The 56099-nt window shown below is 62.9% G+C and carries 55 protein-coding genes (1 of these 55 running past the window's edge); 23 read left to right on the forward strand and 32 right to left on the reverse strand.

The window, feature by feature from the left end:
- Positions 1-44: 44 nt before the first annotated feature.
- The 7 genes from CO670_RS01990 to CO670_RS02015 form a co-directional block, all read right to left on the reverse strand.
- Positions 45-1943, reverse strand: a complete 1899-nt coding sequence (locus tag CO670_RS01990; protein ID WP_097588747.1) for a potassium transporter Kup — start codon at positions 1941-1943, stop codon at positions 45-47.
- An 18-nt stretch (positions 1944-1961) separates the two neighbouring features.
- Complete coding sequence (locus tag CO670_RS01995) at positions 1962-2939, reverse strand: magnesium transporter CorA family protein (protein ID WP_097588748.1); 978 nt, start codon at positions 2937-2939, stop codon at positions 1962-1964.
- 442 nt (positions 2940-3381) lie between these two features.
- A complete protein-coding gene (locus tag CO670_RS02005) occupies positions 3382-4560 on the reverse strand; it encodes an Mrp/NBP35 family ATP-binding protein (RefSeq protein ID WP_097588749.1) in 1179 nt (392 codons plus the stop codon).
- 7 nt (positions 4561-4567) lie between these two features.
- Entirely contained in the window at positions 4568-4924 is a 357-nt protein-coding gene (locus tag CO670_RS32845; protein WP_176538853.1) for a hypothetical protein, read from the reverse strand.
- 171 nt (positions 4925-5095) lie between these two features.
- Entirely contained in the window at positions 5096-5830 is a 735-nt protein-coding gene (locus tag CO670_RS02010) for an autoinducer binding domain-containing protein (protein ID WP_097588750.1), read from the reverse strand.
- Between the two features lie 9 nt (positions 5831-5839).
- Positions 5840-6067, reverse strand: coding sequence for a hypothetical protein (locus CO670_RS32430; RefSeq protein ID WP_141502214.1), 228 nt, complete (start codon positions 6065-6067; stop codon positions 5840-5842).
- 13 nt (positions 6068-6080) lie between these two features.
- Positions 6081-6878: an IclR family transcriptional regulator gene (locus CO670_RS02015; protein ID WP_097588751.1), complete on the reverse strand. Its 798-nt coding sequence runs from the start codon at positions 6876-6878 to the stop codon at positions 6081-6083.
- A 106-nt stretch (positions 6879-6984) separates the two neighbouring features.
- Between CO670_RS02015 and CO670_RS02020 the strand changes: the two genes are divergently transcribed.
- The 5 genes from CO670_RS02020 (at position 6985) to CO670_RS02040 (ending at position 11034) form a co-directional block, all read left to right on the forward strand.
- Positions 6985-7746, forward strand: a complete 762-nt coding sequence (locus tag CO670_RS02020) for an SDR family oxidoreductase (RefSeq protein ID WP_097588752.1) — start codon at positions 6985-6987, stop codon at positions 7744-7746.
- Positions 7746-8660, forward strand: a complete 915-nt coding sequence (locus CO670_RS02025) for a 2-dehydro-3-deoxygalactonokinase (RefSeq protein WP_097588753.1) — start codon at positions 7746-7748, stop codon at positions 8658-8660. Before CO670_RS02020 ends, CO670_RS02025 begins: the two co-directional genes overlap by 1 nt.
- 13 nt (positions 8661-8673) lie before the next feature.
- Positions 8674-9306 carry a 2-dehydro-3-deoxy-6-phosphogalactonate aldolase gene (locus CO670_RS02030; RefSeq protein ID WP_097588754.1) on the forward strand — a complete coding sequence of 211 codons (633 nt, stop codon included), beginning with the start codon at positions 8674-8676 and terminating at the stop codon, positions 9304-9306.
- A 4-nt stretch (positions 9307-9310) separates the two neighbouring features.
- Positions 9311-10198, forward strand: a complete 888-nt coding sequence (locus CO670_RS02035) for an SMP-30/gluconolactonase/LRE family protein (RefSeq protein WP_097588755.1) — start codon at positions 9311-9313, stop codon at positions 10196-10198.
- A 227-nt stretch (positions 10199-10425) separates the two neighbouring features.
- Positions 10426-11034, forward strand: a complete 609-nt coding sequence (locus CO670_RS02040) for a PRC-barrel domain-containing protein (protein WP_097588756.1) — start codon at positions 10426-10428, stop codon at positions 11032-11034.
- 71 nt (positions 11035-11105) lie between these two features.
- On the opposite strand, the gene CO670_RS02045 is transcribed toward CO670_RS02040, so the two are convergent.
- Both CO670_RS02045 and CO670_RS02050 read right to left on the reverse strand, forming a co-directional pair.
- A complete protein-coding gene (locus CO670_RS02045) occupies positions 11106-12473 on the reverse strand; it encodes an EAL domain-containing protein (RefSeq protein WP_097588757.1) in 1368 nt (455 codons plus the stop codon).
- Positions 12474-12597: 124 nt separating this feature from the next.
- Positions 12598-14319 (reverse strand): response regulator, encoded by a 1722-nt coding sequence (locus CO670_RS02050; RefSeq protein WP_097588758.1) that lies wholly within the window; start codon positions 14317-14319, stop codon positions 12598-12600.
- 184 nt (positions 14320-14503) lie between these two features.
- On the opposite strand from CO670_RS02050, the gene mutL reads away from it, so the two are divergent.
- Together mutL and CO670_RS02060 are read left to right on the forward strand one after the other, a co-directional pair.
- Positions 14504-16306 carry a DNA mismatch repair endonuclease MutL gene (mutL, locus tag CO670_RS02055; RefSeq protein WP_097588759.1) on the forward strand — a complete coding sequence of 601 codons (1803 nt, stop codon included), beginning with the start codon at positions 14504-14506 and terminating at the stop codon, positions 16304-16306.
- Positions 16307-16480: 174 nt separating this feature from the next.
- Complete coding sequence (locus tag CO670_RS02060) at positions 16481-16714, forward strand: DUF2093 domain-containing protein (protein WP_088678541.1); 234 nt, start codon at positions 16481-16483, stop codon at positions 16712-16714.
- A 31-nt stretch (positions 16715-16745) separates the two neighbouring features.
- On the opposite strand, the gene lpxK is transcribed toward CO670_RS02060, so the two are convergent.
- From lpxK to CO670_RS02090, 6 genes are all read right to left on the reverse strand, one after another.
- Positions 16746-17807 carry a tetraacyldisaccharide 4'-kinase gene (gene lpxK, locus CO670_RS02065; protein ID WP_097588760.1) on the reverse strand — a complete coding sequence of 354 codons (1062 nt, stop codon included), beginning with the start codon at positions 17805-17807 and terminating at the stop codon, positions 16746-16748.
- Between the two features lie 92 nt (positions 17808-17899).
- A complete protein-coding gene (locus CO670_RS02070; protein WP_097588761.1) occupies positions 17900-18622 on the reverse strand; it encodes an HAD family hydrolase in 723 nt (240 codons plus the stop codon).
- Positions 18623-18631: 9 nt separating this feature from the next.
- Positions 18632-19951 (reverse strand): lipid IV(A) 3-deoxy-D-manno-octulosonic acid transferase, encoded by a 1320-nt coding sequence (gene waaA, locus CO670_RS02075; protein ID WP_097588762.1) that lies wholly within the window; start codon positions 19949-19951, stop codon positions 18632-18634.
- A 169-nt stretch (positions 19952-20120) separates the two neighbouring features.
- Positions 20121-20369 carry a DUF4170 domain-containing protein gene (locus tag CO670_RS02080; RefSeq protein WP_088678545.1) on the reverse strand — a complete coding sequence of 83 codons (249 nt, stop codon included), beginning with the start codon at positions 20367-20369 and terminating at the stop codon, positions 20121-20123.
- Between the two features lie 62 nt (positions 20370-20431).
- On the reverse strand, positions 20432-21241 hold the full coding sequence (locus CO670_RS02085) for a 3'(2'),5'-bisphosphate nucleotidase CysQ (protein WP_097588992.1): 810 nt from the start codon (positions 21239-21241) through the stop codon (positions 20432-20434).
- A gap of 6 nt (positions 21242-21247) precedes the next feature.
- A complete protein-coding gene (locus CO670_RS02090) occupies positions 21248-22594 on the reverse strand; it encodes a TldD/PmbA family protein (RefSeq protein WP_097588763.1) in 1347 nt (448 codons plus the stop codon).
- Positions 22595-22712: 118 nt separating this feature from the next.
- On the opposite strand from CO670_RS02090, the gene CO670_RS02095 reads away from it, so the two are divergent.
- From CO670_RS02095 to CO670_RS02110, 4 genes are all read left to right on the forward strand, one after another.
- Positions 22713-24527 carry a monovalent cation:proton antiporter-2 (CPA2) family protein gene (locus CO670_RS02095; protein WP_097588764.1) on the forward strand — a complete coding sequence of 605 codons (1815 nt, stop codon included), beginning with the start codon at positions 22713-22715 and terminating at the stop codon, positions 24525-24527.
- Between the two features lie 89 nt (positions 24528-24616).
- On the forward strand, positions 24617-25021 hold the full coding sequence (locus tag CO670_RS02100) for a hypothetical protein (protein ID WP_097588993.1): 405 nt from the start codon (positions 24617-24619) through the stop codon (positions 25019-25021).
- A gap of 89 nt (positions 25022-25110) precedes the next feature.
- The gene (locus CO670_RS02105; protein WP_097588765.1) at positions 25111-26487 is read left to right on the forward strand and encodes a PepSY domain-containing protein; all 1377 of its coding nucleotides are present in this window, start codon (positions 25111-25113) and stop codon (positions 26485-26487) included.
- Between the two features lie 102 nt (positions 26488-26589).
- Positions 26590-26952 (forward strand): copper uptake system-associated protein, encoded by a 363-nt coding sequence (locus CO670_RS02110; protein WP_245425736.1) that lies wholly within the window; start codon positions 26590-26592, stop codon positions 26950-26952.
- Between the two features lie 3 nt (positions 26953-26955).
- Here CO670_RS02110 and CO670_RS02115 read toward each other — a convergent pair whose 3' ends face one another.
- From CO670_RS02115 to CO670_RS02125, 3 genes are read right to left on the reverse strand one after another with little or no spacing between them, the layout of a single operon-like run.
- A complete protein-coding gene (locus CO670_RS02115) occupies positions 26956-27837 on the reverse strand; it encodes a patatin-like phospholipase family protein (RefSeq protein WP_088688726.1) in 882 nt (293 codons plus the stop codon).
- Between the two features lie 15 nt (positions 27838-27852).
- Positions 27853-28413: a 16S rRNA (guanine(966)-N(2))-methyltransferase RsmD gene (gene rsmD, locus CO670_RS02120; protein ID WP_097588766.1), complete on the reverse strand. Its 561-nt coding sequence runs from the start codon at positions 28411-28413 to the stop codon at positions 27853-27855.
- On the reverse strand, positions 28394-30406 hold the full coding sequence (locus tag CO670_RS02125; RefSeq protein WP_097588767.1) for a pseudouridine synthase: 2013 nt from the start codon (positions 30404-30406) through the stop codon (positions 28394-28396). Before CO670_RS02125 ends, rsmD begins: the two co-directional genes overlap by 20 nt.
- Before the next feature lie 72 nt (positions 30407-30478).
- Between CO670_RS02125 and CO670_RS02130 the strand changes: the two genes are divergently transcribed.
- Complete coding sequence (locus tag CO670_RS02130; protein ID WP_280951313.1) at positions 30479-30934, forward strand: nucleoside deaminase; 456 nt, start codon at positions 30479-30481, stop codon at positions 30932-30934.
- Positions 30935-31001: 67 nt separating this feature from the next.
- Here the strand turns inward: CO670_RS02130 and CO670_RS02135 are convergent, their stop codons facing one another.
- From CO670_RS02135 to CO670_RS02150, 4 genes are all read right to left on the reverse strand, one after another.
- On the reverse strand, positions 31002-31631 hold the full coding sequence (locus tag CO670_RS02135; protein ID WP_097588768.1) for a hypothetical protein: 630 nt from the start codon (positions 31629-31631) through the stop codon (positions 31002-31004).
- 131 nt (positions 31632-31762) lie between these two features.
- Positions 31763-34669, reverse strand: a complete 2907-nt coding sequence (ileS, locus tag CO670_RS02140) for an isoleucine--tRNA ligase (protein ID WP_097588995.1) — start codon at positions 34667-34669, stop codon at positions 31763-31765.
- A gap of 285 nt (positions 34670-34954) precedes the next feature.
- Complete coding sequence (locus CO670_RS02145; RefSeq protein WP_097588996.1) at positions 34955-35938, reverse strand: bifunctional riboflavin kinase/FAD synthetase; 984 nt, start codon at positions 35936-35938, stop codon at positions 34955-34957.
- Positions 35939-35952: 14 nt separating this feature from the next.
- Positions 35953-36801 carry a TIGR01459 family HAD-type hydrolase gene (locus CO670_RS02150; protein WP_097588769.1) on the reverse strand — a complete coding sequence of 283 codons (849 nt, stop codon included), beginning with the start codon at positions 36799-36801 and terminating at the stop codon, positions 35953-35955.
- 342 nt (positions 36802-37143) lie between these two features.
- On the opposite strand from CO670_RS02150, the gene groES reads away from it, so the two are divergent.
- The 3 genes from groES to CO670_RS02165 all read left to right on the forward strand — a co-directional run bounded on the left by groES (position 37144) and on the right by CO670_RS02165 (position 40326).
- Positions 37144-37440 (forward strand): co-chaperone GroES, encoded by a 297-nt coding sequence (gene groES / locus CO670_RS02155; RefSeq protein WP_004675403.1) that lies wholly within the window; start codon positions 37144-37146, stop codon positions 37438-37440.
- 71 nt (positions 37441-37511) lie between these two features.
- A complete protein-coding gene (groL, locus tag CO670_RS02160; RefSeq protein WP_016734675.1) occupies positions 37512-39149 on the forward strand; it encodes a chaperonin GroEL in 1638 nt (545 codons plus the stop codon).
- A gap of 730 nt (positions 39150-39879) precedes the next feature.
- Positions 39880-40326, forward strand: coding sequence for a hypothetical protein (locus tag CO670_RS02165; protein ID WP_097588770.1), 447 nt, complete (start codon positions 39880-39882; stop codon positions 40324-40326).
- A gap of 195 nt (positions 40327-40521) precedes the next feature.
- Here CO670_RS02165 and CO670_RS02170 read toward each other — a convergent pair whose 3' ends face one another.
- The gene (locus CO670_RS02170) at positions 40522-41232 is read right to left on the reverse strand and encodes a glutathione binding-like protein (RefSeq protein ID WP_097588771.1); all 711 of its coding nucleotides are present in this window, start codon (positions 41230-41232) and stop codon (positions 40522-40524) included.
- Positions 41233-41435: 203 nt separating this feature from the next.
- Here CO670_RS02170 and CO670_RS02175 point away from each other — a divergent pair, with 203 nt between their 5' ends.
- Complete coding sequence (locus CO670_RS02175; RefSeq protein ID WP_088678557.1) at positions 41436-41849, forward strand: DoxX family protein; 414 nt, start codon at positions 41436-41438, stop codon at positions 41847-41849.
- 81 nt (positions 41850-41930) lie between these two features.
- Here the strand turns inward: CO670_RS02175 and hisG are convergent, their stop codons facing one another.
- From hisG to hisS, 3 genes are all read right to left on the reverse strand, one after another.
- Entirely contained in the window at positions 41931-42626 is a 696-nt protein-coding gene (gene hisG / locus CO670_RS02180) for an ATP phosphoribosyltransferase (RefSeq protein ID WP_097588772.1), read from the reverse strand.
- On the reverse strand, positions 42623-43744 hold the full coding sequence (locus tag CO670_RS02185; RefSeq protein ID WP_097588773.1) for an ATP phosphoribosyltransferase regulatory subunit: 1122 nt from the start codon (positions 43742-43744) through the stop codon (positions 42623-42625). The genes hisG and CO670_RS02185 overlap by 4 nt, the downstream gene beginning before the upstream one ends.
- 174 nt (positions 43745-43918) lie before the next feature.
- Entirely contained in the window at positions 43919-45442 is a 1524-nt protein-coding gene (hisS, locus tag CO670_RS02190; RefSeq protein WP_097588774.1) for a histidine--tRNA ligase, read from the reverse strand.
- Positions 45443-45579: 137 nt separating this feature from the next.
- Here hisS and CO670_RS02195 point away from each other — a divergent pair, with 137 nt between their 5' ends.
- From CO670_RS02195 to CO670_RS02205, 3 genes are all read left to right on the forward strand, one after another.
- Positions 45580-46335 (forward strand): hypothetical protein, encoded by a 756-nt coding sequence (locus CO670_RS02195; protein WP_097588775.1) that lies wholly within the window; start codon positions 45580-45582, stop codon positions 46333-46335.
- Between the two features lie 58 nt (positions 46336-46393).
- Positions 46394-46765: a hypothetical protein gene (locus CO670_RS02200; protein WP_097588776.1), complete on the forward strand. Its 372-nt coding sequence runs from the start codon at positions 46394-46396 to the stop codon at positions 46763-46765.
- Between the two features lie 74 nt (positions 46766-46839).
- Positions 46840-47199, forward strand: coding sequence for a DUF305 domain-containing protein (locus tag CO670_RS02205; protein WP_097588777.1), 360 nt, complete (start codon positions 46840-46842; stop codon positions 47197-47199).
- Positions 47200-47372: 173 nt separating this feature from the next.
- Here CO670_RS02205 and CO670_RS02210 read toward each other — a convergent pair whose 3' ends face one another.
- Positions 47373-48422, reverse strand: a complete 1050-nt coding sequence (locus CO670_RS02210) for an aldo/keto reductase (RefSeq protein WP_097588778.1) — start codon at positions 48420-48422, stop codon at positions 47373-47375.
- Positions 48423-48655: 233 nt separating this feature from the next.
- On the opposite strand from CO670_RS02210, the gene CO670_RS02215 reads away from it, so the two are divergent.
- Entirely contained in the window at positions 48656-49360 is a 705-nt protein-coding gene (locus CO670_RS02215) for an HAD family hydrolase (protein ID WP_097588779.1), read from the forward strand.
- Positions 49361-49377: 17 nt separating this feature from the next.
- On the opposite strand, the gene CO670_RS02220 is transcribed toward CO670_RS02215, so the two are convergent.
- Both CO670_RS02220 and CO670_RS02225 read right to left on the reverse strand, forming a co-directional pair.
- Positions 49378-49881: a hypothetical protein gene (locus CO670_RS02220; RefSeq protein ID WP_097588780.1), complete on the reverse strand. Its 504-nt coding sequence runs from the start codon at positions 49879-49881 to the stop codon at positions 49378-49380.
- A complete protein-coding gene (locus CO670_RS02225) occupies positions 49878-50507 on the reverse strand; it encodes a DNA-3-methyladenine glycosylase I (protein WP_097588781.1) in 630 nt (209 codons plus the stop codon). Before CO670_RS02225 ends, CO670_RS02220 begins: the two co-directional genes overlap by 4 nt.
- Before the next feature lie 227 nt (positions 50508-50734).
- Here CO670_RS02225 and CO670_RS02230 point away from each other — a divergent pair, with 227 nt between their 5' ends.
- The 3 genes from CO670_RS02230 (at position 50735) to CO670_RS02240 (ending at position 53202) form a co-directional block, all read left to right on the forward strand.
- Positions 50735-51481 carry a L,D-transpeptidase gene (locus tag CO670_RS02230; protein WP_097588782.1) on the forward strand — a complete coding sequence of 249 codons (747 nt, stop codon included), beginning with the start codon at positions 50735-50737 and terminating at the stop codon, positions 51479-51481.
- A gap of 237 nt (positions 51482-51718) precedes the next feature.
- Positions 51719-52405 carry a L,D-transpeptidase gene (locus CO670_RS02235; RefSeq protein ID WP_097588783.1) on the forward strand — a complete coding sequence of 229 codons (687 nt, stop codon included), beginning with the start codon at positions 51719-51721 and terminating at the stop codon, positions 52403-52405.
- A gap of 122 nt (positions 52406-52527) precedes the next feature.
- A complete protein-coding gene (locus CO670_RS02240) occupies positions 52528-53202 on the forward strand; it encodes a porin family protein (RefSeq protein ID WP_097588997.1) in 675 nt (224 codons plus the stop codon).
- Positions 53203-53309: 107 nt separating this feature from the next.
- On the opposite strand, the gene CO670_RS02245 is transcribed toward CO670_RS02240, so the two are convergent.
- From CO670_RS02245 to glcE, 3 genes are all read right to left on the reverse strand, one after another.
- The gene (locus CO670_RS02245) at positions 53310-53750 is read right to left on the reverse strand and encodes a hypothetical protein (protein ID WP_097588784.1); all 441 of its coding nucleotides are present in this window, start codon (positions 53748-53750) and stop codon (positions 53310-53312) included.
- Positions 53751-53792: 42 nt separating this feature from the next.
- Entirely contained in the window at positions 53793-55103 is a 1311-nt protein-coding gene (gene glcF, locus CO670_RS02250; protein WP_097588785.1) for a glycolate oxidase subunit GlcF, read from the reverse strand.
- A gap of 257 nt (positions 55104-55360) precedes the next feature.
- Positions 55361-56099 carry the 3' portion of a glycolate oxidase subunit GlcE gene (gene glcE, locus CO670_RS02260; RefSeq protein ID WP_097588787.1) on the reverse strand. Its footprint extends 464 nt past the window's final position, so the window shows 739 of its 1203 coding nt (coding positions 465-1203); the start codon falls outside the window, past its right edge; it ends in the stop codon at positions 55361-55363.

A 56099-nucleotide genomic window follows, 5' to 3' on the forward strand; every position in this document is an offset into this window, starting at 1 on the left:
GACAACGAAGACAGTCGCTCTCCCCGCTGGGGAGAAGGGAACACTCAAATAATGACATGAGACCCCAGTTCCACCACGCGGTTGGCCGGCAGGCGGAAGTAGTCGGAAGGATTGGCGGCGGCGTTGGCAAGCGCGATGTAAAGCCGGTCCTGCCAGTAGGGCATGCCTGATTTGGCGTCCGGCACCAGCTTGCGGCGGCCTAGATAGAAGGAGGTCGACATGATGTCGAACTTCAATCCCGTTTTGCGCAGCGTCGCCAGGGCCTGCGAGACGTTCTGCGATTCCATGAAGCCGAAGAGCAGTTCGACGCGGGAGAAACGCTCGGAAATCTGCTCGATCTTGTAGCGGTCCTGGCTTGGGACGCGGGGCTTGTTGACCGTGCGAATCGTCAGGATGACGTTGCGGTCGTGGAGCACGTGATTGTGCTTGAGGTTGTGCAGCAAGGCGGCGGGAGCAGATTCCGGATCGCTGGTCAGGAAGATCGCGGTGCCGGGAACCTGGGCCGGCGAATGCTCGCTCTTGCGCTCGATGGAGCTGACGAAGGAGGGAAGCGGAATATCGGTGTGGCGGGTCTTTTCCATGAGGATCGCCGTGCCGCGCCGCCAGGTCCACATGATGACGGTAAAGGCGGTGGCGATCAGGATCGGGATATAGCCGCCGTCGTGGATCTTCAGAAGGTTGGCGCCGAGGAAGATCATTTCGAGCAGGACCAGCGGCGCGAGTGCCATCACGGCGACCGGCATCGACCAGTTCCAGCGGGCGCGGACGAATTCGAAAGCCATGATCGAGGTGACGACCATGGCGCCGGTGACCGAAATGCCATAGGCGGTCGCCAGCGCATCCGAGGTCTGGAAGCTCAGAACCAGGAAAATGACGCCGATGAACAGCACGGCATTGACCGACGGCAGAAAGATCTGCCCGGTATTGGTTTCGGAGGTGAAGAGAATTTCCATGCGCGGCAGGAAGCCGAGGTTGATGCCCTGGCGCACCAGCGAGAAGGCCCCTGTGATTACCGCCTGGCTGGCGATGATCGTCGCGGCGGTCGCCAGAATGACGGCCGGCAGCAGCGCCCATTTCGGGAACATCAGATAAAAGGGATCGGACATCGTCATCGGATTGCCGAGGACGAGCGCCCCTTGGCCGAGATAATTCAGCGTCAGCGCCGGGAAGACCAGCAGGAACCAGGCCCACTGGATCGGCCGGCGGCCGAAATGGCCGAGGTCGGCATAGAGCGCCTCCGCACCGGTGACGGTCAGGAAGACGGCGCCGAGCACGACGATGCCATAAAAGCCCTCATGCAGCAGGAAGCTGACGGCGTAATAAGGGTTGAAGGCGGCAAGGATGCCGAAATCGTCCGAGATATGGGAAATGCCGGCCGCTGCCATGACGATGAACCAGACGGCGGTGATCGGACCGAAGAACTTCGCGACTGCGCCGGTACCGCGCGATTGCACGACGAAAAGCAACGCCAGGATCACCACCGAGATCGGCACGATATATTCGGAGAGGCTCGGCGTAACGAGCTTCAGGCCCTCGACAGCCGAAAGCACGGAAAGCGCCGGCGTGATCATCGCATCGCCGAGGAAGAGCGCGGCGCCCATCAGGCCGAGCAGCATCAGCAAAGCGGTGTGGCCGTTGGCGGTCTTCATCAGAAGGGCGAGCAGCGACAGCGTGCCGCCTTCCCCGTCGTTGTCGGCGCGCAGCAGGAAAAGAACGTATTTGATGGTGACGATGATCGTCAGCGCCCAGATCATCAGCGAAATCAGGCTGATGACCTCGAAACGGGTGACGCCGTCATGGGCCACGGGCTTCAGCGCCTCGCGAAAAGCGTAAAGCGGGCTCGTGCCGATATCGCCGTAGACGACGCCGACGGAACCCAATGCGAGATAGAACAGCTTTTTCGGCGTCATATCGCGTTCGTTCGGATGGCTATCTTCGGACATGAAGTTTCAACAGGCTCCTCAGAGCCAGCCTTTCCAGCGAAAAAAGAAAAAGGGAATGACGGCCGATATCACCATCAAGGCCAGCGAAAAGGGATAACCCGCGGCCCAGGCCAGCTCCGGCATGAACTGAAAATTCATGCCATAGACGGAAGCGACCAATGTCGGCGGCAGGAACACCACCGATGCGATCGAGAAGATCTTGATGATCGAGTTCTGCTCGATGTTGATCAGGCCGAGCGAAGCGTCGAGCAGGAAGGTAATGTTGGCGGCCACGAACGAGGCATGCTCCGACAGCGACTGGATATCGCGCGAGACGGTGCGGCAAAGCTCCTTCGCCTCACGGTCCTGCTGGATTGCCGGGATCGTGTGAAAGAAGGTCAGGAGGCGCGAAAGCGAACCGAGGCTATCGCGCAGCTTGCTGATCATCCGGTGATGGCCGGCGATATCCTTCAGCTTCTCCTCGAGATAGTTGGAAGGCCTGCGCACCTTCTTTGCCCGGTCGCCGAAGACATGCATGGACAAGATATCGATGCGCGAGACGGAGATCTCGAGAATCTCGGCGGTGCGGTCGACGATCGTTTCCAAGAGCTTGGCGAGAAGCGCAGCGCCGCTGCGCCAGTTTTCCGGCAGCCGGTGAAGGGCGGCGATGAAGAGCGCAAAGGACTTGGGATGGGCGTAGCGGATGGTGACCAGCCGGTTTCCCGCGAGAATGAAGGCGACATCGGTCAGCGTCGGCGCGTCGGTATCGGCCTTCCAGAGGAGCGAGGCGGTCATGAAGACGGCATCGTTTTCGACATAGAGACGGGCGGAGGGCTCGATATCCTTCAGGTCGTCGCGGGTCGGGACCTCGATGCCGAGGACCTTCTCGACATAGAGCTCCTCCTCGCGGCTCGGGTCGACCATGTCGATCCAGACGACATCCTCGGGAAAGGGCACCTCGTGCGAGACATCGCGGATCTCGACCGACCGGCAATTGGAACAGTAAGCGGTTATCACCGGCACTGCCTCCGATGCTTGCGCCGCTTGGCGGCCAGAACCCTTGTCATAACAAGCCCTTCCATGCGGCCGCAAGCGCGACAGCGCGAAGATCGCTCGTCATCGATCGAAACGGAAGCGGATCAAGAAAGCTCATACAACTCCGGCTGCATCCAGCCTCAGGGGCCGGCATGCGCGTTGTGCTCCACCGCATCGCAGTTACCAATCCTTCGATCGACAAGACAACTCCGAACTTGCAGGCGGGCCGGATGCTTCGGAACGAAGACGGCCGTCAGTGAGCATCTGCAGCAAACGCCATCATGGCGCCGGGGCATATGAAGCAAAGCCGTGAAATAATCAAGACATCTTCCGTGAAGCGCGGCTTTTCACCACGTTTCACCCACAATTTGGGGTATTGGCCGCGGTGATTCGGACCTCCAAAAGCGCGCCCCGGCGACATGCCTTATTCGAAAACGATCGTCGGCGCCGGGCGCTGCGGCTGGCCGCCAACCTGTTCCCAGACCTTGGCGGCGATGCCGCGATAGATTCCGGCGACGATGCCGTTCGGCTCGGAGGCGACGAGCGGCGTGCCGGCGTCGGAGGTTTCGCGAATGTTCATCGTCAGCGGCACTTCGCCGAGGAAGGGCACGCCGATGCGTTCAGCCTCCTTGCGGGCGCCGCCATGGCCGAAGATGTCGTAACGCGTGCCGGTATCGGGAGCGATGAAATAGCTCATGTTCTCGACGATGCCGAGCACCGGCACTTCGACCTTGCGGAACATGTTGAGGCCCTTGCGGGCATCGATCAGAGCGAGATCCTGCGGCGTGGAGACGATGACGGCGCCGGCGAGCGGCACCTGCTGGGCCATGGTCAACTGCGCATCGCCGGTGCCGGGCGGCATGTCGACGACGAGGACGTCGAGTTCGCCCCAGGCGACTTCGCGCAACATCTGCAACAGCGCCGACTGGACCATCGGCCCGCGCCAGATCATCGCCGTCTCCTCATCGACGAGGAAGCCCATCGACATGACCTTGAGGCCGTAATTTTCCATGGGATTGATGATGCGGCCGTCGATCTGCGTCGGCCGGCCGGATATTTTCAACAGCCGCGGCATGGAGGGGCCGTAGATATCGGCATCGAGAATGCCGACGCGAAGGCCGTTGGCGAGCAGGCCGAGCGCCAGATTGACGGCGGTGGTCGATTTGCCGACCCCACCCTTGCCGGAGGCGACGGCGATGATGGCGCCGATGCCGGGAACGCCGATCTTGCCGGTGCGAGGCGCCTGCTGTGGCGCGTGCGCGTGGCCGGCATGGTCGTGTGCGTGATCGTGGCCGGCATGGCCATGGGGCGGGTTCGACGCCGGGCGCGCCGCGGGAGCGGCGGCGGCCGCCCTCTTGTCCGCCGTCAGCGTCACGAGGGCGCCCTTGACACCGGGCATTTCCTTGATGACGCGCTCGGCGGCGAGCCGCATCGGCTCCAGCTCCTTGGCGCGCTCGGCCGGAACGGTAATGGAGAAATAGACCTTGCCGTCGGAGATGAAGATGTCGGAGACCATGCCGAGCTCGACGATATCGCGCTCGAGATCGGGGCCACGCACGGTCTTCAGCGTTTCGAGAACCTGTTCCTTGGTGACGTCGGTCATTCCACCCTCACTGTTTCTTCTCGATCACAGATAGTGGAGGCGCACGTCTTCGCCAAACAAAATCATCGGATGGGAAAATCGATTTACCGGCTTGCACAAAAGCGGGCAAAAAATCGGAATCCGTTGCGGCCATCAAGTCCGCCGGGCTTTCGCCCTGATGGCCGCAACGGTCTCCCCTGGAACCGGCGCAATGCGGGCGAACTAGAGTAAGCTGCAAAAAAGACCAGCAAAAAGTGATGGAGGAAGCCGGAATCGTGAACAGCTGCGCAAAAGGCGGTGCCAAAACGCAACAACCGCCGCCGACGCAGAAGTACCGGAGAGAATCGGCATCGGCGTCGGGCAGCGGTTGTGTCGGCCGCGCCATTTCCTGGCGCTGTCACAAAGTCCCCTCTGGACCTCTGCCAAAGGAGAAGCAGAAAGCGTGCCAGATGAAAAATCAGGAAAAGCCGCGCAAATGTGCCGACATTCGTGTCTTTTCGGGAAGGCGTGCCTATGCGCTGAGCGGCCGGCGCAGCCGATCGTTGCTTTTTGCAACTTATTTGATCAGACCGATCCGCAGCGCCTTGGCGACCGCCTGGGTGCGGTTGACCGTGTCGAGCTTCTTGGTGGCGCGGTTGAGGTAGTGGTTGACCGTATGCTCGGACAGGGCAAGGATTTCGGCGATTTCCGCGCTGGTCTTGCCGGCCGCCGTCCAGTTGAGGCAATCGATCTCGCGGTCGGTCAAGGTATCGGTCATCCGCGTGTCGAGGTGGCGGATCTCCGCGAGCCTGTCGAAGACGTGGATGGCGATATAGCAAAGCTCGCGCATCTCGGCCGGACTGAAGGGCTCGCGATCGCCGGCGAAGGAAACGGCGCCGCGCAGACCGGATGCCTCATGGGTCGGGAAGTAGGCGCAGCGCATCATCTTGAAACGTTCGAAAAGCGCAGAGACGAGGCCGGACTTGCCGTCGTCCCGCGACCAGTCCGGCCGTGTCATGTCATAGAGGAAAGGCCGCGCCGACGTCCTGAGCCGGCGGAGAACCGGGCTATTCACCATCAGCCCCTCCTGGTCGTAGATCGCCAGAAGCTCAGCCGGCCAGCTGGTAATGACCGTGCTGCCCTGAAGATCGAAAGAGGTGATCGGCGGAAGGTTGAGAACCATGAAGGCACGGCTGCGATAGGTTTCCGTCACGCGCTTCATGAAACGGAAAATATCGAACTGCGTCTTCAGGCCCGCTATCTCCTGGACATAGTCATCTTCTTCCGGGGATGTTTGCGACAAGGGTGCCATCACATTTCTTCATCTTCGGCACAGCGACCGGCAAACCGTGTGCAGAACCTGGCCGACGACCGGTTCGATTGCATCGGCATGACGATCGCTGGTTGGATCAAATGGAATCGGCCTCGGCGTACAGCGTTCGGCCGGTGAATGGTTGTGGATTTCGCGGACGGTTTTAGTTGTGGTGATTCGCCGGTAAATCTCAATATCGCCCTCATCATAAGCATGCTCTGCGATCGGGTCCAGCAAACCGGATTTTCCGTCAGCGACGCGGCCCCAGGCGGATACGCATGCCTTCCATGATCCTTCCAGCTGCCAGCTGTACTGGAACGGCCCACTCGCGCAGAAGTTCCATCGACAATCGATAGGCAGGGCCAGTAATCGATATCCCGCCGATAAAAGTCCGGTCCTCAGACCAGACAGGCGCAGCCACGCAGCGGATACCGGCCTCATGCTCCTCGCGATCGAAGGCATAGCCCTGATCGGCAATCTCCCGGATTTCGGCAAGCAGCGTTTCGGCAGAACCATGCGTCGAGGCGGTGAACCTGGTGAAGCTCAGGCCGGCCAGAAGATCGGCCAGACGGTCGGGCGGCAGCAGGGAAAGGGCGGCCTTGCCGACGCCGGTGCAGTAACAGGGGGAGGCATTGCCGATCTGCGAATACATGCGCACCGGCTGGCGGCCTTCGACCTTGTCGAGATAGATGATCGACGATCCCCTGAGAACGCCGAGATGCACCGTTTCGCCGGTTGCCTGTTGCAGATCGGCAAGGTGCGGTTCGGCAATCATGCGGAATTCGTTGCGCGCCCAGCTGCGCGCGGCAAAATCGAGCAGGCGCAGCCCGGGGGCGTAACGCCCGTCGCCATCGAGTTCGAGAAGCCCTTCCTCCACCAGGTGGCTCAGCTGGCGATGCAGCGTGCCGCGCGGCTGGCCGGCGAGCGCCAGGATATCGGTGAAGCGCAGCGGCGCAGCGGCATGGGTCACGAGATCGAGCAGAACCATCAGTTTGCCGAGCGTGCCGGTCTCCCGTGCCTGCGTCATGCCATCGCCGTTTGAATTCATCGCCTCTTCCGCCCTTGACAGAGAGGGCAGCCTAATTCGATAATTCCATATAGTCAAATTAAGTTCCACATAATGGAACAAAATATCGGGAGGAGATGGGACCGCAATGCCAGCACAATTTCCCGAGTTCAAAGACCGAGCCGTGCTCGTGACCGGCGGCGGATCGGGCATCGGCGCTGCGATCGTCGAAGGTTTCGCGCGGCAGGGCGCCAAGGTCTCCTTCATCGATATCGCAGAAGCCGCGGGCAGCGCGCTTGCCGAAAACCTGTCACGCGAAACGGCGCATCCCGTCACCTTCCATCATGCCGATCTGCGCGACATCGAGGCGATCCGGCGCACGGTCGACAGCGTCGTTGCCGCCTCGGGGCCGATCCGCGTGCTCGTCAACAATGCCGCCTGGGACGACCGCCACGAATTCGACGAAGTGACCGAGGCCTATTGGGACAACAACCAGGCGGTCAACCTGCGGCATGTGTTCTTTACCTCGCAGGCGGTCGCGCCGTCGATGCGGGCGGCCGGCGGCGGGGCGATCGTCAATATGTCGTCGATCGCCTTCAAGCTGAACATGGGCGGCTTTCCCTCCTACGCCGCGGCGAAGGCGGCGGTCGTCGGGCTGACGAAGAGCATGGCCGGCAGGCTCGGGCCGGAGAATATCCGGGTCAACTGCATCCTGCCCGGCATGGTCGTCACCGAGCGGCAGATGCAGCTCTGGCTGACCGAAGAGAGCATCGCGCGCTCGGTGGAGCAGCAATGCCTCAAGACCGCGCTCAAGCCTGACGCGATCGTCGGGCCCTGCCTGTTTCTTGCATCCGACTGCGCGGCTGCGATGACCGCCCAGTCCCTGATTGTCGATGGAGGCATTCTATAATGACGAATCCCGCTTATGTCGCGGTGGACTGGGGCACCAGCAGTTTCCGGCTCTGGCTAGTCGGCAGGGATGGCAGCATCCTTGTCGAACGCCGCAGCGGCGAAGGCATGACGAGCGCGGCAAAGACCGGCTTTTCCACCGTGCTATCAGGCCATCTTGCCGCCGTCGAGGCACCGGCAAGCCTGCCTGTCATCGTCTGCGGCATGGCCGGCGCAAGGCAGGGCTGGGTCGAGGCCGGCTATATCGACGTGCCGGCATCCCTCGGCTCGATCCTGACCGGCGCCGTCTCCGTGCCCGGGGAAAGCCGCGACATCCGCATCCTGCCGGGCCTTGCGCAGCGAGACGCGGCGAGGCCCGACGTCATGCGCGGCGAGGAAACCCAGCTTCTCGGCGCGCTTGGCCGCTCAAGCGTTGGCGCCCAGGCAGTCTGCATGCCCGGCACGCATTCGAAATGGGTGCATGTGAACGACGGCAAGGTGACCGGCTTTTCGACCTTCATGACCGGCGAGCTTTTCGACGCGATCAGCAAACATACGATCCTTTCGCATGCCGTCGCAGGTGCCGAGCAACAGCCGGCGGATGCTGCTGCCTTCGAGGCGGCCGTATCGGCGGCCTTCGCGCGGCCTGCACTTGCCTCCAACATGCTCTTTGCGGCCCGCTCCGGCCAGCTCCTGCACGGGATTTCCGCTGCGGCCGCGCAGGCCCGGCTTTCCGGCACGCTGATCGGCCTCGAAATCGCCGGCGCGCTGCAGGATGCCGCCAACTCAGGCATCACCCTCGTCGCCTCCGGGCGCCTGCAGGCGCTCTACGAGCGGGCCTTCAGGACCCTCTCGCTTGACTTCACCGCCATCGACGCCGACACGGCCGTGCGCCGCGGGCTCTCGGCCGCCGCCGAAGCCATCTGGCCGAACTGAGAAAGCTGACACGATGAACCGCATCCCCTTCCCCGACATGAAGCGCCCGCTGATCGCCATCCTGCGCGGCATCAGGCCCGACGAGATCGAAAGCGTCGTCGGCGCCCTGATCGAAAACGGCCTGACGGCGATCGAGATCCCGCTCAATTCGCCGGACCCTTTCAAATCCATCGAAATCGCCGCGAAGATGGCGCCGGCAGACGTGCTGATCGGCGCCGGCACGGTGCTGACGGTCGAGGCGGTCGACAGCCTGAATGCGGCCGGCGGCAAGCTGCTCGTCACCCCGAATGTCGAGCCCGAGGTGATCATCCGGGCGCGCGATTACGGCATGGTGACGATGCCCGGCGTCTTTACGCCGACCGAGGCGCTGGCCGCGGCGCGCGCCGGCGCCACCGGCCTCAAATTCTTTCCCGCCAGCGTTCTCGGCCCCTCGGGCATCACCGCGATCCGGGCAATCCTGCCGCCGGAACTGGTGATCGCGGCCGTCGGCGGCGTATCGGACAAGAATTTCGCCGATTACACCAAGGCCGGCATCTTCGCTTTCGGCCTCGGCACCAGCATCTACAAGCCGGGAATGACCGCAGCAGAGGTTGCCGAGCGCGCCAAGGCGACCATTTACGCCTATGACGCAGCCATGGGAGCGTGAACGTATGACCGACATCTACGAGTTCGAAGGCAAGACACTCTGCAATACCAATTCCGTTCTCGGCGAAGGCCCGACCTATGATCCGGACACCAATACGGTCTGGTGGTTCAACATCCTCGGCAAGGAGCTGCACGAGCTCAATCTTTCGAACGGGCAGAAAAAGGTGCATCCGCTGCCTGTCATGGCGAGCGTGCTGGCCCGCATCGACGCCGGACGGCAGTTGATCGCGACGGAAGAAGGGCTTTTCGTGCGCGATGTGGCGAGCGGCAACCTCACCTTCTATGCCGCGCTCGAAAACGACCGGCCCGAGAACCGCTCGAACGACGGCCGCACCCATCCCTCCGGCGCGCTCTGGATCGGCACGATGAGCAAGCGGGCGGAAAACCAGGCCGGCGCCATCTATCATGTCGCGAGCGGCAAGGTGACGAAGATCTTCAACGGCATCAGCATTCCGAATTCGATCTGCTTCTCGCCCGACGGCACGATCGGCTACTATACGGATTCCCGCATCAACCGGCTGATGCGCGTCATGGTCGATCCGCAGACCGGCCTGCCCGCGGGCGAGCCGATCGTGCTGGTCGACAGCATGAACGAGCCCGGCGACATCGACGGTTCGGTGGTGGACGCCGACGGCTATATCTGGAACGCGCGCTGGGGCGCCGGCGTCGTCGACCGGTACAATCCGGACGGCCTGCGCATCTCGCGCTACAAGGTTCCCGCGGTGCAGCCCTCCTGCCCTGCCTTCATCGGCGTCAATGCCGAGCGGCTGGCGGTGACGACGGCCTGGGAAGGGCTCGACGAGGATGCCCGTTCGGCGCAGCCGAGCGCCGGCGCGCTCCTGGAACTCGGCATCGACGTCAAAGGCATATTCGATCCCGTCTACGTGATCTGAGACATTCACGACCGCAATACGAGAGGCGCTCCCGAGGGGGCGCCTTTTTTGCTTTTTGGAGGGCCGTTTTCGATAAATGTTCCGTGAAAATCGAGAAATTTTCCGTGTTTTCAACCGGAACCAATAGGCGCACCAGTCATTTCCTCTTCGAACCGGCGCGGCAAGGATGGCTCAAACATGCATTGCCGGGTCAGCGATGACTCTAGAGAAACGAAGGTAGGTTCGAAATGACACGCAAACTTCTGACGACCGTTGCCGCTGGTGCATTGTTTGCCACGGCTTTCGCGCCGGCGGCATTCTCGCAGACGGCGCCGCAGCCGGCGGATCCCGCTGCTCCGACGCAAGCAGCTCCCGCCGATCCGGCAGCCCCGAAGCCGCCGGTCACGCCTGATGTGACGAAGCCCGCAGGCGATGCCGCCCAGGCTCCGGCACCGGCACCGACCACCGATACCGCTCAGGCTTCCTATCTGACGGAACAGGCTCCTGACCAGGTCAGCGCCAACACCTATATCGGCCAGTCGGTCTACAATGCCAACAATGAAAGCATCGGCAGCGTCAACGACCTGATCCTCAAGAAGGACGGCGGCATGGTTGCTGCGATCGTCGGCGTCGGCGGTTTCCTCGGTATCGGCGAAAAGAACGTCGCCGTCCCGATGGAAAAGATCACCGTCGCCCAGAACACCCAGGACGGCAGCGTCAAGCTGACGACCAGCGAAACGGCTGAATCGCTGAAGGCCGCACCTGAGTTCAAGACGCTGGCAATGCAGTCTGCCGAAAAGGCTCCGGCTGCAACCGGCACCGACACCACGGCGACCGGCTCGACCACGCCGAAGTAAACCGCGCGGTAGTATAGCGTAGGCGATGGCGCTCCTAGGGGCGCCATCGCTTTATTCATTTGAGAAAGTGCCTATGCGCTGACACGCTCCACGATCGCCGCGTCATAGTAGTTTTCGTGCAGGAAACGCAGCGTGGCGATACCGTCCGCCGGGCGGCCGAAATGATAGCCTTGGCCCATGCCGCAGCCGAGCGTGCGCAGTTTCACCGCTTCCGTATAATCCTCGATGCCTTCCGCCACGACTTCCAGATCGAGGCCCTCGCACATGGTGAGGATCGCCTTGATGATGTGTTCGGAGGCGCGGTCGGAATTGATGCGCGAGACGAAGGCGCGATCGATCTTGATCTTGTCGAAGATGAAGTCGCGCAGGCGCCCGAGGCTCGACTGGCCGGTGCCGAAATCGTCGAGCGAGATGCGCACACCGGCGGCCCGCAAATCGGCGATGATGCGGTGAGCGGTATCGGCCGAACTCATCACCGCGGTCTCGGTGATCTCCAGCTCGAGGCGATGCGGATCGAAACCGACGCGGCCGAGGATTGACAGGATGCTGCTGCTGGTGCCCGGATCCATCAGCTGCGCCGAAGACAGGTTGAACGACAGGAAGAGTTCGCGCGGCCAGGAAAGCGCTGCTTCCGCGGCTTTGCGCAGCAGCGCTTCCGACAGCGCATCGATGAAGCCGCGCTCTTCGGCGAGCGGCACGAAGACGCCGGGCGAAACGAAGCCGAGATCGGGATCGTTCCAGCGGGCCAGCGCCTCGAAGCCGAGGACCTGATTGTTGGACAGCGAGACGATCGGCTGGAAATGCACGTCGATCGCGTCTGATATGATGGCGTTTCTGAGCGCCTGCTCCAGCTGCGTCGCGCGCTTCATCTCCTGTGCGATCTCGCGCGAATAGACGGTGATCTGGCCGCGGCCCCGTCGCTTGGAACGGTAGAGCGCGGTTTCGGCGCTCTTCAGCAGCTCCTCGCAATCCTCGCCTGCGAAGGGATAGATGGCGAAGCCGAAGGAGGCGGAGAGGCGGACGTTGCGGTCGCCGAGGTCATAGGGCGCCGACAGCACTTCACGGATCATCTGGCCGAATTTTTCGGCACTCGCCCGCTCGAAGATCAACGGCAGCACGAAGGCGAATTCATCGCCGTCATGGCGTGTCACCAATGCACCATCGGGAATGCAGGCCTTGAGGCGATGGGCGACCTGGCAAAGGATCTCGTCACCGGCCGCAGAGCCGAAAAGATCATTGATCGGCTTGAAGCTGTCGAGATTGGCGATGCCGATGGTAAAGGGAGCCGGGTCGCTGGCGCGCTCGGCGGAAATCTGCAGGACTTTCTCCCGCATGCGGTTGCGGTTTCCCAATCCGGTCAGCGGATCGGTATAGGCCATCGCCTGAAGCTCATTCTGACTCACGGTCAAGAAAGAAGCTATTTCCGCCGACTTCATCATCCAAACCCGAGCTTTTCCTCCGGAGCCGAACAGAGAATGACCGGCATATCTTAACAATTCGATAGTAAATCGGCGGCCGTCGCGGCGCGGACCGCCCAAAATCTAGGGGGTTGACCGGCATTCGCTAGTTTCGCGCCCGGGCAGCCTCCCCTATCAGATATTTCTGAAATACCATTTCGAGCATGTCGGGACTGACCGGTTTCATGATGACATCATCCATGCCTGATTTGACGCATTCGGCGCGGTCGCGCTCGAAGGCCTGGGTGAGCACGCCGATGATCGGGGTGCGGAACGCCCCGCCGGTTTCCTCCATCTGGCGGATGAGGCGCGCGGCCTCGAAGCCGTTGAAGCCCGGAAGGGAAATATCCATCAGCACGATCTGCGGCCTGTGCTCGGCCCAGAGGCGCACGGCCTCGTCGCCGGTTGCCGCGATGATATGGCGGTAACCGAGGCCTTCGAGGATCTGCGAGAAGACGATCTGGTTGATATCATTGTCCTCGGCGACGAGGACTTGCAGACCCGTGACTTCGTCGGAAATGCTGATTTCCCAATCCGTGTCCGAACCGCCGGCGCTGCGGCTGTTGCGGTTGAAATGGCGGGCGATCTGAAAGGTCAGCTCGTTGGCGATCTGGAATCCGTCCATGACGAGGGTCGGGATGCCATATTGCTCGGCGAGTTCGAGGCAGCGCATGCCCATCTGGTTGTCGATGATCAGAAGATCGAGCGAAATGCCGGAGGAGGTGGCGATCTCCAGGAACCGCTCCTCCTCGTCCTCGCCGCGCACCGAGCAGGATTCGAAGCCGTATTTCGACAGCGTGCGCAGAGCGGCGGTCTCGGCGGCGAGATCGGCTGTGACGACGAGAATCTTGCGGCCGGAGAAATTTTCCGGAACGATCGCCTCCATCGCCGCCGGCTCGCGCCGCTCGACGCCGCTCGGCACGGGCACATAGGCCCGACGATAGCTCTGGCTGCTCGATGTGGTGATCGCCGAGGCCCGATCGAACTCATCGAGATCGGCGCCGTCGCGCGGCAGGTCCTGCGTGGTGGACACCAGGAAATAGCGGCCGGGTTTGCCGATGCGATGCTTGCGGCTGACGATGTCGCGTTCGATGCCGTCCCGAGAGATCTGGCGCTGACGGGAAACGGACATTTCGCCGGTCTCCAGCACGTGACGATCGCTTTCCTCGAACCGCTTGGCGATCTCCTCGGAAAACAGATCGCCGCTCTTGCGGCCGAGCACCTCGTCGGCGCTCGTCTGGTATTTCTCGCAGAAGGCGAGGTTTACGGCGACATAGGTGAGATTGCGGTCCTTCACGAAAAGCGGGAACGGCAGATTGTCGAGAATATCCTCGGTCAGCTGCACGCGCTCCAGATCGGAGCGCCATTGCTGCTCGCGCTTCTTATCCTCCGAAATGTCGGAGATGACGGTGACGCCGTAGCCGTTCGGCAGCCTGCGTTTGACGAAGCGCACCCAGCTGTCGGCGCCATGGCGCTCGACCGCGTCGAAGCGCTCGCGCCAATGTGAGGCGATCTTCTGCGACAGCCAGTCTTCGCGGCTCAGCGAGCCGCCCTGCCTGACATCATATTGCTGGCGGATGCCGGTATCGTAGATCGCGCCGAGGAAATCGCGAAGCCGCGTGCCGGGCTTCAGCATCTCGAGCGGCAACGGGAAGAAGTCGAGCGTCTGGCGGCTGGCGAAGATCAGATGATCGTTCTTGTCATAAATGATGAAAGCGGCCGAAAGGCTGTCGCACACCGCATCGAAAAGCGCCGTCTGGAGATCGGCCCCGGCGAGCGTCCCGTCGGTTTCCGATGATGTGTCCGCCTTTTCGAAGCCGGCACTCATTCCATTTCGTCCCACATCTGTTCGATTTCGCGGCTTCCGGAGGTGTGTGATTAGAAATCGCATTTTTCTGTTAAAACCGGCTTAACACTACCGATCCGCCAATTTTCAGGGAGCCGCGCGTAACAGTTCGGCAAAGCTATCCGAAACCCCTTCCCTCCAGCCCGCGAATCCCCGAAAATAGCGCATGGCCATCAGACAGCTCTCCGAAACGCTCATCAACCAGATTGCCGCCGGCGAAGTCATCGAGCGGCCGGCGAGCGCTGCCAAGGAACTGATCGAAAACGCGCTCGACGCCGGTGCGACGCGGATCGAGATCGCCACCGCCGGCGGCGGCAAGGCGCTGCTGCGCGTCAGCGACAACGGCTCCGGCATGGACGCGGCCGATCTGGAACTGGCGGTCAGGCGCCACTGCACCTCGAAAATCTCCGAGACGCTGGAGGATATCCGCACACTCGGCTTCCGCGGCGAAGCGCTGCCGTCGATCGGCTCCGTCGCAAGGCTCAGCATCGCCAGCCGAAGGCGCGACAGCGCCGGCGGCAACGAGATCGCCGTTAACGGCGGCAAGATCATGCATCTCAGGCCTGCCGCCTCCAATCCGGGCACGATCGTCGAAGTGCGCGACCTGTTCTTCGCCACGCCGGCGCGGCTCAAATTCCTGAAGACGGAAAAAGCCGAGGCCGGCGCCATCACCGAGATCGTCAAGCGCATGGCGATCGCCTTCCCCGCCGTGCGCTTCGTGCTGTCGGGCTCGGACCGCACGACGCTGGAATTTCCGGCGACCGGCGACGATCATCTGGCGCGCATGGCGCAGGTGCTCGGCAAGGAATTCCGCGACAACGCCATCGCGCTCGACGCCATGCGCGAGGAGGTTTCGCTGACCGGCTTTGCCGGCGTTCCGACCTTCAATCGCGGCAACTCCGCCCATCAATACGCCTTCGTCAACGGCCGGCCGGTGCAGGACAAGCTGATCCTCTCGGCGATCCGCGGCGCTTATGCAGAGACGATCCCTTCGGGACGTTTTCCGGTGGCGGTGCTGTCGATCACGCTCGATCCGGCGCTCGTCGACGTCAACGTGCATCCGGCAAAGTCGGACGTGCGCTTCCGCGATCCGGGCCTGGTGCGCGGTCTGATCGTCGGCGCCGTCCGCGAGGCGCTGGCGCGCGACGGCAGCCGAGCGGCGACAACGGGAGCGAGCGACATGTTGCGCGCCTTCCGTCCCGGCTTCCAGCCGAGTGCAGAGCGGCCGCGGGGCGGATGGTCGGCCGAGACCTCGCCTTTCCGGCCCTATCAGCCGGCAACCGGTTTCGCCGAGCGGCCGCAGGCCTCCTTCGACGGGCTTTCGATGCCGACGGCGCGGGCCGAGCCACAGCCCTCCCCCGAACCAGCAGCCCCCGAGGCGCCCGCACGTTATCCGCTCGGCGCGGCGCGAGCGCAGATCCATGCGAACTACATCGTCGCCCAGACCGAGGACGGTCTCGTCATCGTCGACCAGCATGCCGCGCATGAGCGGCTGGTCTTCGAGGCGATGCGCAAGGCGCTGCATTCGAAACGGCTCGCCTCGCAGGTGCTGCTGATTCCAGAGATCGTCGACATTCCGGAAGAGGATTGCGAGCGGCTGATGCAGCATGCGGCCGAACTTGCCGAGCTCGGCCTTGCGATCGAGCGCTTCGGCCCCGGGGCGATCGCCGTGCGCGAAACGCCGGCCATGCTCGGCGAGGTCGATGCACATGGCCTCATCCGCCAGCTTGCCGACGAGATCGCCGAATGGGATACGGCTTCCGGCCTGTCGGCCAAGCTCGAATATGTCGCGGCGACCATGGCCTGCCATGGATCGGTGCGCTCCGGGCGGCGACTGCGGCCGGAAGAAATGAACGCGCTGCTGAGAGAAATGGAAGTAACGCCCGGTTCCGGCCAGTGCAATCACGGCCGGCCGACCTATATCGAATTGAAGCTCAGCGATATCGAGCGGCTTTTCGGCCGGAGCTGAAAAAAGCTGGAAATGCGGCCGTGCCGGGAGTATGGCAGACTAAAGCGTGGCGCGATCTTTCAGATTCGCTTGGCCCACGCTTTAGGTCTTTGGTTTTCCGCATGTCGTGATCGCAAAACCGCGGCACACTTTTGCGCGACATGCTTTAATGACAGACTGCAGGGAACGGAGCACATGAATTTGTTCGAAGGGCACGGAAACCGCGAGGCGAAGATCCGCTATCTCGATGGCGATTTCCAGATTCTCTCGCCCGGTTCCTACGTCGTCTGCGCGATGAGCGGGAAGCATATTCCGCTCGACGAGCTGCGCTACTGGAGCGTCGCCCGGCAGGAGCCCTATGCAGACGTCGGCACGTCGCTCGAAGCCGATAAACGCGCCGGCGTGCTGCCGAACCAGCGGCGTTCTTGAATTTTATTTTACGCAGGGCGGCTGCAAACCGCTAAGCGCTCGGGCGGGAATTGCTCCCCGCCTTCATTTCCCGCAGACGCCGTTCGCGGCAGGCGACGATCGCCCGGTCTATGATCAGTCCCGCGGCGAGATGATCTTCGAACATCATGTCGACCTCGATCACCCGGCATTTTTGCGCCAGTTGTTCGGCCTTGCCCTGATGACCGGCGAGGCGGACGAAATCCTTTGAGGTGGTGACGATCAAAAGGCCCTGCTGCTCGGCGGTCGCTAGGAGGTCGTCGATCTCGTCCTCGGTCAGGTGCTCGTGATCACCGAAGCTTTTGGCGACCGCGATTTCGGCGCCGCGCGACTCGACCGTGCGGAAGAATTTGGCGGGATCGGCGATGCCGGCAAAGGCGAGAACCTTCGCGCCAGCGAGCGTATTGTCGCCGCGCACCTTCAGCGAGGCGGTGAAATAGGGCTTGGCCGCCCGCGCCGCCATGCGCACGATCCGGTCGGCGGCATTGCCAGTGCCGACCTTCAGCAGGGCGGTCGCATGGCGCAATTGCTGGCGGATCGGCGCGCGTACCGGTCCGCCCGGCACGATATGGCCGTTGCCGAGGCCGCGCGTCGCATCGATGACGAGCAGGGCATAGTCGATCGCCAGCCGGGCGCTCTGGAAGCCGTCATCCATGATGATGAGATCGGCGCCCTCCGCCACCAGCCGCCGCGCCCCGTCGACGCGCCTGCGGGAAATCACCGTCAGGGCTTCCCGGGCAAGCAGCAGCGGCTCGTCGCCGACGGCGAGCGCCCGGTGATGGTCGGCATCGACCACCGTCGTCACATCGATCGAACCGCCATAGCCCCTGCTGAGAAAGCCCGGCTTCAACCCCTTGGCCTTGGCGGCACGGGCGATCGCCAGCGCAGTCGGCGTCTTGCCGGCGCCGCCGACGGTGAAATTGCCGACGCAGATAACGGGAATGGGAACGGAGGCACGGCGCGCATGGGCCATGCGGTGGCCGGCAATACGGCCGTAGAGAAAAGAAAGCGGCGAGAGCAGCCAGGCCCGCCAGTCGGCTTTCCTCCACCAGAACGGCGGCGCTTCTGAAATCATTTTGCCGTTCCGCTCCCTGCCCGGCCGGAGAATTTCCGTTTTCCCGGCCGGATTGAGAGGTCAAAACCGATGAAAATGCAAGCCCTTACCGATCAGGCCGGCTGCAGGTCCGGCAGAAGCGTCTCGATGCCGGTGATATCGTCGAGCACGTGATCGGCCGCGGCGGCAAGCGAGGAGCGCGAGCCCGTGCCCGTCAGCACCGCTATCTTAAGCCCCGTCCCGGCATTGCGGCCCATGTGCAGATCATGATTGTTGTCGCCGATCATGGCGACTTCGGCCGGCGAAAGACCGGTCGCGGCACAGAAGCCGATGACCATGCCGGGCTCCGGCTTGACGCCGAAGCCGCTGTCGTAACCGGCGATGTAATCGACATATTCGGAAATGCCGAAACGCTGGGCCGTCTGGCGGATCGAGCGCTCATTGTCGCTGGAGGCAATGCCGAGCTTGAAGCCGCGCTGTTTCAGGCGGGAAAAGAAAGCCGCGAGATCGGTGACCGGCACGGAGAATTCGGCGGCGTTGGCGAAGAGATTGTCGAGCTTGATCGTCAGCTCGATGATGTCGACCTTGGAGCCGGCGGCGACGAGGCCTTCGGCAATCTGGCGGGTATTGCCGGCGGCAAGCAGGCTGTCGGGAACGATATGGCCGGTCACCGGATCCATGCCGCATTCGGCAAGAAGATGGTCCGCCAGGGCGGCGTCGTCTTCGGAAGCTATGCGCGCAAGCTCACGGTTCACCGGCAGCCAGCTCTCGTCATAGTCGAGCAGCGTGCCGTCCTTGTCGAAGAGAATGCCTTTGATATGCGCCGCAGCCGACATCGTGCCTCCTCAGACCTGCGCCATGGCCTTCGGCAGCAGCCGTGCCTTGACGGTGAGCGGATTGATATAGGGTTCCAGCCCCCTCACCGTCGCCGACAATGCGCCACGCATGTCGTGCACGGCGGTGATGCCGGCCTCGATCATGCTGCGGCGGGCCTCGTCATTGGTCAGCAGGTAATGCACGCCCTTGGCCAGCATTTCGGTATCGCGCACCATGCGGGCGCTGCCGCTGCGGGCAAGCTTCTGATAGGCTTCGCGGAAATTCTGCACATTGCCGCCGGAGAGGACTGCGCAGCCGAGCATGGCCGGCTCCAGCGGGTTCTGGCCGCCTTCGGCAAAAAGCGAGCGGCCGACGAAGGCGACCTCCGTCAGGCGAAGATAAAGGCCCATTTCGCCGATCGTATCGCCGAGGAAGACATCGACATCGGCCGACAGGACATCGTCGCGGGTGCGGCGGGCGACCTTCAGCCCCTGCTTGACGAGAGCCGCCTCGATCTCGTCGCTGCGCTCGGGATGGCGCGGCACGATGATCGTCAGCTGGCGATCGCGCTCTTTCAGGGCGCGATGAACGATGCCGGCGGCGTTCTCCTCGCCGTCGAAGGTCGAGATCGCCGCCCAGGTCTTGCGCTCGCCGATCTGCTTCTTGTAGCGGGCGAAGACAGCGCTGTCATAAGGCGGGGCGTCGGTATCGACCTTGAGATTGCCCGAGGTGATGACGGGGACGGCGCCGAGATCGCGGAAACGTTCGGCATCGACGTCCGACTGGGCGATGACGAGGGCAAGATTCTCGAACAGCGCCTCGGCGATAGCCGGACGGCGGCGCCAGCGGGCAAAGGAGCGGTCCGACATGCGGGCGTTGACCAGGATCTGCGGAATGCGGCGGCGGCCGAGTTCCAGCACCGTCGCCGGCCAGATCTCGGATTCGGCGATGATGGCGCAATCGGGCTGCCAGTAATCGAGGAAGCGGCTGACGGAGGGTTTCAGGTCGAGCGGCACATATTGATGGATCGCCTCATTGCCTATGCGCTCGGCGGCGAGCCTGGCGGAGGTGATGGTGCCGGTCGTCAGGATGACATGGATATCGCGACGGCGGATTTCTCGGATCAGCGGGATGACGGCGTTGGTTTCACCGACGCTTGCGGCGTGGAACCAGACGAGCGGGCCTTGCGGCCGGTTGGCGCTCGGATAGCCGAAGCGCTCCAGGCGGCGCGCGCGGTCTTCCTTGCCCTTGGCCGTGCGGTAGGTGAGGTAGAGGCCGACGACAGGAGAGGCCACGGTTCCCGCCAGACGATATGCGCTCAGACCGAACCGCGCCATCCGGGAGCTCATTGCGCCTGCCTCCGATCAAAAGCGATCGCCATCAACCCCATTCCCTAATTATCGTTGCGGCCGGAATGGCCGATCATTTTGTTCAGAATGCGTCAAACGAGCCGCCCGCCGGGCGGCCGATGCGCGAATTCCGCTCAAGGAGCGTTTGGCCGTCGGCATGGACCAAAGGTCAGTTGCCTTTGGCTTTTTCCTGCGGATCGAGCAAACGATGCATGTGGACGATGAAGTAGCGCATATGCGCATTGTCGACCGTCTGCTGCGCCTTCGACTTCCAGGCCGTCAGCGCCGTGGCATAATCGGGGAAAATGCCGACGATATCGAGACCGCTCAGATCACGGAACTGCACATCATCGAGGTTTTCCAGCTCGCCGCCAAAAACGAGGTGCAAAAGCTGCTTCTTGTCACCGGAGTCGGTCATTTTCTTGTTCTCTTTCTGCTAGTCTCCTCCGCCAATCCATCTGCGGGATTTTGACGGAAACGTCAACTGTCTCGTCGTCTCGGAAAGGCCGCGAGGAACTCATTGATTCGGGGCGCGGGTGCGGCGCAGAGGACCTTGTGGGTCACGTCGGCGCGGTTGTAGAGGATCGGCCTGCCGGCGAGATCGACGAGAGCGCCGCCGGCGCGGCTAAGGATCAGATCGGCGGCGGCAAGGTCCCAATCGTGCGAATTGCCCTTGACGAAGGTGCCTTCGAGGCGACCATCCGCCACCATGGCGATGCGATAAGCGAGCGAGGGAACGTGCTTGTGGCGCGTGACCCGGTCGCGAAACTCCGGCGCAAAGGTTTTCAGCAGGTCCTCGCCGATCGCAATGCGGCTCGTCTCCTCCGGTCCGGCATTGGAGACGGTGAAGGGTGATCCGTTTTTCAGCGCAACCCCGCCTTCGGCGGCTTCATAAAGTTCCTCCAGCGCCGGCGCATAGAGCACGCCGGCAACCGGCCGGCCGTGATGGACGACCGCGACGCTGACGCACCAGACCTTCTGCCCGCCGAGGAAGGCGCGCGTGCCGTCGATCGGATCGACGATGAACAGCGTCTCACGCGAGAGGCGGTCGGCATCGTCCTCGGTTTCCTCGGACAGCCAGCCATAATCCGGGCGGGCCTTGCGCAGGATGGTTTCGAGCGTCTTGTTGGCGGCGAAATCGGCAGCGCTGACGGGGGAGCGGTCGTCGTTTTTCCACCAGACCTCGGGAGACTGGTTGAAGAAGCCGAAAGCGACCGCGCCCGCCTCTCTCGCCGCATCGGCGATCAATGCGAGATCGCTCTGCCAGCGGGTCTTGTCGCTCTCGCTCATCATGCTCTAGCGCCCAGCCAGCGTCATGCCTTCGATGGCAAAGGTGGGGGCTGCGATGCCGAACTTGCGGTCGATGTCGTTTGCCAGCGTCAGGCGCATGAACATGTCCTTGAGGTTCGAGGCGATCGTCACCTCGGACACCGGGAAGGTGAATTCGCCGTTTTCGATCCAGAAGCCGGTGGCGCCGCGGCTGTATTCGCCGGTGATCATGTTGACGCCGTGGCCGATCAGTTCGGTGACATAAAAACCGTTGCCGACGCTTCGGATCAGCTCTTCCGGCGAGATGTCGCCGGGTTCCAGGGCAAGGTTGGTCGAGGAAGGGGTCACGGCGCTGCCGCCGCGCACGCCGCGGCCATTGGTTTCGAGACCGAGCTCGCGGCCGGTCGAGGTCGAAAGGAACCAGTGCTTCAGCACACCGTCCTCGATCATCACCAGCCGCTCGCCGGACACGCCCTCGCCGTCGAAAGGCCGCGAGGACGGGCCGCGCACGATCAGCGGATCGTCGGTGATCGACAGGCCCGCTTTCAGCACCTGCTGGCCCATCTTGTCACGCAGGAAGCTGGTCTTGCGAGCAACTGCCGCGCCATTGATCGCGCCGGCGATATGGCCGACGAAGCCGCGCGCGACCCGCGGATCGAAGACGACGGTGACACCCTTGCCGGTCGGCACCTGGCGCGGATTGATGCGTTTGACCACCCGCTCGCCGGCGCGGCGGCCGATTTCGGAGGGATCATCGAGATCGGCGTAATAGAGACGGCTGTCGTAATCATAGTCGCGCTCCATGCCGGTGCCTTCGCCCGCGATGACGCTGACGGAATGGCCGAAACGGGAGGCCATGTAGCTGCCCGCAAAACCGTGCGAGGTCGCAAGAACGAGGCCGCCCATGCCGGCCGATGCGCCGGCGCCGGAGGAATTGGTGACACCATCGACCGCAAGGGCCGCCGCCTCGGCGGCGAGAGCGGCCTCGCGCAGCATCTCGGAGGAGACCTCCGTCGTGTCGAGCAATTGCAGGTCGGGATAGGAGTTCGAGAGGTTCGCCTCATCCGCCAGGCAAGCGAAGGGATCCTCCGGGGAAACCTTCGCCATGGCGACGGCGCGTTCGGCGAGCGCCTGGAGATCGAAACCCGGATTGGCCGAAACGCTGGCGACGCGCTTGCCGATGAAGACGCGCAGCGAAAAATCGTCGCTTTCGGAAGATTCCGTTCCCTCGACCTTGCCGAGGCGCACGCTGACCGATTGCGAGCGCGACCGGACGACGACGGCGTCGGCAGCGTCGGCCCCGGCCTTCCTTGCCAGATCGATCAACTGAGTTGCGCGGGAAAGAAGTGTCGAGGAATCGATTTCAGAGGACATGATTTGGCCTTTCCTTCGGCTTCCATTTATTGTGCACTCTCCCAGGCATCAAGGCCGCCGCCGCCGATTCTTTGTCGGGGCTGCCCGCGTGCTCCCCGCCATGGAAAGAAATTGCAGCATGTCCGCGCCCAACGACCTCTTTTCCGAAACGATCCTGCTGCTCGGCGGCGCAGTGGTCGCGGCCCCGATCTTCAAGAAGCTCGGGCTTGGAACGGTGCTCGGCTACCTCGCGGCGGGCATCGTCATCGGCCCTGTCTTCCACGGCATCACCGATGGCGAACAGATCCTCGCCGTGGCCGAGCTCGGCGTCGTCTTCCTGCTCTTCATCATCGGGCTGGAGCTGAAACCCAGCCGCCTCTGGCAGATGCGGCGCGATATTTTCGGCCTCGGCACCGCCCAGGTGGTGCTGACGGGACTGGCGCTGACGGCGCTCGCCTGGCTTTCCGATGTCGTCGACTGGCGCGGCAGCATCGTTGCCGGATTCGGCCTGGCGCTGTCTTCGACGGCCTTCGCCATGCAGATCCTCGAGGGCGACGGCGACGTCAACACGAAATACGGACAGCGCTCCTTCTCGATGCTCCTGTTTCAAGACCTGGCGATCGTGCCGCTCCTGGCGCTGATCACCATTCTCGACGGCGGCGACAAGGGCAGCAACGCGCCGCTCCTGGATTTCGCGGTGGCGATCGGCGCGGTCGCGGCGATGATCGTCATGGGCCGCTATCTGCTGACGCCGCTCTTCCAGGTCATCGCCCGGACCGGCGCGCGCGAGGCGATGATCGCAGCCGCGCTCTTCGTCGTCATGGGATCGGCGAGCCTGATGCAGCTTGCCGGGCTTTCGATGGCCATGGGCGCCTTCCTTTCCGGCGTCATGCTGGCCGAATCCTCCTACCGGCACGAACTGGAGGCGGATATCGAGCCGTTCCGCGGCGTGCTGCTCGCTATCTTCTTCATCGCCGTCGGCCTGTCGCTGGAACTCGAGGTTCTCATCGACAACGCCGTCTTCGTCCTCGTCGCCGTGCCGATCGTCATGGCGGTCAAGGCGATCATCATCTACGGCCTATGCCGCATTTCCGGCTCTTCCCACAATGATGCGATCCGCATCGCATTCCTCCTGCCGCAGGGCGGCGAATTCGGCTTCGTGCTGTTCACGACGGCCGGTGTAACCGGGCTGATGTCGACGAGCACGGCGTCGCTGCTGGTGGCGATCGTCACGCTCTCCATGGCGCTGACGCCGATCGGAGCGGCGCTTTCGAAGCGGCTGCTGAGCGCCGATGAAGAGGAGGAACTCGACGAGGATTTCGAAGGTGCGGGCGCCGACGTGCTGATGGTCGGCTTTTCCCGTTTCGGGCAGATCGCCGCTCAGATCCTGCTTGCCGGCGGGCGCAGCGTCACGGTTATCGATTTTTCGGCCGACCGCATCCGCCAGGCCTCCTCCTTCGGCTTCCGCATCTATTTCGGCGACGGCACGCGCAAGGACGTGCTGCGCTCGGCCGGCATCGACCGGGCGAAGATCGTGCTGGTCTGCACGCAGAAGAAGGAGATCACCGACAAGGTGGTCGAACTGGTGCAGGCGGACTATCCGCACACGCGGCTTTACGTGCGCTCCTACGATCGCATCCACTCGATCGAGCTGCGCAACAAGGGCGTCGATTACGAGCTGCGCGAAACCCTGGAATCGGGCCTGCTCTTCGGGCGACGAACGCTGGAGGCGCTGGGTGTTTCCGAGGTCGACGCCTATGAAATCGGCGAGGATATCCGCAAGCGCGACGAGGCGCGTCTGGTGCTGCAGGTATCGGAAGGCCTGCAGGCCGGGCGCGACATGCTGTTTTCCCACCCCGTGCATCCGGAACCGCTGGTCAAGCCGAAACGGGCGGCCGATCCCTTCGAGGACGATCCGCTGGCCGGCACCGCCGATGCGACGGCGGATGCCTGATCGCCCTGTCCGGTTTGCAAAATTGACGCATTGAACAAGCGCCAGGCAGCGTCTATCAACCGGCGATCGGAATGATCCGTGAGGGAATGTTGGTCAGGCGGGCGAGACAAATCGAACAATGGGCACTGCGCATCCTGTGCGCCGTCGCGCTTGTTTTCGTCGGCTTCGCCCATCAGGCTCCCACCGCAGCCGCCGATCCCGGTCCGGCTGAATTCTCGGAATACGTGCTTCCGGATGGAACGCTGCCGACGCTGTGCGTGACCATCAGCGACACGTCCGACCAAGGCCAGCACGGCAAAGCCCATTCGCATGGTTGTGAGGCCTGCCGGATCGGCGCTTCGACCCTGCTGCCGGCGCCGGCCGATGTCGCCGGCCTTCCGATAGCCTTTGCCGTCGCGGCCGAACTGCCGACCCCCGACGAGTCCTTCCAGCGCCAGCTTTTCCCGCCCAATACCGGTCCTCGCGCGCCTCCTTCCGATCCGATCCCTGCCTGAACCTCGTGTTGCGGCGGGTGCCGTGACGCGCCTTTCAACGCCGGCCGACCCGCATGCGTGCCGTCGGCCGTGGATACGGATCCATTCTCATGTCGACCATTCCTGCTGCCGAACCGGTGGAGGGCGCCATTGATGGCGTTTCGCTCTATCGCGCCATCTGGCGCTGGCATTTCTTTGCCGGGCTTCTCGTCATACCCTTCATGCTCAACCTGGCGATCACGGGATCGCTCTATCTCTTCAAGGATGAGATCAACAGCACCTTCTTCGGCTACCGCTACATCGTCCAGCCGGCCGGCGAGGCGCTCCCGGCCGAGCGGATCGCCGAGATCGCCGCGTCCGCGGTGCCGGGCTCAATCGTAACCTCCTACAAGGACCCGGCCCTGCCGGAACGATCGGCCGTCGTCACCGTCGCCTCCCGCGAGGCCGGCGCGACGCTGGTTTTCGTCAACCCCTATGACGGCAAGGTGCTAGACGTGGTCGGATCGACCGACGAGTTCAACCATGTCGTCAAGCGCATTCACAGCCTTGCCTATTTCGGCCGCGGGACGAACCTGCTGACCGAAATTGCCGGCGGCTTCGCCATGGTGCTCGTCGTCACCGGCATTTATCTCTGGTGGCCGCGACGCCAGACGGGCGGCGTCATCACCGTGCGGGGAACGCCGAGCCGCCGCGTTTTCTGGCGCGACATGCACGCGGTGTCCGGTGCCTTCGCGGGTGTGCTGATCTTCTTCCTGGCGATTACAGGCATGCCCTGGTCGGGCTATTGGGGAGCCAATGCCAATGCCTGGCTGACCGAGCACGGCCTCGGCTATCCCGTCCAGCTCTGGGACGACGTTCCGAAGTCGCGCAAAGTAACCGAGGACATTCTGCCGAAGAGCGGCTGGATCATCGAGAAGGCGCCCGTTCCGCTTTCCGATATCGCCGCGGCACAGTCAGCCAAGCCGATCGGCCTCGACAGAGCGGTGGAGATCGCCCGGCGGCTCGGCATGACGCCGGGCTTCGATATGGCGCTCCCTTCCGACGAAACGGGCGTCTATACCGCTTCCGTCTATCCCGACGATCTCTCCGGCGAACGCACCGTCCATATCGACCAATATTCCGGCAAGCCATTGATCGATATCGGCTTCGGTCAATATCCCTTCCTTGGCCAAGCAATCGAATGGGGCATCAATGTCCACCAGGGACAGGAATGGGGGCTTTTCAACCAGCTCTTGATGCTTGCAACCTGCCTCGCCATCATCCTGAGCTGCGTGACCGCAGTCGTCATGTGGTGGAAACGGCGCCCGGCCGGCCGCCTCGGCGTGCCGCCCATGCCGCCAAGGCGCTCGGTCTATTCCGGCCTGTGGGTGATCGTCGTCATCTTTTCGATCGCATTCCCGATGAGCGGGCTCGCCATTCTCGTCATGATCGCCTTCGACCAGATCGTCGTGCGGTTCGTGCCGCCCTTGAAACGCGTTTTCGCTTGAGGGAGGCCATCAGATGAAGACGATCATCGCTATTCTTTTCGCCGTTCTGTCGCATCCATCGCATCCGCCGACGACGATCCCCGGCAGGCGATAGCTGCAACGCTGAAGACGAAGTTCGAAAGGCCGCAGAAACCTCTCGATGTCACGCCGGTCGTCGTTCAGGCCGATTGGGCGATCGCCGGCTGGCGGCAGGACGGGCGCGGCGGGCGCGTGCTGATGAAGAAGACCCATCATGGCTGGAGCGCCTATCTCTGCAGCGGCGACAGCCTCAGGGAGGTCGGGACACTGGAGAAGCTCGGGCTTTCGGCGAATGACGCCGCCGGGCTGGCGGCCGGACTGAAGGAGGCCGAGGCAAGCCTTGATTCTTCCGCGCTTGCGCTCTTCTCGAGCTTCGAAGGCACTGTCATGCTGATGCATCAGGCATCGAAGGACGCGGGCAGCGGCCATGAGGGCCATGCCCCGTAAGAACTAGCGTTTCAAGCGCGCTTCGATCTCGCGGTCGAGGGCGAATTTCAGGTCGTCCTTGACCCCGACGGACATGGCGAGCACTTCGCGGGCTTTGAGAAAATCCATGACGCCGGTGCGCCCGACCGTCGGGCGCAGGAAGATGTGCGGCTGGCGCAGCTTCAGCTTCAGCGTGATCGCCGTCTGCATCATCAGCTGTCCGGAACCGAAGATGCTTTCCATGCGGTTCGGAATATGGGTGCCGTCGCCTTCGGGCGCGCCGACGACATCGATCCCGACGACAATGTCGGCGAGATCCATCAGACATTCATAGGGCACCGGATTGCTGATGCCGCCGTCGATCATCACCCGGCCATGCAAGCGCACCGGCATGAAGACGGCGGGAATGGCGGAAGAGGCGGCGAGCGCCGGGAACAATTCGCCGCCTTCGACGATGACTTCGTGCTGCCCGTAATAATCGGTGGTGATGACCTTCATCGGGACGAGTAGATCCTCGAACCGCGCCGGCAGCTCGGACGGCAGGAAGGCCTTGAGGATCCGTTCCAGGTTGAACTGGCCGATGCGGATCCCTTTCGCCACCGCATCGCGCACGGTCGCCGGCCTCAGGCCCCAGATGCGGCTGACGACGGCCGTCTTGTTGCCGACGGTCGCCAGCGCATGTTCGCGGATTTCCGCGCCGGACATGCCGGCGGCCATGCCGGCCCCCATGATCGACCCGATCGACGAACCGGCAATCGCCACGGGGCGGATGCCGAGCTCATCGAGCGTTTCGATGATATGGATATGGGAAAGTCCACGCGCGCCGCCGCCGCCGAAGGCAACCGCGACCGTTGGAAGATCGCTGATCGCAGGCAGTTTCGGACTGATGATCTCTGCCTGCTGCACGCCTCGCGCTCCCGCCTATTGCGGCTGATACCGGAAGAAATGCACCCTCGTATCGCCAAAGATGCGGCTTTCGAGGAAAACATAGGAAGGATGGACGGAAACGACAACGTCGGCTCGCTCTTCGAGCACGGCGATCGCGCCTGCCCGCAGCCAGCCGCCCTCGGCCGCCGCTGCCATCGCTTTCTCACCGAGACCCTTGCCATAGGGAGGATCGGCAAAAAGCACGTCGAAAGCTTCGAGATTGCCGACGCTGCCGAGATCGGTCGCATCGCGGCGCAGGATGCGCGTGCGGCCGTGCAGGCCGAGCGCATCGATGTTTTCCCAGAGCAGCGCCCTGCCCTCGACGCTGTTTTCGACGAAGAGCGCATGGCGACAGCCGCGCGAGACGGCTTCCAGGCCCACAGCGCCGGTTCCGGCGAAAAGGTCGAGGATCCGGGTGCCGTCGATGCAGTCCGGATAGGCATGGCTCAATATATTGAACAGGCTCTCGCGCGTCCGGTCGGCAGTCGGCCGGATATCGTTGGATTTTGGCACGGCGAGAGGCCGTCCGCGAAACTCACCGCCGACGATCCGCACCGCGCGTCATTCCCTTTCCTCTCGCACCACCTCTGGACGGGCCGCCCGCAGGCCTGTCGCCGCCCGGCCTGTCACTGCCTGGCCTGTCACCGCCCGGCTTGGCGCCCTTCGGCTTGCCGGAAAATTTCTTCGGTCCGCCGGGCTTGGCACCGAAGCCCTTGCCACGCGGCTTGTCGCCCGGAGCCTTGTCGCCGAAGGGTTTTTCGCCGCGCGGACGCTCCGAGCGCCCCTCACCGGCAAAACTTCTAGCTGCCCGCGGGCGCTCATCACCATCCTCGCGCGGCCGGCGATCACCACGCGGCTTGTCGCCGAAGGGCCGATCCCCACGCGAAGGACGGTCACCGAAAGGCCGGTCGCCGCGCGGACGCTCCGAACGGGCCTCACCGGTGGAGGCTCTGGCAGCACGCGGACGCTCGTCGCCATCCGTACGCGGCTTGCGATCGCCGCGCGGTCTGTCGCCGAAGGGCCGGTCGCCACGCGAAGGACGATCGCTGAAAGGCCGATCGCCGCGCGGACGGCCTTCGCCGGCAGAGCTTCTGGCACGCGGACGTTCGTCACCCGCTTCGCGCGGACGGCGGTCGCCAAAACCGCGCTCTTCGCGGCCCGGACGATCCCCGAACGGACGCTTGCGGCCGCGGCCTTCGCCTTCATCCTTGCAATTGGGCTGCTCGCTCGAACGGATCCATTCGCCGTCCTCCTCGCGCACGCGATTGATCTGGGTGCGCGGGCGATCCTCGATATGGTGGGAACCGGTACTCTTTGCCGGCGCCTGCTCGCCGCGCCGGCGTGCGGTCTGCGCATTCTTGGCGGCCTTGGCCGCCGCCTTTTCGCCGAGCGGGCGGGCGCCGGGCGCCATCCAGACATTGGCGCTGCGGCGCTGGCCGAGCGGCTCGGAGCGCTTCGGCTTCTCGTCATCCCGACGGCCGCCGTCGCGGCGATCGTCATCGCGGCGTCCTCCACTGCGGCGGTCGTCCCGCTTGGTGTCGAGACGGCTCAGCGCCCTTTCGCGCTTGTCTTCGTCGCGGCGCGGCCGCTCGCGCTTCTCGGGTGCAGCGGCCTCGGCCTCTTCCTCGGCGGCGACAGCCGGCGCATTATAGATCGGCGCGTCGAAATTCGCCTTGGCTTCCTCGATCAGGCGCGGGCCGAGCTGGTCGCGCAGCGTGCGGCCGCGCACTTCGATGACATGGCCTTCCGGCAGATCGCCGAGCTGGAACGGGCCGTATGAGATGCGGATCAGGCGGTTGACGTCGAGGCCGAGCGCGCCGAGCACGTTCTTGATTTCGCGGTTCTTGCCTTCGCGCAGGCCCATGGTGATCCAGACGTTCGAGCCCTGGGTGCGGTCGAGCGTCGCCTCGATCGATCCGTAGAGCACGCCGTCGACGGCGATGCCGTCCTTCAGCTTGTCGAGCGCCTCCTGATCGATCTCGCCATGGGCGCGCACACGGTAGCGTCTCAGCCAGCCGGTCGCCGGCAGCTCCAGTGCGCGGGCGAGACCGCCGTCATTGGTCAGCAGCAGCAGGCCTTCGGTATTGATGTCGAGGCGGCCGATCGACATGACGCGCGGCAATTCCTCCGGCAGGTTGTCGAAAACGGTCGCCCGGCCTTCCGGATCGGCATTGGTGGTCACCAGCCCGGCCGGCTTGTGATAGAGCCAGAGCCTAGTGCGCTCGATGCCGCGGATCGGCACGCCGTCGACTTCGATCCGGTCTGCGAGCGTGACGTTGACGACAGGCGTGTCGAGAACCGTGCCGTTCAGCGTCACACGGCCTTCCATGATCATGCGCTCGATGTCGCGGCGGGAGGCGACGCCGGCGCGCGCCATCACCTTGGAAATGCGTTCGGCCTTGGCCTCGCCATCGGCTTCGGCCGCGATCGGGCGCGCGGCGGCAGGTTTTGCCGGCTTCGCGCTGCCAGTCTTGGGACCGGCTTTCGGCCTGTCATCCCGTGAAAAGGGCTTTGCGCCCGGGCGTTTTGGCTTGTCTTTGGATGTCATTTGTTGTTTGCCTGCCTTTTGGGCCTGTCTATCAGGTCACGCATCTGCGGTTAAGTGGAAATTGTCGCGATCATGAAGACAAATCGTTTCATGGAGATGGCGCTGCAAGAAGCGCGCGCGGCCGGCGAGCGCGGCGAAGTGCCGATCGGCGCCGTCGTCGTCATCGACGATATCGCCGTTTCACGCTCGGGAAACCGCACGCGCGAGCTGAATGACGTGACCGCACATGCCGAAATCGCCGCGATCCGGCTCGCCTGCGAAGCCCTCGGGCAGGAGCGTCTTACCGGCGCAGATCTCTACGTGACGCTGGAGCCCTGCACCATGTGCGCGGCAGCCATCTCGTTTGCGCGCATCCGCCGGCTCTATTACGGGGCCGAAGATCCCAAAGGCGGGGCTGTCGATAATGGCGTGCGATTCTATGCGCAGCCGACCTGCCATCATGTTCCGGAGGTCTATTCCGGCTTCAACGAGGTTCAGTCGGCCGAGATTTTGCGGACGTTCTTTTCGCAAAAGAGAGAGGCGCCGTAGCCCGGAGGGCGGCGCCATCGTCTTCTCCCGGGGCCCGAACGGAAGCGCCGCCTAAGCGCGGCACAAATTATTGCAGGAAATTCCACCACTGCTTGCCGGAGTTGGCGATCGCCGCGTCCTTCTTGCGCTTCTTCTGCTTCTTGAGCTCGGGCTCGCCGACATCATCGAGCTTCGCCGGGTCGTCGACGGTGCGGTAGCCGGGCGGCGGATCGGAGATCGAGCGGCGCTGATCGATATAGGAACCCTTCTGCAGGGCGCGGGCTTCGCGATAGGCCTGGGTCTGGGCTTCCGTCGTGCGCCGGCCGCCTTCGATCGCCGAGCTCGCGAGCGGCGAGCGATAGCCCGGATTGTCGGAGTTCGCGTCGGCCTCGGAAACGAGGCGAGCGCGGGTTTCCTCCGGCGATTCAAGCCATTGCGGATTGTCCTTGTTGGCAATCGTCTGTTGCGGCGCCACGAGAGTCTCTCTCTGCCCCTCGGCCGGCATCACCAGCGTTGGACGCGGGGAATATTTGACGCCCTTGTTCTTCGGGCCTGGTCCGGTCAGCGACACGGACTGGCCGAGATCGTCGGTCAGCTGCTCCATGGCGGTCTTGTCGGTGCCGTAGGTCGGGCTGCTGGCGCAACTGGACACCAAAGAGCATCCCGCCATGACAACAGACAGGCAGGCGCCCATACGGAACCAATGCGTTGCGAACATGAAAACCCTTCCAGCCACCGGTGCAATCGTTGCCCAACCGGACAACCGTCCCCCTGACGCAAAAATCCGGCCATTTTCAGGCAGCTTTTACCGGATGAACGCCATAAAGGCAATTCACCCGGCAAATATCTTCAGGCGCGGATGCCGAGTTCGCGTAATGCCGCAGCGTCACGCGCCGACACGTCGGGATAGTCGGGATCGGAACCGACATCGGTGGTGATGCGCCAGGAACGGGCGCATTTGACACCTTCAGCGAGCTTCGGAACGACGGCGACATCAGCCACTTCGGTCAAGCGGAAGGCTTCGGCCGGGCCGGCCTCCGCCATGATTGCGATGCCCGAGGTGATGCAGACTTCGCTGAAATCCTGCCCCTCGAGCGCCTTGCGAAGCTCCGCGTCGGCGACATGGACAACCGGGGCCGCCTCCAGCGAGGAGCCGATGCGCTTGTCCTTGCGCTCGATTTCCAGCGCGCCGGTCACGACGCTGCGGATCGCGCGGATCTTCTTCCATTTTTCGGCGAGCGCATCGTTGCGCCATTCCCTGGCGACCGGAGCGAACTGCTCCAGATGCACCGAGACGGCCGATGGATTGCGCGAAAGCCATGCCTCTTCCGTCGTGAAGGGCAGCATCGGCGCAAGCCATGTCACCATGCAATCGAAGATCATGCGGATGACATAGAGCGCCGAGCGGCGGCGAAGGCTCGAAGGCGCATCGCAATACAGCGCATCCTTGCGGACGTCGAAGTAGAAGGCCGAGAGCTCGACATTGGCAAAATCGATCAGCGCGCGGGCGATCTTCTTGAAGTCGAAGGCATCGTAATTTTCACGCACCAGCTGGTCGAGTTCGGCGAGACGGTGCAGCATCAGCTGTTCCAGCTCCGGCAGCTCGCCGAGCGCGATGACCTCGCCCTTGTCGTGGGCCAGCGTGCCGAGCATCCAGCGGATGGTGTTGCGCAGCTTGCGATAGGCATCGACATTGGTCTGGATGATCGTCTTGCCGACGCGCAGGTCGTCCGCATAATCCGAGGTCATGACCCAGAGACGCAGGATGTCGGCGCCGGCATCCTTCATCACTTCCTGCGGCGAGGTGACGTTGCCCTTCGACTTCGACATCTTCTCGCCCTTCTCGTCCATGGTGAAGCCATGGGTGAGAACGGTGTCGTAAGGCGCGCGGCCACGGGTCGCGGCCGATTCCAGCAGCGACGAATGGAACCAGCCGCGATGCTGGTCGGAGCCTTCGAGATAGAGATCGGCCGGCCATTTCAGGTCGGGGCGGTCTTCCAGCGTGAAGGTGTGCGTCGAGCCCGAGTCGAACCAGACGTCGAGGATATCCATGACCTGCGACCAATTGGCCGGATCATGCTCGTTGCCGAGGAACCGCTCCTTAGCGCCTTCGGCAAACCAGGCATCGGCGCCTTCGGCGTCGAAAGCATCGAGGATGCGCTGATTGACGGCGTCATCCTGCAGCACTTCGCCCTGCTCGTTCACGAAGACGCAGATCGGCACGCCCCAGGCGCGCTGACGGGAGAGAACCCAGTCCGGACGCTGCTCGATCATGGCGCGCAGGCGGTTTTGGCCGGCAGCGGGAACGAAGCGGGTGTCGTCGATCGCCTTGAGCGCACGGCTGCGCAGCGTCGTTCCATCCGACAGCGTCTTGTCCATATAGACGAACCACTGCGGCGTATTGCGGAAGATCACCGGCTTCTTCGAGCGCCAGGAATGCGGATACTGGTGCTTCAGACGGCCGCGGGCAAAGAGCGCGTTGCGTTCGATCAGCGCCTTGATGACGCGATCGTTGGCATCGCCCTTCTTGCCGTTGTCGTCGATGACGCGCCCGCCCTCGAGGCCCGGCGCATCTGCCGTGTAGAAGCCGCCGTCGTCGACCGGGAACGGGATCTTGGTTTCGATACCGCGTGCCTCGATCTCCCGGGCATGCGCCGTCCAGACATCAAAGTCTTCCCGGCCGTGGCTCGGCGCCGTGTGAACGAAACCGGTACCGGCATCGTCGGTGACATGGTCGCCATCGAGCAGCGGCACGGCAAATTCGTAGCCGTCGCCGAGACCCTTGAGCGGATGTGCGCAGTTGATGCCGGCGAGATCGGCAGCCGTGACGTCGGCAAGGCGCTTGTACTGAAGCTTGGCCTTGGCGAAGGACTCTTCGGCCAGCTTGTCCGCGAAGATCAGCTTTTCGCCCGGGCGCGGGCCAAAGTCGTTCTCGGCAGCCGTGACTTCGTAGAGGCCGTAGGCAACGCGCGAGGAATAGGCGATCGCCCGGTTGCCGGGGATCGTCCAGGGCGTGGTGGTCCAGATGACGACGAAGGCATCCTTGAGGGCATCGGCGCCGTTCGCGACCGGGAATTTCACCCAGATCGTGTCGCTCTCATAGTCGTGGTATTCGACCTCTGCTTCCGCCAGCGCCGTGCGCTCGACCACCGACCACATGATCGGCTTGGAGCCGCGATAGAGCTGGCCGCTTGCGGCGATCTTCAGCAGTTCGCCGGCGATGCGGCTTTCCGCGTGGAAGTTCATCGTCAGATACGGGTTTTCGAAATCGCCGACGATGCCGAGGCGCTGGAATTCGCCGCCCTGGATGGCGATCCATTTTTCGGCATAGGCGCGGCACTCGCGGCGGAACTCGATCATCGCCGCCGGCTCGGTCAGGTCAGGCTTGGCCTTGCCCTTGGCGCGATAGTTTTCCTCCTCGATCTTCCATTCGATCGGCAGGCCGTGGCAGTCCCAGCCGGGCACGTAATTGGAGTCGTAGCCGCGCATCTGGAAGGAGCGGGTGATGACGTCCTTGAGGATCTTGTTCAGCGCGTGGCCGATATGGATGTTGCCGTTGGCGTAAGGAGGGCCGTCGTGAAGGACGAATTTCTCGCGGCCGGCAGCGGAGGCGCGCAGTTTCTTGTAGAGATCCATCTGCTGCCAGCGGGCAACGAGCTCCGGCTCCTTCTGCGGCAGGCCGGCGCGCATCGGGAAATCGGTTTCGGGCAAATAGAGGGTCTTCGAGTAGTCGATTTTTTCGGCTGTGTCGGTCATGTGTGACAATCGTTTCTGGCGGCCCAGGCAGGGCGCAACGGACGTGAAAATAGGTGGCGGCGGAAGCGCCTGCTCGCAAGCGCCGAAAACCCGGACCTCCCGGCCGCTTAGCGCGCGCGGAAGGCCGGGCCGATAATTCGTATCGTGATCGCCAGCCGAAGTTTCGTCATAGCGCCGGTTCATAGGCGTTTTTGCCGGGAAAAGGAAGAGAAGAAATTGCCCGGCCGCGATCGCGGCCCCGGCCGTTTCCAGCTGACATGGGAGATATGTCGAGCCGGGGCGAACTCAGGAAAAGCAGAGTTTCCGGTCGAGTTCGCCGAGCGGCTTCACCCCTGTCAGCAGCGCCCTCGCTTCTTCCTCGTCGCGCTTGATCTGGGCAACGAGCGCATCGAGGCCGTCGAATTTCAGCTCAGGGCGCAGATATCCGAAGAAGGAGACGGCGCAGAGCTGGCCATAGAGATCGCCGCTGAAATCGAAAACATAGGTTTCGAGCAGCGGCGCGCCGTTTTCCGTGACCGTCGGGCGGCGGCCGTAGCTTGCGACCGCATCATGAAGCGTTCCATCCTGGCGGCGAAAGCGGACGGCATAAATGCCGGCGGCGAGTTCGGCCTCCGGCGGCAGGCGCATGTTGGCGGTGGGAAAACCGAGCTGACGGCCGAGCTTTTCGCCGTCGATCACCTCGGCCTCGACAGTATAGCGGTAGCCGAGCATGCCGGCGACTTCGCTGACGCTGCCTTCTTTCAACAGCGCGCGGATATGGCTGGAAGAAACGACATCGGCATTTTCGTCGCGGAAGGCATCGATCAGGGTGACACCGAAGCCGTAGGTCTGGCCGGCATTCATCAGGAACGCCGGACCGCCCTCGCGGCCACGGCCGAAATGGAAATCGAAGCCGGTGACGACTTCCGAGGCGCCGAGCCAGTCCTTCAGGATCGAATGGATGAAATCCTCGGCCGAGCGCTGCGAGAAATCGTAATCGAAAGGATATTCGATGACGGCGTTGAAGCCGAGCGTTTCCAGAATGCGGGCCTTCAGCGGCGCGGGCGTCAGGCGGAAGACAGGCGTCTCGGGACGGAAGACCGTGCGCGGATGCGGCTCGAAGGTCAGCACCAGAGCCGGAATGCCGCGTGTGCGCGCGATTTCGAGCGCGCGGTTCAGCACCGATTGATGGCCGCGATGCACGCCGTCGAAATTGCCGATGGCGATCACCCCGCCTCTGAGATGGGCGGGCAAGGGATCGCGGGTTTCATTGCGGTGGAAGACGGTCATCGGCTGGCTTCTCTTCATGCAAGGCGCGGCATCCACCATTTCGGCGCCGCCTTTTCCCGTTCGAGATAGGCATTGAGGATCGCCTCGTCGGTCTCGCCGTTCAGGGTATATTCCTTGGCGTGGATACCGCCGCTGATGTAGAGAAGGTCGAGGCCAAAATTCAAGGCGCCGCGCACATCGGTCGGCATGCCGTCGCCGATCGCGAGCACCCGCTCGGTGGGGAAATCGCCGCGAAGCTCACGGGCAGCCGCAAGCGTCGCCTCGTAGATCGGCCGGTGCGGCTTGCCGGCGATGCGGGTTTTGCCGCCGAGCTGCTCGTAATAGGCAGCCATGGCGCCGGCGCAGGGGATGATGCGATGGCCGCGCTCGACGACGAGGTCGGGATTGGCGCAGATCATCGGCACTTCGCGCGCCTGGAAATCCAGAAGCATATCGGTGTAATCCTCGGGCTTCTCGGTCTCGTCGTCGAAAAAGCCGGTGCAGACCAGCGATCGCGCCTCGCCCGCCGGCACCCGCTCGACGCCGATGCCTTCGAGAAGCGCCTTGTCGCGCTCGGGGCCGAGCAGGAAGACCGTCTTCGGCCCTTCCGAAATCAGCCCGCGCGTGACGTCGCCCGAGGTGACGATCCTGTCATAGGCGCTGTGGGGCACGCCGATATGGCGCAGTTGCTCGACCACCTGCCAGGAAAGCCGCGGCGAATTGGTGATCAGCACGACGGCAAGACCGCTCTCGCGCGCCGCCTGAAGGGCGGCCGCGGCCTTGGGGAACGGTTCGACGCCGTTGTGAACGACGCCCCAGACATCACAGAGCACCACATCATAGCGATCCGTGATCTCAGAGAAGTTTTCTATCCGCCTGGCCATTCCCAATTCCCGATTTGCTTTCAGTCTCCGGTGACATTGCAAAGGCGCAGGGGGATGGCAAGGCATTTTCTTCGCCGCAGGCAATCAGGATGGCGAACGGCCGCGGCGAGGGTCCTCATGAAGGTTTCGGCTGGAATCTCCGAATGAAGGTTTCGGCTGGAATCTCCGACAATTCTCCGGCCTCTTCACAATTCCGGCACAAAAATTCGTGATTGCTCTCATTGACTCCTTTCGGAGCCATCCCTAAATGCTCGGCGCTAGCACTCATCATAGAGGAGTGCTAACATTTATCCATGTGGGCCGCTCCGGCTCGCGAATGTCATTCGATCGAGGGATTAGACAATGGCAAGCACCAATTTCCGTCCGCTTCACGACCGCGTCGTCGTTCGTCGCGTCGAGTCCGAAGAGAAGACCAAAGGCGGCATCATCATTCCCGATACCGCCAAGGAAAAGCCCCAGGAAGGCGAAATCGTCGCCGTCGGTTCCGGCGCTCGTGACGAGTCCGGCAAGGTCGTCGCTCTCGACGTCAAGGCTGGCGACCGCGTCCTGTTCGGCAAGTGGTCCGGCACCGAAGTCAAGATCAACGGCGAAGACCTTCTGATCATGAAGGAAGCCGACATCATGGGCATCATCGGCTGATCGGCCGATCCGCTTTCCCGAAATGACTGACGGGCCTTTGCCCGAACAAATCGAATTCAGGAGTCACAAACATGGCAGCTAAAGAAATCAAGTTTGGCCGCACCGCGCGCGAAAAGATGCTGCGCGGCGTCGACATTCTCGCCGATGCAGTGAAGGTCACGCTCGGCCCGAAGGGCCGCAACGTCATCATCGACAAGTCCTTCGGCGCGCCGCGCATCACCAAGGACGGCGTTTCGGTCGCCAAGGAAATCGAACTCGAAGACAAGTTCGAAAACATGGGCGCCCAGATGGTCCGCGAAGTTGCTTCGAAGACCAACGACATCGCCGGCGACGGCACCACGACCGCAACCGTTCTTGCCCAGGCGATCGTTCGCGAAGGCGCCAAGGCCGTTGCTGCCGGCATGAACCCGATGGACCTGAAGCGCGGCATCGATCTCGCCGTCGCCGAAGTCGTCAAGGATCTCCAGGCCAAGGCCAAGAAGATCAACACCTCGGAAGAAGTCGCTCAGGTCGGCACGATCTCGGCAAACGGCGAGCGTCAGGTCGGTCTCGACATCGCTGAAGCCATGCAGAAGGTCGGCAACGAAGGCGTCATCACGGTTGAAGAAGCCAAGACCGCCGAAACCGAACTCGAAGTCGTCGAAGGCATGCAGTTCGACCGCGGCTACCTCAGCCCCTACTTCGTCACCAACCCGGAAAAGATGGTCGCAGACCTCGAAGACGTCTTCATTCTCCTCCACGAGAAGAAGCTCTCGAACCTGCAGTCGATGCTCCCGGTTCTCGAAGCCGTCGTCCAGACCGGCAAGCCGCTCCTCATCATCGCTGAAGACGTCGAAGGCGAAGCCCTTGCAACGCTCGTCGTCAACAAGCTGCGCGGCGGCCTGAAGATCGCTGCCGTCAAGGCACCTGGCTTCGGCGACCGCCGCAAGGCCATGCTCGAAGACATCGCCATCCTGACCGGCGGTACCGTCATCTCCGAAGACCTCGGCATCAAGCTCGAAAGCGTCACGCTCGACATGCTCGGCCGCGCCAAGAAGGTTTCGATCTCCAAGGAAAACACCACGATCGTCGACGGTTCGGGCGCCAAGTCCGACATCGAAGGCCGTGTTGCCCAGATCAAGGCCCAGATCGAAGAAACCACCTCCGACTACGACCGCGAGAAGCTGCAGGAACGCCTTGCCAAGCTCGCAGGCGGCGTTGCCGTCATCCGCGTCGGCGGCTCGACTGAAGTCGAAGTGAAGGAAAAGAAGGACCGCATCGACGACGCTCTCAACGCGACGCGCGCTGCCGTTCAGGAAGGCATCGTACCGGGCGGCGGCGTTGCCCTGCTCCGTTCTTCCGTCAAGATCACGTCCAAGGGCGTCAATGACGACCAGGAAGCCGGCATCAACATCGTTCGCCGCGCTCTGCAGGCTCCGGCCCGCCAGATCGCTGAGAACGCTGGCGACGAAGCCTCGATCGTTGTCGGCAAGATCCTCGACAAGGATCAGGACAACTACGGCTACAACGCTCAGACCGGCGAATATGGCGACATGATCGGCATGGGCATCATCGACCCGGTCAAGGTCGTTCGCACCGCCCTGCAGGATGCCGCTTCCGTTGCATCGCTGCTGATCACCACCGAAGCCATGATCGCCGAGCTGCCGAAGAAGGACGCTCCGGCTATGCCGGGCGGCATGGGCGGCATGGGCGGTATGGACATGATGTGATAGGCCAAACGGCCTTTCACAGCATCGTCCATGAAACCGCCCATCATCTAAAATGGTTCAGCGCGTCAAGCGCGCTGAACTGGCGGTATGGACATGATGTGATAGGCTGAAAGCCGTCACTGACATCCATTCCGGCACATCCGGAATAGGAAGGGCGGTCTCCGGGTCGCCCTTTTCTTTTGTCCCATTCCCGCGCCCAGGCGATTCGATCCATTGCGCGCGATTTTATGACGCGGGCGACCTTTTCCGGTTGGCAAGCTTTCGCGAAGCTTGCGTTGCCGCGTATTTCCCCGCACGCGGCAATCGGGCGAGGAATGCCGTGTTGCGGCGGAGATTTCGGGCCTGGAACGGTGTGGAAACGTTTTCAAAGCGCTCAAAGACGCGTTTTTGACGCTGTCGCTTAAAGGGTAAATCCGAAGCGAGGCGAGCAGAGAAGCGACGCCGATCCGAACACCCCTTAAAAAGCCGTTGCCGTTTGTGCAAAAGCCCCTATAAATCCGCGCTGCAATTGACGTGCGCCCGGCGATAATTTTTCGCCAATGGACGAGGCCGGAGCGCAAAAGGCGATACGAGAAGGTTCGGCTTTCGAAGGCTCCGTTTCCGGAGAGCTTCTGGCTGTGGCAACGATCGCCGGATGAAGCGCGGGCATCATGCCCGCTGCTGCGTGATTCTGTTTCTTTGTGTTTGCCGAGCGTGCGGCGGAGGAGCCGCATCCGAACTGGGGAACGCCTTGTTTAAGATCGCCAAAGCCAATGCAGCCATGCCCCTGATGCCCGGCTCGCTGAACGACAACAATCGCAATCACGAAATGCTGGCGCAGTTTTCAGTTTCCGAGGCCTGGGCCGGAGATTTTTCGACCGGCGTAATCCGTCTCGGTGAATGGAGTTCGATGCTGCACGGTCTCTCCGCACCGGAATGCGGGCTTTTGAACCTCATCCGCTGCTACGACACGAAGGATCGCAGCCACGTGCTAGAACTGTTCGAGCAGGCGGCAACGCGCTGCTCCTCCTTCTGCTTTTCGACGACGATCATCATGCCGAACGGCTTCCGCCAGCCGCTCTTCTGCATGGGCGAGTCGAACGGCCTCGAGGAGAAATACAGCGGCAGCATGGCCGGCGTCTTCATCTTCCCGCGCTTCAAGCTCGAAGGCGCAAACCAGATCACGAGCTGGCGATAGAAGCGCGCGGGCGAAATAACGGTCTCCGCTGAAAGCGGTCAGACCGCTGAAAAGCCGGCCAACTCCTCTTTCGTCATACTTGGGCTTGTCCCGAGTATCTGCCTGGGCTCGATAGGGCAGCAGATCCTCGGCAACGAGGCCGAGGGTTGTCACATAGCGAGGCCGCTCCCGAGAGCGGCCTTTGCGCGGGGATCGCTACTCCGGCTTGACGGGGATGTCGAGGCCCCTGGCGCTCGCCGGACGGGCGATGCAGCGCTCCAGCCAATCCGAGACGGCAGGGAATTTCGCATATTCGAGAACCTCGCGGCCGCCATAGAAGATATCGGCGCCGCGAACCCAGGTGAAGGTGGTGATGTCGGCGATCGTATATTGATCGCCCATGATCCACTGGCGGCCCTTCAGCCAGCCTTCGAGCACGCCGAGCAGGCGTTTGGATTCATCGCGATAGCGCTCCACCGGATAGGAATTATTCGCGACCTTGTCGGCGGCGAATTTGTAGAAATGCCCGAACTGTCCGAGCATCGGGCCGATGCCCGCCATCTGGAAAAAGACCCATTGGATGCATTCGTAGCGGCCGGCGGCATCCGTGGGAATGAGCTTGCCGGTCTTTTCCGCGAGATAAAGCAGGATGGCGCCGGATTCGAAAAGGCCGATCGGTTTGCCACCCGGCCCATTCGGATCGATGATCGCCGGAATACGGCCGTTCGGATTGAGAGATTCAAATTCCGGCGATTTCTGCTCGTTGGCGGCGAAGGAAATATAGTGCGGCTCATAGGCGAGCCCGAGTTCTTCGAGGGCGACGGACACTTTCACGCCGTTCGGCGTCTGCAGAGAATAGAGCTGGATGATGTCGGGGTTTTTCGCCGGCCAGCGGGTCGTGATCGGAAATGCGGACAGATCTGCCATCGGATTCTCCATGTTGGGCGCCGACCATAGGAGACGAGGCTCTGGGAAAGCAAGCGAGGGCGTCGTTTCATATTATTGAACGAAGTGTCCCCATCCGTCTGTCTTTGCATAACGAAAGAAAAAGGCGAAATAGGAATATCAGAGATCCACAGCGTGCCCGGGGGCACTAAGATCTCCAGAGCCATTCAACGGAGACACCATCCATGTCGAACGCCTTCATCTTGATCGCCCGCATTCTTCTGTCTTTCATGTTCATCCTTTCCGGCTTCATGAAGCTAACCGATCCCGCCGGTACTGCGGGCATGATCGCCGGCGCCGGCCTGCCGGCAGCAACCCTGTTGGCCTATGTCGCAGGCCTTTTCGAACTGCTGGCCGGCCTTGCGGTTCTCACCGGCTTCCAGGTCCGCATCGCCGGCTGGCTGCTCGCCGCCTTCTGTGTCTTCACGGGCGTTGCCTTCCACCTGCCCTACGCAAGCGGCACGGAACTCGTGAATATTCTCAACCAGATCATGGTCATGAAGAACATCACGCTTGCCGGCGCGTACATATTGCTCGCCACCGTCGGTGCCGGTGCCTATTCGATTGACGCCCGCCGCGGCGCCTATGCGGCTGCCTGATCCAGCAGACATCCTCCCAGACATGCAGAACCCGCCGTCATTGAATTGACGGCGGGTTCTCTTATGCATTGATGGGCGAAATCAGAGAGCCGCGCGCACCGCGTCGATAATCGCCTGCACGACGGGTTCATCGGCATGGCTTTCCCTGCGGGCGCGCACGAGGCAGGCCTGCGAGTGCAGGATGACGCCGTCCTGGAGCACCTTCAGATGGTTGGCGCGCAGTGTCGAACCGGTGGAGGTGATGTCGACGATGATATCGGCGGAACCGGAAGCGGGAGCACCCTCGGTGGCGCCGAGGCTTTCGACGATGCGGTAGAGCTGGATGCCGTGCTGGCTCGAAAAGAACTGCTGGGTCAGGCGCCAGTATTTGGTGGCGATGGCAAGACGCCTGGAGTGGCGGGCGCGGAAATCGGCGGCGACGTCGCCGAGATCGGCCATGGTCTCGACGTCAAGCCAGATCTCCGGCACGGCGACGACGACATCGGCATGGCCGAAGCCGAGACGGGCGCAGAATTCGACGCGCTTGTCGACCTCGGCAAAACCCTCACGCATCAGGTCTTCGCCGGTGACGCCGAAATCGACGGTGCCGTTGCCGAGTTCGCGGGAGATCTCGGAAGCCGACAGGAAAGCCACCTCGACATCGTCCCAGCCTTCGACGCGGCCGCGATAGGAGCGGTCGTTGCCGACGGCCGTTATCCGCATGCCGGCCCGTTCGAAGATCGCCGAAGCGTCGTCTTTCATCCGGCCCTTGGAGGGGAGCGCGATGGTGATGGTCATGCGGCTGCCCTTTCGGTTTCGATACGGTCGAGCCAGAAGGAGAAGCCGACCGCCGGAATGCGGTCCGTGGCGCCGAGGAAGGTCAGGAGCTTGTCGAAGCGGCCGCCGCCGGCCAGAACCGCGGCCGAGCCCTCCACCGTCACCTCGAAGACGAGGCCGGTGTAATAGTCGAGCGGACGGCCGAAGGCGGCGCGGTATCCAAGGCCGGAAAGATCGACACCGGCATTGGCAAGGGCAGCGACACGGCCGTTGAAGCGGGAAAGCGCGTTGCCGAGCTTCAGCCCGGCCGCATCGGCGAAACCGGCCAGAGCTGCGGATGCATTGACGAGCGGCACGTCGAGCGACAGGAATTCTTCCAGCACATGGAAGGCGGCATCGTCGAGGCGCGTTTCGGACAGGATGAGCTTTTCCTTGAGCCTGCGGGCGATCTCCAGCGGCGAACGGCTGGCATTCGTCGAATAACCCGTCGCCTGCATTTCCTGCTCGATATGGGCGACCAGCGCCGGCTCATTGCCTGACGCGACAAGCTTGGCGATATCGTCATCGAGGCCGGTGACGAATTGCGGGCTGACGAGGCTGGCAAGCAGCGCCTCCAGCTGCGTCATGTTGCCGAAGGCATGGATCAGACGCTTCTGCCAGCCGAGCGGCAGGCCGAGCGCCTGGACGACCGCTTCGAACACCGCCTGGTCGCCAAGCGTCACCGAAAGGCGCCGGCCGGGCAGCAGGCGCGCAAGAATGGCGGTGGCGTCGCCGATGGCGCGGGCGTCGGCGCTCGCTATGTTGATATCGCCGAGATCCTCGATGCCGGCCTGATAGAATTCGTTGGCGCCGTCGCGGCGCTGGCGGAAAACCTCGCCGAGATAGGCATAACGCTTCGGCGTGCCGGTCGCGGTCTCGATGTGGCGCAGACAGACGGGGATGGTGAATTCCGGACGCAGGCAGAGGCTGGCGCCAGTTTCACTCTCCGTCATGAAGATGCGCCGGCGCAGATCCTCGCCGGCGATATCGAGGAAAGGCTCGGCCGGCTGAATGACCGGCGTATCGATGCGCTCGGCATTGCGCGCGCTAAATTCGGCCAGCAGTTCATTGGCAAATTCGGGGAGGTTGATCAGGGGCATTGCGTCGCTCCTGAGAAAAGTCCCCTCCCCAACCCCTCCCCACAAGGGGGAGGGACTAACCCGTGGCGACCGTCGAAACACATCAAGAGCATCGTCGATGGAGCGAATGTTGAGTTGGGCACAGCGGCGCCGCTTGAAGCCCCTCCCCCTTGTGGGGAGGGGTTGGGGAGGGGTCTACCGCGCATCGCCAGCCCTCTTTCGATCCTCCGCCTGCGCCGCGAGGATCTCCTTCACCTTGGCGACGAGGTCGGCTTCCGGCACGGTCTCCTGCGCCACGCGGGCTTCACGCCAGCTGGCATTGTCCTCGATCTCGCCGGAGAGGCGCTTGCCCTCGATCAGATCCTTGATTTGCACGACGCCCTCGGCGCGTTCGTCGCCGCCCTGGATGATGGCGACGGGGCAGCCGCGGCGGTCGGCATATTTCAGCTGGTTGCCGAATTTCTTCCAGTTGCCCTGGAACATCTCGGCGCGGATGCCGGCGGCGCGCAGCTGTTGCGTGAAGCGCTGATAGCGGCCCATCGCCTCGACGTCGCCGTCCATGACGGTCACCAGCACCGGCTCGATCACTTCGCTCTCGCCGAGCTTGCCGAGGTTCTTCAGCGCCGTCATCAGCCTGGAAACGCCGATCGAAAAACCAGTCGCGGGAACCGGCTGGCCCATGAAGCGGGAGACGAGGCCGTCGTAACGGCCGCCGCCGCCGACCGAACCGAACACGACCTTCTCGCCTTTCTCATTGGTGACGTCGAAGGTCAGTTCGGCCTCATAGACAGGGCCGGTGTAATATTCGAGGCCACGGACGACGGAAGGATCGATCTTGATGCGGTCGGCGCCATAACCGGCGCTCGTGACGAGCGCGCCGATGAAATTCAGCTCGTCGACACCCTCGACACCTCTGGAGGTTCCCGCGACGAGCTCGGCAAGACGCGCAGCGCTTTCGGCGTAATCCTTGATGCCGACGAAGAAGAGCACCTTGTCGATCTGCTCCTGATTGAGACCGGCGCCCTTGGTGAAGTCGCCGGATTCATCCTTGCGGCCGGGACCGAGCAGCAGCGTCACACCCTCCGGGCCGAACTTGTCGAGCTTGTCGATGGCGCGCAGCACGTTCAGCCGCTGGCCGGCCTTGTCCTCGCCGCCGAGGCCGATGGCCTCCAGCACGCCGTCCAGAACCTTGCGGTTGTTGACGCGGATGACGTAGTCGCCGCGCTTGATGCCGAGCGCTTCAAGCGTATCGGCCATCATCATGCACATTTCGGCATCGGCCTGGACACCCGGCGCGCCGACGGTATCGGCATCGAATTGCATGAACTGGCGGAAGCGGCCCGGGCCCGGCTTTTCGTTGCGGAAAACGTAGCCGGCGCGATAGGTGCGGTAGGGAAGCTGGATCTCGTTGAAATTTTCCGCGACATGGCGGGCGAGCGGCGCCGTCAGGTCGTAGCGCAGCGACATCCATTGCTCGTCGTCGTCCTGCAGCGAGAAGACGCCCTCGTTCGGGCGATCGCTGTCGGGCAGGAACTTGCCGAGCGCATCGGTATATTCGAACAGCGGCGTTTCCACAGGATCGAAGCCGTAATGCTCATAGACTTCCCGGATCTTTGCCGTCATCTCGTTGACGGCGCGGATATCGCCGGCCGCACGGTCGACGAAGCCGCGCGGCAGGCGGGCCTTGAGCTTTTGCGGTTTCTTCTGCTTGTCGTTCATTTCCGGGAATTCCGCTGACTGTGACAGTGGCGGTTTCCTAACCGATCGGGCGGGGAGCGGCAAGGGCGAAGGGTCTTGATGTCGCTGCGAGAATCGATTGAACGGAAAGGCATCCATCAGAAGGCGGGATATGCATCATGATCGCTGAAGCGCTTCTCTATGCCGCGACATGGCCGCTCACCGGCAAGGCGCATCGAAAGTTCATCCGTTACTCGGTCAATCTCTGGTCGCGCGCCGGGCGCTGCGCCCGTGATTGGGCCGAACACGAGGAGATGAGCCGGAATGCGATCCGTGCGGCGACGGCCGGTCTCAGGCAGAAGCGGACGGCCGTGGTGCTCGGCTCCGGCCTCTTGCGGGACGTGCCGATCGAGGAACTGGCGAGAGACTTCGACACCGTCGTTCTGGTCGATCTCGTTCACCTCGCCTCGGTGCGCCTGTGGCTGACGGCCAAGGGCTATCGCAATGTCCGGCTGATCGAGCGCGACCTTTCCGGTTACGACGAGCTTGCGGCCGGCAAAGAGCCCGAACCGCTCGGCTTCCTGCGGTCGGTGCCCTATCTCGATCTCGTGGTATCGGCCAATCTCCTGTCGCAGATCGGCCGCGGCGTGAAACGGCGCTACGAGACCGAGACCGCCGGGATCCCGGCCGACGCCGTGGAACGGCTGATCGCTGCGCATCTGGCCGGGCTTTCCGGGCTTGCCTGCCGCCATTGCCTGGTGACCGACATCGCCTATGCCGTCATCGACCGCACCGGCAAAACGCATGAGGAAGCCGATCTGCTGTACGGCGTTTTACCGCCGCCGGCAAAAGCCACCTGGACATGGCCGGTGGCGCCGCTCGGCGAGGAGAGCCGGGATTACCGGATCGAGCACAAGGTCATCGCCGCCTGGTGAGCCACCAGACCGCGACGGACGGCTTGGATTGCCGTCGGCCTTCCCTATATGAAACGACATGCGCACGCTCGCCCTCATCACGATGGTTCTCGGCTGGTTGGTCTACAGCGCCATGTCCGCATGGGCCGGCTGTCCGACATGTGCGTCGATGAATGCGCCGGCCACCGTCGAAAGCGGCAGCATGCATGGCCATGAAATGGCCGGCATGGATATGCACGAAGGAATAGGAAAAACCACTCCCGCGAAAGACCCTTGTGCGAGCGGAAACGCCGCGCATATGCCGCTTTGCGCCGCCTGCCTTCTGCTGCCGCCGACGGTGATCGTTATGGGCGACGGAAAATCCGTCTTCGGCTATCCCCAGCCGCCGCTCGTTCGCGCCCTTGACGACAACAGACCCGCTCCGCAGGCGCCCCCTCCCCGCCTGGGCTGACAACCGATTTTACACGCAGCTCGGTCGGCTTCGACCGCCGACGTATCTATTGTCAGGCAGAGAAAGGAACTCTCATGTCTTTGAAAATCACTACGCTTACCGCAATGCTCGCCCTCCTTGCCGCCCCGGCCCTTGCTGAAGACATGTCCACGGACATGAGCAAGCCGATGGGCAGCCACGGTGCCTCAAGCCACGCTTTCAGCGAGGCGAACGACAAAATGCACAAGGATATGATGATCGAGTATAGCGGCGATGCCGACGTGGACTTCGTTCACAACATGATCCCTCACCATCAGGGCGCGATCGACATGGCCAAGATCGAGCTTCAATACGGCAAGGATCCCGAAATCCGCAAGCTTGCGGAAGCCGTGATCAAGGCGCAGGAAGCGGAGATCGCCGAGATGAACGCCTGGCTCAAGGCTCGCGGCAAGTAATCGATCATCGTCAAAAGAAGAACGCCGAAAATCTCCGGCGTTCCCTAGAGCATGATGCCGAAAAGTGTCGACGGTTTTCGGGCGACATCATGCTCTAACTCTTTAATTTAGAACAGGATTCAGATTTTAGGCCGAACGGGCCTAAAATCATCCTGTTCTAGCGGCAATGCCGTTCAGTCCTTCGGCTCGAAATCGGCAGGCCGACGGCCGGCGCCCTGCCGCGTCAGCATCCAGCCGGGATATTCGGGCGCAAGCGCGCTCACCTCGTCGAGCTTCTTCATATCGTCCTCATCGAGCTTCAGCTTGACGGCGGCCAGATTTTGGTCGAGCTGATCGACCCGCTTGGCGCCGATGATGACCGAGGTGACGAAAGGCTTGGCGAGGATATAGGCGAGCGCGACTGTCGCGACGCCGACGCCGTGCTTCTCGGCAACCTCGCGCATGACCGCGACGCAGGCCCAGGCCTTGTCCTTGTCGACGGGCGGGAAATCGAAATTGGCGCGGCGGCCTTCGCCATTGCCGGGCGCGCCGGGACCATATTTGCCGGACAAGAGACCGCCGGCGAGCGGCGACCAGACCATCAGGCCAAGCTTCTCCTCCTGCATCATCGGCACGATGTCGCGTTCGAGATCGCGTCCGGCGATGGAATAATAGGCCTGCACGCTTTCGAAGCGGGCAAAGCCGCGGCGTTCGGACAGGCCGAGCGCCTTGGAAATGCGCCAGGCCTGCCAGTTGGAGACGCCGATATAACGCACGAGACCGCGGGAAACGAGATCGTCGAAGGCGCGCAGCGTCTCTTCGATCGGCGTGACCGTATCGGTCGCATGGATCTGGTAGAGGTCGATATGATCCGTCTGCAGACGCTTCAGGCTCGCCTCGACGGAATCCATGATGTGGCCGCGCGAGGCGCCGCGGTCGTTCGGCTTGTCGCCCATCACGCCGTAGACCTTGGTGGCGATGACGACGTCCTTACGGGGCACGTCGAGGTTCTTCAGGGCCTGGCCGAGCAGCCTTTCGGACTCGCCGAAAGAATAGACGTCGGCCGTGTCGATGAAATTGACGCCCGATGCAAGCGAGCGCTCGACGATCCGGTCGGCGGCATTCTGGTCGACGTCGGCGATGGCGCCCCAGGCGCTGCCCTGCTTGGCTTCGCCGAAGGTCATCGTGCCCAGGCAGATTTCCGAGACGAAAAGTCCGGTATTTCCGAGTTGGTTGTAACGCATGGTCGAAAAATTCCTTTGTGTCTGCCGCAAGGGGGCTTGCGAACTCGATAACTTCATTTTTTGATTATTGGCCTGCGCGTGACAGGCACAGCCGTAGCTGGCTGCTGGGTGAGGCAAACTCGATGTAGTGCGGCGGCGGCGCTTTTCAACGCGCGTCCCGCACCGGAGGTAACCGCCCTTGTCTCGACACAGGCGGCCGATAGATTGCCGGCCCTATTTCAAGAGGTGCGCATATGGCGACGCGTCCACTGACCACCATCGGCTTCGATGCCGACGATACGCTTTGGCAGAACGAACAATATTACCGACTGACGGAAGCGCATTTTACCGGGCTTCTTGCCGATTTCGCCGAAGGACCGAAGATTTCGGAGCGGCTGCTGGAGGCCGAAAAACGCAACCTTCGTCACTACGGCTTCGGCATCAAGGGCTTCACGCTGTCGATGGTCGAGACCGCGATCGAGATCACCGAGGGCAAGGTTCCCGCGAGCGTCATCGCCAAGATCCTCGATACCGGCCGCGATCTTCTCAACCATCCGGTCGAGACCATGCCGCATGTGCGCGACACGCTGGAGGCGCTTGCCGGCAAATATCTGCTTGTCATGATCACCAAGGGCGATCTCTTCGATCAGGAGCGCAAGCTTGCCCAATCCGGGCTCGGCGATTTCTTCGATGCCGTCGAGATCGTCTCCGACAAGACGGCCGTCACCTACCGCCGCATCTTCGCCAAGGTGGGCGACGGGCCGGAGCGGGCGATGATGGTCGGCAATTCGCTGAAATCGGACATCGTGCCGGCAATCGCCGCCGGCAGCTACGGCGTCTTCGTGCCGCATGAGCTGACCTGGGTGCTGGAGCATGTCGACGAGCCGACGGAGGCGCCGCGCTTTCGCAAGATCGGCCATCTCGGCGAATTGCGCGAGCTGATCGACCGGCTTTCGTGACCGGATTCAAACACGCCTCATTGCGGCTTGGGGGGCGCCTTCGGAAAGAGCGACGGGCTCTCTGGTTCAGGCTGCGCTTTCGGTTGCGGGGCAGCAGCCAAGGGCTCGATCAGGATGCTGAAGGGAGCGCCGAGGCCGCGGCGCGGCGAGACCTTGGAATAATAGGGCCGCAACAGCCAAGTGGTGTTTTCCTTGATCGTCGTCTCGAAGCTCGAGCCGTCCTCATCGGTGCCGAAGAAAGCCTCGTCATCCGGCTTCGACAGGTCGAATATTGCCAGAAAGGCAAACTTGCTCTTTGTGGCAAAGCTGACCTTCACGTGCTGGCCGGCGCGCACCGGCAGCGTATAGACGTGGCCGTTGCCGAATTTCGTCCAGCCCTTCAGCTGCATGGCGACGGCTGGAAACTGCAGTTTTTCCAGCTTCTCGCCGGGCTCGAGCTGCGGCGCCTGCGCCATGGCGGGCGCAGTCAGGAAAAACAGGGCAGCGGCGGCGATCATCGTTCTCATCAATGCATCTCTCACGGGCGCACCAAGGCGCTGCGCATCGCCTCCACCTCGGGCCGGCAATAGCAGCCCTCCAGATGATCGTTGACGAGACCCATCGCCTGCATGAAGGCATAAACTGTGGTCGGACCGACAAAGGTCCAGCCGCGTTTCTTCAGATCCTTCGAAATGATCACCGAAGTCGGCGTCGTCGGATTGGCGACGATATGGTCGCGGTCGACCACCGCCGGACGCTCGTTGTGGCCGGGCTCATAGCGCCAGAAATAACGGGCGAGCGAACCGAATTCGTCCCGAAGTTCGATGGCGCGCCTGGCATTGTTGACGGTGGAGACGATCTTGCCGCGATGGCGGATGATGCCGGCATCGGCAAGGCAGCGGGCCACATCCTCCTCGCCGAAGCGCGCGACCTTCTCGAAATCGAAGCCGGCGAAGGCGGCGCGGAAATTTTCCCGCTTGCGCAGGATGGTCAGCCAGGAGAGGCCGGACTGGAAGCCTTCGAGGCATATCTTCTCGAACAGGCGGATATCGTCGGTGACGGGGTGCCCCCATTCCTCATCGTGATATCTCAGATAATCCGGCAGGTTGGCGTGCCAGTGGCAGCGGCTCCTGCCGTCCTCGCCGATGATGATGCCAGTCGTGCTCATGTCCGCTTCATTCTCCCGGGCAGGCTTGGTTTTCCACCCTGATTCCGGCTTTACCATTTGCAAACCGTCTTTCCAAACCGATCGGTAACCCTGACGAAAAGTTTATCCGGCCGGCCGGCCTTTCAGGAATCGATCTTTACCATTCACTGGCGGAAAGGGTGGCAGCGTCTCAGCGGGCGGACATGGGCCGCCAGCACATTTTCGTTCATTTGTAGAGAGTTCGTCCGATGATGAAACACATTGTCCTTGCCGCAGCCCTCTGCGGCATCTTCTCCAAGGCCGCCATTGCAGACGACCGCTACGCCACTCGCCCGCCTGTCGTGCTGAGCCCGGATCTCACCGCGCCGTGGATCAATCAGCTCGGCGGCAAGGTGCGTCCCGTCGTCTACCAGCGGCCGGTCATCCAGCGCCAGCAGCGCGGCCTCTTCCAGCGCCGCGTCCTGCGCCAGGCGCCGCAGGCAGCGCCCCAGACCGTATCGGCGATCAGACCCGGCATACCGGCGATCCGCAATCCGATCGAGCCGCAATTCCTGCCGCAGATGGTGGACTACGACACCAAGGAAAAACCCGGCACGATCGTCATCGATACCAACAACCGCTTTCTCTATCTCGTCATGGAAGGCGGCAAGGCCCGGCGCTACGGTGTGGGCGTCGGCAAGCCGGGCTTCGAATGGGCGGGCGTCCACAAGATCACCCGCAAGACGGAATGGCCGGACTGGACGCCGCCTTCCGAGATGATCAGCCGCGAAGCCGCCAAGGGCCATTACCTGCCGGCGCGCATGGACGGCGGCCCGGAAAACCCGCTCGGCGCCCGCGCCATGTATCTCGGCTCGACGCTCTACCGCATCCATGGCACCAACGCACCCTGGTCGATCGGCAGCGCCGTTTCTTCCGGCTGCATCCGCCTGCGCAACGAGGACGTCGTCGATCTCTACGACCGCGTCAACGTCGGGACCCGCGTCATCGTCATGTAATAGCACACATAATAGCTGGAGCAATTCCAGCAAAAGCGTGCAGCAGTTTTTCTGTCGAAATTCTGTGAAAACAATGAGATAGATCACTTCCGTGTTTCGTGGAAAAACGGAAGTTCTCTAGCAAGCCGCAAGAACAGGCGGCTTGCTCACCCGAAATTGCTTCACCCGGCCGGACCGATCTTGAATCGGACAGAAGTTCATGTAGCTTCAGGCGGACTTGCTTGAGGGGAATCGATCATGATCAAATTGATGTCAGGTCTGGCTGCGGCCGGACTTGTTCTGTCCTTGATGTCTGCATCCGCCTTTGCCGCGCCTGCCGGCTCCGACAACGCACGGCGCCCGGCGCAGATCGTGCGCGTGGCGCAGATGCCGAAATATGTGAAGCCGCAGTTCAAGCGCAAGAAAGTGCGCCTGGTAACGACAGAACCGATCGGCACGGTCATCATCGATACCAACAACAAATATCTCTATCTGGTCGAAGGCGGCAACCGCGCCACCCGCTACGGTATCGGCGTCGGCCGTGAAGGCTTCGGCTGGTCCGGCATCGTCAAGATCGGCCGCAAGGCCGAATGGCCGAGCTGGACGCCGCCGGCCGAGATGCGCCGCCGCGAAGCCGCCAAGGGCCACATCATTCCCGCTTTCCAGGAAGGCGGCGAGGACAATCCGCTCGGCGCCCGCGCCATGTATCTCTATCAGGGCGGCCGCGACACCATCTTCCGCATCCACGGCACCAACCAGCCCTGGACGATCGGTCTCAACATGTCTTCCGGCTGCATCCGAATGATGAACGCCGACGTGATGCATCTTTACGATCGCGCCCCCGTCGGCACCAGGGTGATCGTCATCGGCCCCGGCAACCGGCAGGGCAAGGTGGCGTTCGAGGACAAGGGCATCGACGTGCTGCGCACGATGTTCGGCGGCTGAGCAACACTTGCGAAAAAACGAAAGGCGCATTTTGACGCGCCTTTTCTTTTCCTTAGACTTTGCGGCGGAAAGCTGGCACAGGTGCCTAAGAGTCGACATATTTGCAATATCGGGGCTATTCAATGACATATGCGCTGCGTTCCTCCGCTTCCCTACTTGCGGGCATCGCGCTTTTCACGATCTGTTCGGCAGCTTCCGCCTCGGCGGAAGACCTGGAATTCTCCATTTACGGCGGCTATCAGACCGCACCGCACAGCGGCGTCGACGTCTCCGACGGCACGCATTTCACCGCCGGCTGGGAAGGCAAGTCCTTCGGCAGCCCGCCCTATTACGGCGCCCGCGTCACCTGGTGGCTCGAGGATTTCAACAAGCCGAACTGGGGTATCTCGCTCGATTACACCCATGACAAGGTCTATGCCGACGACGACACGCTCGCCAAGGCCGGCTGGTCGCATTTCGAATTCACCGACGGCCTGAACCTTCTCACCGTGAACGGTCTCTATCGCTTCCAGGATCCGGCCCGCCGCTGGACGCCCTATCTCGGCGCCGGTATCGGCGTGAACATTCCGCATGTCGAAGTCATTCGTCCCGAAGGCAAGACCTGGGCCTATGAATTCGGCGGCGTGACGCTGCAGGCACAGGCCGGCGTCGACTTCAAGGTGACCGAGCGCTGGTCGACCTTCGTCGAATACAAGGGCACCTATTCGCGCGTCGATGTTCCGATCGACAGCGGCGACCGGCTGAAGACCAACATCTTCACGAATGCCGTCAACGTCGGCGTGTCGTTCCACTGGTAATATTGAATTACGGCTGCGGTGTTAGAGCGGTTCAGCTTCGTTAAGCAGGACCGCTCTAGCCTTTTTGGGGAGACGGAAAACTGCTTCGCGGTTTTCCTGAAATCGCTCTACTTCGTCCCGCAGCTAACCTTGCCCTCAGCGGCGTAGGGCTCGCTGCCGCCTGCGATCGTCAGGGAATAGGTGCCGCTGAAATTGGCCGCGGCCTTACCGCGCTCGCCGGCGACCACGACCAGATCCAGCGTTGCCCCGCCGGTATCGTCACTACCCCCGTCGAAAACCTCCAGGAGCAGATCGCCGTCACGCGACCAGTGATTGGTCAGATGCTGCGATTCGAAGACGCGCTTTCCAAAGACGGTCGCCTGGGCGGGATCCTTGACGATAAGCGCCCCGCGAAAATGGTTGAGCCGATGGCCGGCTTCGCTTTCGAAGCCGCTTTCGAGCGTGAAGCGTGCTTGCTTGTCATCGGCCGAGCAGAAAAAGCGGCTGTCGGCGTGGGCGATGCCCGCCTGCACGAGCAATCCCGCAAGAACAATCATTCCGCGCCACATCGCCTAACCTCCCGAAGACGGCCAGGCCGGCCGTCGCAGGCATCAAGCTAACGACAAATCCGTTAATTTTTCAGGCACAGCGCCGCCATAGGCCCAATCGAGCAATTCAACGGTATGCAGGATCGGAATGCCGGTGCCGGTGGCGATCTGGGTGATGCAGCCGATATTGCCGGTGGCGATGATGTCGGCCTTGGTCGCCTCGATATTCTTCACCTTGCGCGCCTTCAGCGCCGCCGAGATTTCCGGCTGCATGATGTTGTAGGTGCCGGCGGAACCGCAGCAGAGATGGCCTTCGGCGGGATCGCGCACCGTAAAGCCCGCCGCTTTCAGCAATTGCTTCGGCTGAAGGGTGATGCGCTGGCCGTGCTGCATGGAACAGGCGGAATGATAGGCGACCGTGAGGCCCTTCGGCACCTGCGCAGGCAGGTCGATGGCGGCGAGATATTCCGTGATGTCCTTGGCCAGCGCCGAAACCCTGGCCGCCTTTGCGGCATAGGCGGGATCGAGGCGCAGCATGTGGCCGTAATCCTTGATCGTCGTGCCGCAGCCCGAGGCGGTGATGATGATCGCATCGAGCCCCTGCCCTTCGATCTCACGCGTCCAGATATCGACATTGGCCCGCGCGCTTTCGAGCGCCTGTTCGGCCCGGCCCATGTGATGAACGAGTGAGCCGCAGCAGACCTCGCCTTCCGGCACCACGACCTCGACGCCAAGCCGCGTCAGCAGCCGGATCGCAGCTGCGTTGATCGCGGGGTCGAGCACCGGCTGGGCGCAACCGGTCAGGATCGCCACGCGGCCCCGTTTTTCCGTCTCAGGCCGGTGCGTACCGGGTTTTGCGAAGGGCGACGCAGCCGGAATGCGGCGCGGCGCAAGTGACAGCATGGCGCCAAAGGGCTTCAGCGCGCCACGCCGCATCAGCCCGGTAAAGGGCCGGCCGAGGCGGGCGAGATTGAGCGCCAGGCGGAAACGGCCGGGATAGGGCAGCACGGCGGCAAGGATGGCGCGCGTCAGCCGGTTCATCAACGGCCGCTTATAGGTCTTCTCGATATGGGCGCGGGCGTGATCGACCAGGTGCATATAATCGACGCCCGACGGACAGGTGGTGACGCAGGCAAGGCAGGAAAGACAGCGGTCGATATGGGTGACGACCTCGGCATCGGCCGGGCGGCCGTTTTCCAGCATGTCCTTGATCAAGTAGATGCGGCCGCGCGGACTGTCGAGCTCGTTGCCGAGCGTCACGTAGGTGGGACAGGTCGCGGTGCAGAAACCGCAATGCACGCATTTGCGCAGGATCTTTTCGGATTCGGCGACATCGGGGTCGAGCAACTGCGTCGGAGTGAAGTTGGTTTGCATTTACGCGGCCTCCCGTGCCCCCTTCGCCCCAGCGGGGAGAAGGTGCCCGAAGGGCGGATGAGGGGGCCGCACCCGGGACAAAAGCGAGAAGACGACAGACTGCATGCCGTGTGGCCCCCTCATCCGACCCTTCGGGCCACCAACCGGGGTCGAGCCGCGGGTCTCGACCCGTCCTTCGGACCCCCGCTGGGGCGAAGGGGGAGCAAGAGGCACCTTCGTGCAATTCATCGAGCGTGGGCAGTCGGCAACAAGCATCTTCACGACCCCATCTTCCCCGGATTGAAGATCCCGGCCGGATCGAACTTCTCCTTCACCCGCCGCGACAGCATCGCCACCGCCTCGGGCTCCGGATGAAAGGCAGCGGTTGCCGCCCTCGCCGCGGAGGAGGCGCGGATGAGCGTCGCGTGGCCGCCGCCGAGCACCTTGATGTAGCGACGGACCAGTTCGGCTTCGGGATCCGCCTCCATGCGCATCCAGACGAGGCCGCCCTGCCAATCATAAAAGGCATCGACGCCGGCTTCGAGGCGGAGCGCCGCGACGAGCTGATGGCCGGTACCGGGGGCGACCGAGACGCGCCAGACCGGCCGCGTCGTGCCGTCGGCATAGGGCAGCACGTCGCGGATTTCCCGCCAGAGCCTCTGGCTTTCACTCTCGTCCAGCCGCGTGACCGTGGCGAAGGCAGACATTGCCGCCGCAAGCTTTTCGAGGCGCACGTCGACGGAGCCGGCCAAGCCCTCGATGCGCAGAACCGTCGCCTCGCCTTCCGGAAGCTTGCCGGCGAGGAATTTCCACGTCACCGTCAAAGGCAGATGGGCCGCGCCTGAGACTTCGACCGGCAGCGCCATCGCCGCCGCCATGGCCTTTGCCGCCTCGGCATCGTTGAGGCCGGAGAGAACCACGGTCCGTTCCGTCTTCGGGCGCGGCGGCACGCGGAAGGTGACTTCGGTCAGAAAACCCAGCGTACCGTGCGAACCGGCGATCAGCTTGACGAGATCG

Source organism: Rhizobium sp. J15 (genome assembly GCF_002531825.1).
In the GTDB taxonomy this organism is placed as follows: domain Bacteria; phylum Pseudomonadota; class Alphaproteobacteria; order Rhizobiales; family Rhizobiaceae; genus Rhizobium.

Excerpts from the sequence above, each read along its gene's own strand:
- CO670_RS01990 (WP_097588747.1), bottom strand. The coding sequence starts at position 1,943 with ATGTCCGAAGATAGCCATCCGAACGAACGCGATATGACGCCGAAAAAG.
- CO670_RS02005 (WP_097588749.1), bottom strand. The coding sequence starts at position 4,560 with ATGACCGACGTCACCAAGGAACAGGTTCTCGAAACGCTGAAGACCGTG.
- CO670_RS32845 (WP_176538853.1), bottom strand. The coding sequence starts at position 4,924 with ATGGCGCGGCCGACACAACCGCTGCCCGACGCCGATGCCGATTCTCTC.
- CO670_RS02010 (WP_097588750.1), bottom strand. The coding sequence starts at position 5,830 with ATGGCACCCTTGTCGCAAACATCCCCGGAAGAAGATGACTATGTCCAG.
- CO670_RS02015 (WP_097588751.1), bottom strand. The coding sequence starts at position 6,878 with ATGAATTCAAACGGCGATGGCATGACGCAGGCACGGGAGACCGGCACG.
- CO670_RS02020 (WP_097588752.1), top strand. The coding sequence starts at position 6,985 with ATGCCAGCACAATTTCCCGAGTTCAAAGACCGAGCCGTGCTCGTGACC.
- CO670_RS02025 (WP_097588753.1), top strand. The coding sequence starts at position 7,746 with ATGACGAATCCCGCTTATGTCGCGGTGGACTGGGGCACCAGCAGTTTC.
- CO670_RS02030 (WP_097588754.1), top strand. The coding sequence starts at position 8,674 with ATGAACCGCATCCCCTTCCCCGACATGAAGCGCCCGCTGATCGCCATC.
- CO670_RS02035 (WP_097588755.1), top strand. The coding sequence starts at position 9,311 with ATGACCGACATCTACGAGTTCGAAGGCAAGACACTCTGCAATACCAAT.
- CO670_RS02040 (WP_097588756.1), top strand. The coding sequence starts at position 10,426 with ATGACACGCAAACTTCTGACGACCGTTGCCGCTGGTGCATTGTTTGCC.
- CO670_RS02045 (WP_097588757.1), bottom strand. The coding sequence starts at position 12,473 with ATGATGAAGTCGGCGGAAATAGCTTCTTTCTTGACCGTGAGTCAGAAT.
- CO670_RS02050 (WP_097588758.1), bottom strand. The coding sequence starts at position 14,319 with ATGAGTGCCGGCTTCGAAAAGGCGGACACATCATCGGAAACCGACGGG.
- mutL (WP_097588759.1), top strand. The coding sequence starts at position 14,504 with ATGGCCATCAGACAGCTCTCCGAAACGCTCATCAACCAGATTGCCGCC.
- CO670_RS02060 (WP_088678541.1), top strand. The coding sequence starts at position 16,481 with ATGAATTTGTTCGAAGGGCACGGAAACCGCGAGGCGAAGATCCGCTAT.
- lpxK (WP_097588760.1), bottom strand. The coding sequence starts at position 17,807 with ATGATTTCAGAAGCGCCGCCGTTCTGGTGGAGGAAAGCCGACTGGCGG.
- CO670_RS02070 (WP_097588761.1), bottom strand. The coding sequence starts at position 18,622 with ATGTCGGCTGCGGCGCATATCAAAGGCATTCTCTTCGACAAGGACGGC.
- waaA (WP_097588762.1), bottom strand. The coding sequence starts at position 19,951 with ATGAGCTCCCGGATGGCGCGGTTCGGTCTGAGCGCATATCGTCTGGCG.
- CO670_RS02080 (WP_088678545.1), bottom strand. The coding sequence starts at position 20,369 with ATGACCGACTCCGGTGACAAGAAGCAGCTTTTGCACCTCGTTTTTGGC.
- CO670_RS02085 (WP_097588992.1), bottom strand. The coding sequence starts at position 21,241 with ATGAGCGAGAGCGACAAGACCCGCTGGCAGAGCGATCTCGCATTGATC.
- CO670_RS02090 (WP_097588763.1), bottom strand. The coding sequence starts at position 22,594 with ATGTCCTCTGAAATCGATTCCTCGACACTTCTTTCCCGCGCAACTCAG.
- CO670_RS02095 (WP_097588764.1), top strand. The coding sequence starts at position 22,713 with ATGTCCGCGCCCAACGACCTCTTTTCCGAAACGATCCTGCTGCTCGGC.
- CO670_RS02105 (WP_097588765.1), top strand. The coding sequence starts at position 25,111 with ATGTCGACCATTCCTGCTGCCGAACCGGTGGAGGGCGCCATTGATGGC.
- CO670_RS02125 (WP_097588767.1), bottom strand. The coding sequence starts at position 30,406 with ATGACATCCAAAGACAAGCCAAAACGCCCGGGCGCAAAGCCCTTTTCA.
- CO670_RS02130 (WP_280951313.1), top strand. The coding sequence starts at position 30,479 with ATGAAGACAAATCGTTTCATGGAGATGGCGCTGCAAGAAGCGCGCGCG.
- CO670_RS02135 (WP_097588768.1), bottom strand. The coding sequence starts at position 31,631 with ATGTTCGCAACGCATTGGTTCCGTATGGGCGCCTGCCTGTCTGTTGTC.
- ileS (WP_097588995.1), bottom strand. The coding sequence starts at position 34,669 with ATGACCGACACAGCCGAAAAAATCGACTACTCGAAGACCCTCTATTTG.
- CO670_RS02145 (WP_097588996.1), bottom strand. The coding sequence starts at position 35,938 with ATGACCGTCTTCCACCGCAATGAAACCCGCGATCCCTTGCCCGCCCAT.
- CO670_RS02150 (WP_097588769.1), bottom strand. The coding sequence starts at position 36,801 with ATGGCCAGGCGGATAGAAAACTTCTCTGAGATCACGGATCGCTATGAT.
- groES (WP_004675403.1), top strand. The coding sequence starts at position 37,144 with ATGGCAAGCACCAATTTCCGTCCGCTTCACGACCGCGTCGTCGTTCGT.
- groL (WP_016734675.1), top strand. The coding sequence starts at position 37,512 with ATGGCAGCTAAAGAAATCAAGTTTGGCCGCACCGCGCGCGAAAAGATG.
- CO670_RS02170 (WP_097588771.1), bottom strand. The coding sequence starts at position 41,232 with ATGGCAGATCTGTCCGCATTTCCGATCACGACCCGCTGGCCGGCGAAA.
- CO670_RS02175 (WP_088678557.1), top strand. The coding sequence starts at position 41,436 with ATGTCGAACGCCTTCATCTTGATCGCCCGCATTCTTCTGTCTTTCATG.
- hisG (WP_097588772.1), bottom strand. The coding sequence starts at position 42,626 with ATGACCATCACCATCGCGCTCCCCTCCAAGGGCCGGATGAAAGACGAC.
- CO670_RS02185 (WP_097588773.1), bottom strand. The coding sequence starts at position 43,744 with ATGCCCCTGATCAACCTCCCCGAATTTGCCAATGAACTGCTGGCCGAA.
- hisS (WP_097588774.1), bottom strand. The coding sequence starts at position 45,442 with ATGAACGACAAGCAGAAGAAACCGCAAAAGCTCAAGGCCCGCCTGCCG.
- CO670_RS02195 (WP_097588775.1), top strand. The coding sequence starts at position 45,580 with ATGATCGCTGAAGCGCTTCTCTATGCCGCGACATGGCCGCTCACCGGC.
- CO670_RS02200 (WP_097588776.1), top strand. The coding sequence starts at position 46,394 with ATGCGCACGCTCGCCCTCATCACGATGGTTCTCGGCTGGTTGGTCTAC.
- CO670_RS02205 (WP_097588777.1), top strand. The coding sequence starts at position 46,840 with ATGTCTTTGAAAATCACTACGCTTACCGCAATGCTCGCCCTCCTTGCC.
- CO670_RS02210 (WP_097588778.1), bottom strand. The coding sequence starts at position 48,422 with ATGCGTTACAACCAACTCGGAAATACCGGACTTTTCGTCTCGGAAATC.
- CO670_RS02215 (WP_097588779.1), top strand. The coding sequence starts at position 48,656 with ATGGCGACGCGTCCACTGACCACCATCGGCTTCGATGCCGACGATACG.
- CO670_RS02225 (WP_097588781.1), bottom strand. The coding sequence starts at position 50,507 with ATGAGCACGACTGGCATCATCATCGGCGAGGACGGCAGGAGCCGCTGC.
- CO670_RS02230 (WP_097588782.1), top strand. The coding sequence starts at position 50,735 with ATGATGAAACACATTGTCCTTGCCGCAGCCCTCTGCGGCATCTTCTCC.
- CO670_RS02235 (WP_097588783.1), top strand. The coding sequence starts at position 51,719 with ATGATCAAATTGATGTCAGGTCTGGCTGCGGCCGGACTTGTTCTGTCC.
- CO670_RS02240 (WP_097588997.1), top strand. The coding sequence starts at position 52,528 with ATGACATATGCGCTGCGTTCCTCCGCTTCCCTACTTGCGGGCATCGCG.
- CO670_RS02245 (WP_097588784.1), bottom strand. The coding sequence starts at position 53,750 with ATGTGGCGCGGAATGATTGTTCTTGCGGGATTGCTCGTGCAGGCGGGC.
- glcF (WP_097588785.1), bottom strand. The coding sequence starts at position 55,103 with ATGCAAACCAACTTCACTCCGACGCAGTTGCTCGACCCCGATGTCGCC.